General features: G+C 63.0%; 47 protein-coding genes and 1 pseudogene (1 of these 48 running past the window's edge). 14 read left to right on the top strand and 34 right to left on the bottom strand.

The genetic code is table 11. The features are described from left to right. Positions 1–1,523: IS1634 family transposase (locus CCR95_RS07105; RefSeq protein WP_201093093.1), on the bottom strand; the 1,523-nt coding region annotated here is incomplete at its 3' end. A 160-nt stretch (positions 1,524–1,683) separates the two neighbouring features. Between CCR95_RS07105 and CCR95_RS07110 the strand changes: the two are divergent. Next, a pseudogene (locus CCR95_RS07110) lies at positions 1,684–1,971 on the top strand (potassium transporter TrkG); the annotation flags it as partial. Here CCR95_RS07110 and mobB read toward each other — a convergent pair. The 3 genes from mobB to CCR95_RS07125 all read right to left on the bottom strand — a co-directional run bounded on the left by mobB (position 1,928) and on the right by CCR95_RS07125 (position 4,397). Beyond that, a complete protein-coding gene (gene mobB, locus CCR95_RS07115; protein WP_201093094.1) occupies positions 1,928–2,470 on the bottom strand; it encodes a molybdopterin-guanine dinucleotide biosynthesis protein B in 543 nt (180 codons plus the stop codon). The pseudogene CCR95_RS07110 and the gene mobB overlap by 44 nt on opposite strands. Positions 2,471–2,583: 113 nt before the next feature. Next, positions 2,584–3,819, bottom strand: a complete 1,236-nt coding sequence (locus tag CCR95_RS07120) for an HDOD domain-containing protein (RefSeq protein ID WP_201093095.1) — start codon at positions 3,817–3,819, stop codon at positions 2,584–2,586. Then, entirely contained in the window at positions 3,816–4,397 is a 582-nt protein-coding gene (locus CCR95_RS07125; RefSeq protein WP_276570236.1) for a Uma2 family endonuclease, read from the bottom strand. The genes CCR95_RS07120 and CCR95_RS07125 overlap by 4 nt, the downstream gene beginning before the upstream one ends. A gap of 191 nt (positions 4,398–4,588) precedes the next feature. On the opposite strand from CCR95_RS07125, the gene ettA reads away from it, so the two are divergent. Then, on the top strand, positions 4,589–6,256 hold the full coding sequence (gene ettA, locus CCR95_RS07130) for an energy-dependent translational throttle protein EttA (protein ID WP_201093097.1): 1,668 nt from the start codon (positions 4,589–4,591) through the stop codon (positions 6,254–6,256). Between the two features lie 192 nt (positions 6,257–6,448). Here ettA and CCR95_RS07135 read toward each other — a convergent pair whose 3' ends face one another. The 11 genes from CCR95_RS07135 to hisF all read right to left on the bottom strand — a co-directional run bounded on the left by CCR95_RS07135 (position 6,449) and on the right by hisF (position 21,195). Further along, positions 6,449–7,309 (bottom strand): ferredoxin reductase domain-containing protein, encoded by an 861-nt coding sequence (locus CCR95_RS07135; protein ID WP_201093098.1) that lies wholly within the window; start codon positions 7,307–7,309, stop codon positions 6,449–6,451. A 141-nt stretch (positions 7,310–7,450) separates the two neighbouring features. After that, the gene (locus CCR95_RS07140) at positions 7,451–7,654 is read right to left on the bottom strand and encodes a hypothetical protein (protein WP_201093100.1); all 204 of its coding nucleotides are present in this window, start codon (positions 7,652–7,654) and stop codon (positions 7,451–7,453) included. Next, on the bottom strand, positions 7,647–8,237 hold the full coding sequence (locus CCR95_RS07145) for an electron transport complex protein RnfA (protein WP_201093102.1): 591 nt from the start codon (positions 8,235–8,237) through the stop codon (positions 7,647–7,649). The genes CCR95_RS07140 and CCR95_RS07145 overlap by 8 nt, the downstream gene beginning before the upstream one ends. Next, positions 8,227–8,889, bottom strand: a complete 663-nt coding sequence (rsxE, locus tag CCR95_RS07150) for an electron transport complex subunit RsxE (protein WP_201093104.1) — start codon at positions 8,887–8,889, stop codon at positions 8,227–8,229. The genes CCR95_RS07145 and rsxE overlap by 11 nt, the downstream gene beginning before the upstream one ends. Positions 8,890–8,907: 18 nt before the next feature. Continuing rightward, entirely contained in the window at positions 8,908–9,588 is a 681-nt protein-coding gene (locus CCR95_RS07155; protein WP_201093106.1) for an RnfABCDGE type electron transport complex subunit G, read from the bottom strand. A gap of 7 nt (positions 9,589–9,595) precedes the next feature. Next, entirely contained in the window at positions 9,596–10,624 is a 1,029-nt protein-coding gene (locus CCR95_RS07160; RefSeq protein WP_201093108.1) for an RnfABCDGE type electron transport complex subunit D, read from the bottom strand. A 145-nt stretch (positions 10,625–10,769) separates the two neighbouring features. Further along, complete coding sequence (gene rsxC / locus CCR95_RS07165; protein ID WP_242523106.1) at positions 10,770–12,176, bottom strand: electron transport complex subunit RsxC; 1,407 nt, start codon at positions 12,174–12,176, stop codon at positions 10,770–10,772. A gap of 302 nt (positions 12,177–12,478) precedes the next feature. Then, positions 12,479–17,401 (bottom strand): 2-oxoacid:acceptor oxidoreductase family protein, encoded by a 4,923-nt coding sequence (locus tag CCR95_RS07170; RefSeq protein WP_201093110.1) that lies wholly within the window; start codon positions 17,399–17,401, stop codon positions 12,479–12,481. A gap of 197 nt (positions 17,402–17,598) precedes the next feature. Further along, the gene (locus tag CCR95_RS07175) at positions 17,599–18,465 is read right to left on the bottom strand and encodes an RnfABCDGE type electron transport complex subunit B (protein WP_201093111.1); all 867 of its coding nucleotides are present in this window, start codon (positions 18,463–18,465) and stop codon (positions 17,599–17,601) included. 233 nt (positions 18,466–18,698) lie between these two features. Continuing rightward, positions 18,699–19,574: a COG3904 family protein gene (locus tag CCR95_RS07180; protein ID WP_201093112.1), complete on the bottom strand. Its 876-nt coding sequence runs from the start codon at positions 19,572–19,574 to the stop codon at positions 18,699–18,701. A 25-nt stretch (positions 19,575–19,599) separates the two neighbouring features. Further along, positions 19,600–21,195: an imidazole glycerol phosphate synthase subunit HisF gene (gene hisF / locus CCR95_RS07185; protein WP_201093113.1), complete on the bottom strand. Its 1,596-nt coding sequence runs from the start codon at positions 21,193–21,195 to the stop codon at positions 19,600–19,602. Between the two features lie 290 nt (positions 21,196–21,485). On the opposite strand from hisF, the gene CCR95_RS07190 reads away from it, so the two are divergent. The 4 genes from CCR95_RS07190 to CCR95_RS07205 all read left to right on the top strand — a co-directional run bounded on the left by CCR95_RS07190 (position 21,486) and on the right by CCR95_RS07205 (position 25,626). Continuing rightward, a complete protein-coding gene (locus tag CCR95_RS07190) occupies positions 21,486–22,589 on the top strand; it encodes a polyamine ABC transporter substrate-binding protein (protein ID WP_201093114.1) in 1,104 nt (367 codons plus the stop codon). A gap of 168 nt (positions 22,590–22,757) precedes the next feature. Continuing rightward, positions 22,758–23,906 carry an ABC transporter ATP-binding protein gene (locus tag CCR95_RS07195; RefSeq protein ID WP_201093115.1) on the top strand — a complete coding sequence of 383 codons (1,149 nt, stop codon included), beginning with the start codon at positions 22,758–22,760 and terminating at the stop codon, positions 23,904–23,906. After that, the gene (locus CCR95_RS07200) at positions 23,903–24,811 is read left to right on the top strand and encodes an ABC transporter permease subunit (protein WP_201093117.1); all 909 of its coding nucleotides are present in this window, start codon (positions 23,903–23,905) and stop codon (positions 24,809–24,811) included. Before CCR95_RS07195 ends, CCR95_RS07200 begins: the two co-directional genes overlap by 4 nt. Further along, on the top strand, positions 24,808–25,626 hold the full coding sequence (locus CCR95_RS07205; RefSeq protein WP_201093118.1) for an ABC transporter permease subunit: 819 nt from the start codon (positions 24,808–24,810) through the stop codon (positions 25,624–25,626). The genes CCR95_RS07200 and CCR95_RS07205 overlap by 4 nt, the downstream gene beginning before the upstream one ends. A gap of 51 nt (positions 25,627–25,677) precedes the next feature. Here CCR95_RS07205 and pnp read toward each other — a convergent pair whose 3' ends face one another. From pnp to nagZ, 12 genes are all read right to left on the bottom strand, one after another. Further along, positions 25,678–27,774 carry a polyribonucleotide nucleotidyltransferase gene (pnp, locus tag CCR95_RS07210; RefSeq protein ID WP_201093119.1) on the bottom strand — a complete coding sequence of 699 codons (2,097 nt, stop codon included), beginning with the start codon at positions 27,772–27,774 and terminating at the stop codon, positions 25,678–25,680. A gap of 111 nt (positions 27,775–27,885) precedes the next feature. After that, positions 27,886–28,155 carry a 30S ribosomal protein S15 gene (rpsO, locus tag CCR95_RS07215; RefSeq protein WP_014779461.1) on the bottom strand — a complete coding sequence of 90 codons (270 nt, stop codon included), beginning with the start codon at positions 28,153–28,155 and terminating at the stop codon, positions 27,886–27,888. A gap of 171 nt (positions 28,156–28,326) precedes the next feature. Beyond that, a complete protein-coding gene (gene truB / locus CCR95_RS07220; RefSeq protein WP_201093120.1) occupies positions 28,327–29,244 on the bottom strand; it encodes a tRNA pseudouridine(55) synthase TruB in 918 nt (305 codons plus the stop codon). Positions 29,245–29,248: 4 nt separating this feature from the next. Next, a complete protein-coding gene (gene rbfA, locus CCR95_RS07225) occupies positions 29,249–29,638 on the bottom strand; it encodes a 30S ribosome-binding factor RbfA (protein ID WP_201093192.1) in 390 nt (129 codons plus the stop codon). A gap of 2 nt (positions 29,639–29,640) precedes the next feature. Then, positions 29,641–32,478, bottom strand: coding sequence for a translation initiation factor IF-2 (gene infB / locus CCR95_RS07230; protein WP_201093121.1), 2,838 nt, complete (start codon positions 32,476–32,478; stop codon positions 29,641–29,643). Between the two features lie 18 nt (positions 32,479–32,496). Further along, on the bottom strand, positions 32,497–33,999 hold the full coding sequence (nusA, locus tag CCR95_RS07235) for a transcription termination factor NusA (protein ID WP_201093122.1): 1,503 nt from the start codon (positions 33,997–33,999) through the stop codon (positions 32,497–32,499). A gap of 33 nt (positions 34,000–34,032) precedes the next feature. After that, a complete protein-coding gene (gene rimP, locus CCR95_RS07240) occupies positions 34,033–34,527 on the bottom strand; it encodes a ribosome maturation factor RimP (protein WP_201093124.1) in 495 nt (164 codons plus the stop codon). A 380-nt stretch (positions 34,528–34,907) separates the two neighbouring features. Further along, complete coding sequence (locus CCR95_RS07245; RefSeq protein ID WP_201093126.1) at positions 34,908–35,681, bottom strand: hypothetical protein; 774 nt, start codon at positions 35,679–35,681, stop codon at positions 34,908–34,910. Positions 35,682–35,776: 95 nt separating this feature from the next. Further along, positions 35,777–36,517, bottom strand: a complete 741-nt coding sequence (locus tag CCR95_RS07250) for an S-methyl-5'-thioinosine phosphorylase (protein ID WP_201093128.1) — start codon at positions 36,515–36,517, stop codon at positions 35,777–35,779. Positions 36,518–36,620: 103 nt separating this feature from the next. Continuing rightward, complete coding sequence (locus CCR95_RS07255) at positions 36,621–37,082, bottom strand: hemerythrin domain-containing protein (RefSeq protein ID WP_201093132.1); 462 nt, start codon at positions 37,080–37,082, stop codon at positions 36,621–36,623. Between the two features lie 287 nt (positions 37,083–37,369). Beyond that, positions 37,370–37,921: a hypoxanthine-guanine phosphoribosyltransferase gene (locus CCR95_RS07260; RefSeq protein WP_201093133.1), complete on the bottom strand. Its 552-nt coding sequence runs from the start codon at positions 37,919–37,921 to the stop codon at positions 37,370–37,372. Further along, positions 37,918–38,994, bottom strand: coding sequence for a beta-N-acetylhexosaminidase (nagZ, locus tag CCR95_RS07265; RefSeq protein WP_201093135.1), 1,077 nt, complete (start codon positions 38,992–38,994; stop codon positions 37,918–37,920). The genes CCR95_RS07260 and nagZ overlap by 4 nt, the downstream gene beginning before the upstream one ends. Positions 38,995–39,284: 290 nt before the next feature. Between nagZ and ftsH the strand changes: the two genes are divergently transcribed. Continuing rightward, positions 39,285–41,204, top strand: coding sequence for an ATP-dependent zinc metalloprotease FtsH (gene ftsH / locus CCR95_RS07270; protein ID WP_201093138.1), 1,920 nt, complete (start codon positions 39,285–39,287; stop codon positions 41,202–41,204). Positions 41,205–41,304: 100 nt separating this feature from the next. Here ftsH and CCR95_RS07275 read toward each other — a convergent pair whose 3' ends face one another. Together CCR95_RS07275 and CCR95_RS07280 are read right to left on the bottom strand one after the other, a co-directional pair. Beyond that, positions 41,305–41,544 carry an acetyltransferase gene (locus tag CCR95_RS07275; protein ID WP_201093194.1) on the bottom strand — a complete coding sequence of 80 codons (240 nt, stop codon included), beginning with the start codon at positions 41,542–41,544 and terminating at the stop codon, positions 41,305–41,307. A gap of 154 nt (positions 41,545–41,698) precedes the next feature. Next, positions 41,699–43,861 carry a YgiQ family radical SAM protein gene (locus CCR95_RS07280; protein ID WP_201093140.1) on the bottom strand — a complete coding sequence of 721 codons (2,163 nt, stop codon included), beginning with the start codon at positions 43,859–43,861 and terminating at the stop codon, positions 41,699–41,701. A 190-nt stretch (positions 43,862–44,051) separates the two neighbouring features. On the opposite strand from CCR95_RS07280, the gene pomA reads away from it, so the two are divergent. The 3 genes from pomA to CCR95_RS07295 are packed head-to-tail and all read left to right on the top strand — an operon-like array spanning position 44,052 to position 46,277. Then, positions 44,052–44,813 carry a flagellar motor protein PomA gene (gene pomA / locus CCR95_RS07285; RefSeq protein WP_201093142.1) on the top strand — a complete coding sequence of 254 codons (762 nt, stop codon included), beginning with the start codon at positions 44,052–44,054 and terminating at the stop codon, positions 44,811–44,813. A 30-nt stretch (positions 44,814–44,843) separates the two neighbouring features. After that, complete coding sequence (locus CCR95_RS07290; RefSeq protein WP_201093144.1) at positions 44,844–45,680, top strand: flagellar motor protein MotB; 837 nt, start codon at positions 44,844–44,846, stop codon at positions 45,678–45,680. Positions 45,681–45,716: 36 nt separating this feature from the next. Then, positions 45,717–46,277: a PilZ domain-containing protein gene (locus CCR95_RS07295; RefSeq protein ID WP_201093146.1), complete on the top strand. Its 561-nt coding sequence runs from the start codon at positions 45,717–45,719 to the stop codon at positions 46,275–46,277. A gap of 192 nt (positions 46,278–46,469) precedes the next feature. Here CCR95_RS07295 and CCR95_RS07300 read toward each other — a convergent pair whose 3' ends face one another. The 5 genes from CCR95_RS07300 to CCR95_RS07320 all read right to left on the bottom strand — a co-directional run bounded on the left by CCR95_RS07300 (position 46,470) and on the right by CCR95_RS07320 (position 51,570). Beyond that, positions 46,470–46,781, bottom strand: coding sequence for an RNA-binding protein (locus CCR95_RS07300; RefSeq protein WP_201093148.1), 312 nt, complete (start codon positions 46,779–46,781; stop codon positions 46,470–46,472). A gap of 71 nt (positions 46,782–46,852) precedes the next feature. Next, positions 46,853–47,950 (bottom strand): UDP-3-O-(3-hydroxymyristoyl)glucosamine N-acyltransferase, encoded by a 1,098-nt coding sequence (gene lpxD, locus CCR95_RS07305; RefSeq protein WP_242523107.1) that lies wholly within the window; start codon positions 47,948–47,950, stop codon positions 46,853–46,855. Next, a complete protein-coding gene (locus tag CCR95_RS07310) occupies positions 47,938–48,675 on the bottom strand; it encodes a carboxypeptidase regulatory-like domain-containing protein (RefSeq protein ID WP_201093150.1) in 738 nt (245 codons plus the stop codon). Before CCR95_RS07310 ends, lpxD begins: the two co-directional genes overlap by 13 nt. Before the next feature lie 347 nt (positions 48,676–49,022). Continuing rightward, positions 49,023–50,504 carry a RimK family protein gene (locus tag CCR95_RS07315; protein WP_201093152.1) on the bottom strand — a complete coding sequence of 494 codons (1,482 nt, stop codon included), beginning with the start codon at positions 50,502–50,504 and terminating at the stop codon, positions 49,023–49,025. Further along, positions 50,497–51,570, bottom strand: a complete 1,074-nt coding sequence (locus CCR95_RS07320; RefSeq protein ID WP_242523110.1) for a GNAT family N-acetyltransferase/peptidase C39 family protein — start codon at positions 51,568–51,570, stop codon at positions 50,497–50,499. Before CCR95_RS07320 ends, CCR95_RS07315 begins: the two co-directional genes overlap by 8 nt. Before the next feature lie 166 nt (positions 51,571–51,736). Between CCR95_RS07320 and CCR95_RS07325 the strand changes: the two genes are divergently transcribed. The 4 genes in view from CCR95_RS07325 to CCR95_RS07340 are tightly spaced (at most 38 nt apart) and all read left to right on the top strand, a layout consistent with a single transcriptional unit that may run on beyond the window. Then, on the top strand, positions 51,737–52,606 hold the full coding sequence (locus CCR95_RS07325; protein ID WP_201093154.1) for a PD-(D/E)XK nuclease family protein: 870 nt from the start codon (positions 51,737–51,739) through the stop codon (positions 52,604–52,606). A gap of 28 nt (positions 52,607–52,634) precedes the next feature. Beyond that, on the top strand, positions 52,635–53,792 hold the full coding sequence (argE, locus tag CCR95_RS07330; protein ID WP_201093156.1) for an acetylornithine deacetylase: 1,158 nt from the start codon (positions 52,635–52,637) through the stop codon (positions 53,790–53,792). Positions 53,793–53,830: 38 nt separating this feature from the next. Then, positions 53,831–55,339, top strand: a complete 1,509-nt coding sequence (locus tag CCR95_RS07335; protein ID WP_201093158.1) for an alpha-amylase family glycosyl hydrolase — start codon at positions 53,831–53,833, stop codon at positions 55,337–55,339. After that, a protein-coding gene (locus CCR95_RS07340) for a GH36-type glycosyl hydrolase domain-containing protein (RefSeq protein WP_201093159.1) crosses the window boundary here: on the top strand, positions 55,329–57,671 show its 5' portion. Its footprint extends 1,071 nt past the window's final position; 2,343 of the gene's 3,414 nt are visible here — the first part of the coding sequence; its start codon is at positions 55,329–55,331; the stop codon falls past the right edge of the window. The genes CCR95_RS07335 and CCR95_RS07340 overlap by 11 nt, the downstream gene beginning before the upstream one ends.

Below are 57,671 nucleotides of genomic sequence, written 5' to 3' on the forward strand. Positions count from 1 at the left end.
CAGTAGGCGAGGAAGGCGACGAAGATGTGGGCCTCGATGCGGTCGTCGCGCTGATGGAAGATCGGGCGGATGGCCAAGTCCCCCTTGAGCTCCTTGAACGCCTGCTCGACCTCGGTGAGCTGGATGTCATAGATCCACAGCGTGGCCGGATCTTCATTGCAGAGGTTGGAGCGCAGCAGGTAGCGGCCCTCTCGGCGGCGCACTTGACGCAGTTTCTTGCGGTTGAGTGCGAAGGTGAAGGTTTTGGCGTTGACCGCCTGATCGGCCTCAGGGAGTGTGATGCTGAGCAGGTGATAGGCGCGTCCGGCCTCTTTCTTGGCGGCACCGAGCTTCATGAGCAGCTCATCGCGTGAGGGTTCTTGGCGCTGGAGTTCCTGGAGCCGTTCACACAGACGTTTGAGTCGGCGTCGGCGCATGGCCCGCTCCTTGTGCATCCGACCGAGGCTGCGTGCGAGGATGTAGACCTCCCCATCCTGCTCCAAGAGCTTGACGTCGACCTGCTCGCGCACCTGCGCCCAGGGCTTGGCGAGGAAGGCTTTCTCGAGCTTGGTCAGCCGTCCCTTGGGTGTTCCCACCAGATCGTGCACCGGCGACTCGCTGGCGCGCATCTGCGCCAACGACTCCTCGGTCGGGATGCCACGATCCATGATCCACACCCGGTCGGCTCGGCCATACTGCGCCTCGATCTTGGCGAGAAAGTCGGTCAGGGTCGTCTTGTCGCTGGTATTGCCGGGCAGCACCTCGTAGGCCAACGGCAAGCCGTCGGGGGTGACGATCAGGGCAATGACGACCTGCACACAGTCGGGACGTTTGTCGCGGCTGTAGCCGAAGCGGCGCTTGCCATGCCCCGGCGGATCGGACTCGAAATAGGTGCTGGTCAGGTCGTAGAGCAAGACATCGAAACGCACCTCAAACAGCGCGATCCAACGCTCCTGGAGGGAGGAGAAGAGGGCGCGCTTGTGCACGAGCAGCTTGTCCAGGCAGCGGTAGAGGGTGTGACTGTGGGCGATGGCGAAATCCTCGCCGAGCAGATCACCGATCGCACTGTGGTCGAACCAATGCCGGTGCAGCCGCCATTCGCTGCCGGGGTCGATCAAGCGGTAACAGACCAGGGTCTTGAGCACGTTGAGCCAGCGCGTACCCTTGCGACTCGGCGGCAAGCGCGGTTGCCAGAAGTCATCCAAGCGCAACTGTTCCCACAGCGCGCACATCAGCCAGCACGCGCCCCATTGACGCGGGCGACACAGCCGCAAGCCGCTCAGGCGTACCTGAATGACATCACAATCGAGGACCGGAGATGGACGATCTTCTGGAAACAGCGCGACCTGCACCGTGGCTCCTTCGTCCTCGTTGACCACCTCGATCGTGCGGCACCACGCCGCCTTTTGGGTGTCGTTGATCTCGCCGAGATAGAGCACCTGGCGCTGCACCACGCGCCCGTCGGCGACGCGGCAATTCTCGACGATGCTCCAGTAGCGGTGCTCCTTGCCGTCTTTGCGGCGGGTCTTTGCGCGCAAGAACATGCCGACAGTGTCCGTGAAAAAGCACTCCGGCTCAACGACCTAGGTCGGCACTACAGAGGGGCTTCGGGTTCGCGGGTCTGGTGCATCAATAGCTTGAGCGCCATCGGGCGCCAAAATACGCCGAAAATCGGCCTAAGCGAGGTCGAATAGTCGAAGTCGGGTTAATCATCGCGTGGTGGACGCGGTCTGGGGCTTTTTCTCGCTCTATGTCGCCAGCTTCGTCCTCATGTCTCTGATGCTGGCGGCAACCGGGCTAGATCTGCTGACTGCTTTTTCGGCGGTTGCCGCCTGCATCAACAACCTTGGCCCCGGCCTGGCGCAGGTCGGCGCCCATTACGCCGACCTTCACGACCCAGCAAAATGGATCCTCTGCTTCGCCATGCTGCTCGGACGCCTGGAGATTTTCACCCTGCTGGTGCTTCTGAGTCCGGCCTTCTGGCGGCGTTGAGGAGAAAGTCGGCGATCGTGTCCGCGTCGTCGAGCGGCAGGATCGGCGGGTGTCCGTCAGCGGGCAGTCTGTCGGGGGTCGCCACCGCGATGATGTCGCCATCGCCCGGATAGAGCGGAGCCTGGCCGAGAGCGGCGCGATAGATCTCGATCTTGGGATAGTGGGCATGCTTGAAGCCCTCGACCAGAATCAGGTCGAGGGTATCCGACTCGAAGCGCGACAGCATTGCGCCGAGATCGGGATCAAACCCTCTAAATCGATTCTCGACCTGCAACGCCCAGCGTTCGCGCGAGGCCAGCAGGGTCTGGGATGCGCCGGCGGCGCGGATCTCGAAGCTGTCCTTGCCCGGCACGTCGAGGTCGAAGGTATGATGGGCATGCTTGAGATACCCGACCCGCAACCCCCGTTCGTGCAGAACCGCGACGAGCCGCCGCAGCAGAGTGGTCTTGCCGCTGCCGCTCGGGGCCACGAAGCCGAATACCGGAAGATCAACTCGCATCGTTTGTATTTCGTTCCTGGAAGGCGTTTTTGAGCCGCAAAGAGCGCATGGAATTTTCGATGGTTTCAGCCCAGTCGGTCGCTCGCAACGACGCAAGCCTTGACGCACGCGGTTCAGGCGCCCCCCTTGAGCATCCCGATCACCGCAGCCAGTTCCTCGCTCGCCTCCGCGATCACATCGACTTTGCCGTTGGTTTCCGAGAACCCCAGGCCCAGCTTGAAATAGGCAGGCACTTCGTCGTAACGCGGCACCGGACCCCGCAACTCGGACTGATTCATGCGATAAAGCCGAGCCACCAGGACGATATCGCAATCATCGGGCCGGTCGCCCCGGTCACGGTACCAGCGGCCCGATTCGCGCACCACCTCGACCAGCTCGGGTCCAAGCCCCCAATAGCTCACCACCAGTTCGCCCACCATGTCGCGCAGCTTGAGGATGGCGGCATCCAGTTCGTCATCGTCGATCTCGCGCTCATGGCGGCTGACAAAATCCAGGATGGGAATCTCGCCGACATCGTGCAGCAGTCCCGCCAGCAGGGCCTCCTCGGGGTTGATCCCCTTGCAATGCCGAGCAATCACAAAGCTCAGGGCGGAGATATGGACGCTGCGATTCCAGACCGCCTTCATCCGCTGCTTCATCAGCGGCGATTTGGTCTTGAAGACTGTTTGCATGGCCATGCTGACAACGGCCCCGCGGGTGAGGTCCATGCCGAGCCGGATGATGGCGCTGCGCAGGTCCGTGGTCGGCTTGGCGCCGCGGTAAACAGGGCTGTTGGCGAGCCGGATCAGCCCCCCGGTCGCGGCCGGGTCCATCTGCACGATACGCGCTAACCGCGCCGAATTGATGTTCGGGTCGCTCATGGCCTCCTGGATCGCCCGCGCCACCTTCGGCAGCGAGGGCAGCGCGAGACTGCCGCTTTTGCAGGCCTGATAAAAGCGGACGAGCAAGGCGCTTTCGGCCTCGCTGAGATCCAGATCGTCGAGCGAGCCGCCCGGCGTGGGACGATCGCCGCTGAGCGTCTCGTAAAGCTGTCGATCCAGACGCAGCAGCTCGGCATCGCCGAGGGCGACGGCAGAGTCCCGCAGACGACCCGGCTCGAACACCGGTCGACAGGCCCGCATCGAACCCGCCTCCACGATGTCCTTCTGGTCGCCCTTGAGCAGACAGAGCTTGCCGGTCAGCAAATAATCCAGCCAGGGATGTTCCTGAGTCGCGACGAGTTTTTTACCCGCCGGAATCGAAGCGACCTGACCGCCTCGGGCGAGGCGCGTGCGCTGATCGCGAGTCAATCGATGCACAGGAATCAGGTCTTCCAGAGTCTCCGCGGACAGGTTAGGGGCAGCGGTCAAACCAGCACCTCCGCGAGCCGGAGCGTCACCTTTGGCAACAGCAGAGGCGACAGCGTTTCAGTCGCCGACGCTTTGCGGATGAGACGGTACAGCCCCTCTGCGGATTCGCGATAGACCGTCAGTTCGCCTGACTGGGCGTCCAGCAGCCAGACTTCCGGGATGCCTGCGCGCGCATAGAGCGGGAGCTTCACGTCGCGATCATAGGCCAGCGTGGTGTCGGATACCTCGACGATCAACCGAATGTCGCCCGGGCCGGGATGCCTGTCGCTGTAATTCTCACGGTTGACCAGCGCGATATCTGGCTGGGGTTCGCTACGGGTGTCGAGCGAAACGGGATTTTGAACACGCACCATATAATTGGCGCGCGACCCGCCGCCCAGCAGTTCCGCCAGGCGATCAACGAGGAAGGCATGTTTGCAGCCGATCGGCGCTATGTCGATTAACTCCCCCTCGATCAGTTCGACGCGGTCGGTCGCGTCCAGCAGACCGGACTGCGCCATCCGCCGATAGTCCTCCACCGACCAGCGGTGGCGCGACGGAATGGGCGCGGTTGCTCGCGAAGACAGCACGGATGACATGCAATGCTCCCGACCCTTGGTTGTCAGGGGAAACGATGCCTGAAGTATATTCGGCGCCGGCGTCCCATTTTGGACATTTCACCTTCGACAGCGCAGAATGCCCATCGACAAGCGGGGCGCAACGCCCCTCCCCGGCATCCGTCGCGGCGCATCCCTGACGACATTCCCCAAGCAACCAAACCTCAAAAACCATGGCTCAATACATCTTTACCATGAACCGGGTGGGCAAGATCGTGCCGCCCAAGCGTGTCATTCTGCGCGACATCTCGCTCTCCTTCTATCCCGGCGCCAAGATCGGCGTCCTGGGTCTGAATGGCTCGGGCAAATCCACCCTGCTCAGGATCATGGCCGGTCTCGACACCGAAATCGAGGGCGAGGCCCGTCCGCTCGCCAACATCAAGATCGGCTTTCTGTCGCAGGAACCGCAACTGGATCCCGCCAAGGACGTGCGGGGAAATGTTGAGGAGGCGCTCGGCCATATCAAGGACGCGCTGACCCGGCTGGATGAGGTCTACGCCGCCTATGCCGACGCGGACGCCGATTTCGACGCCCTGGCCAAGGAACAGGCAGATCTCGAAAACCTCATCGAAGCCACCGACGGACACAATCTGGAACGCACCCTGGAGGTCGCCGCCGACGCCCTGCGCCTGCCGCCCTGGGACGCCGATGTCACCCGGCTCTCCGGCGGCGAGCGTCGCCGTGTCGCGCTCTGCCGGCTGCTGCTCTCCAAGCCCGACATGCTGCTGCTCGACGAACCGACCAATCATCTGGACGCCGAGTCGGTCGCCTGGCTCGAACGCTTCCTGCTCGAATATCCCGGCACCGTGGTCGCGGTCACCCATGACCGCTACTTCCTGGACAATGTCGCCGGCTGGATTCTGGAACTGGACCGCGGCCACGGTATCCCCTGGGAAGGCAATTATTCCTCCTGGCTGGAGCAGAAAGAGCAACGCCTGGAGCTGGAACAAAAGCAGGAACACGCCCGCATCACGGCCATGAAACACGAGCTGGAGTGGGTGCGATCCAACCCCAAGGGTCGCCACGCCAAGAGCAAGGCGCGCATGGCCCGCTTCGACGAATTGCAGTCGCAGGAATTCCAGTCCCGCAACGAGACCAACGAGATCTACATCCCGCCCGGCCCGCGTCTCGGCGAGCTGGTGATCGAGGCGACCGGGCTCAAGAAGGGCTATGGCGACAACCTGCTCTACGAGAACCTGACCTTCAACCTGCCCCAGGGCGGCATCGTCGGCATCATCGGCCCCAACGGCGCCGGCAAGACCACGCTGTTCCGCCTCCTCACCGGGCAGGAACAGCCCGACGCCGGCATGCTGCGCATCGGCGAGACGGTCCAGATCGCCCATGTCGATCAGAGTCGCGACGCGCTCGACGACGACAAGACCATCTGGCAGGAAATCTCGGACGGCTCCGACACCATCGTCGTCGGTCGCTACGAGATGCCCTCGCGTGCCTATTGCGGTCGTTTTAACTTCAAGGGCGGGGATCAGCAGAAGCGCATCGGCGATCTGTCCGGCGGCGAGCGCAACCGGGTGCATCTGGCCAAGCTGCTGAAAAGCGGCGGCAATCTGCTGCTGCTCGACGAACCGACCAACGACCTGGACGTCGAGACCCTGCGCGCGCTCGAAGAGGCCCTACTGACCTTCCCCGGCTGCGCGGTGGTCATCAGCCATGACCGCTGGTTCCTGGATCGCATCGCCACCCACATCCTCGCCTTCGAGGGCGATTCGCAAGTGACCTGGTTCGAGGGGAATTACGCCGACTACGAGGCCGACCGTCACCGTCGTCTGGGCACCGACGCGGATCAGCCGCACCGGCTTAAATATCGGCGGTTGTCGGCTTAAACCGCGTCCAGAGCGAGAGACTGCGTTTCGAGTGAGTTCGACGTTTGGCGCATCCCCGGACCTTAGCGGGGACGCGGTTTAAAATTTAAAAGTTATATTTTTTAATCGCTTAAACCGCGCCCGCTCCGGCAGTCATAGAGGCTGCCGAGGTTGCGCCAATCCAAAAACATCGACTACCGCGCTGGGCGCGGTTTAATCGTAGGTCAATTCAGACCAGCGTCCCTCGTCGATCAACTGTTGCTTGACCTGCTTCCAAGCATCCGCCGATCCCGCCTGTTCGGCCATGACCTGATCGAACGCCAGCGCGATCTTGCCCAGCCCCGAGAGGAAGACATGGGTGTTGGATTCGCGGATCAGACGCCAGGCATCGGCGGCGTGCTCGGCCAGAACCTGCTCCAGTGCCTGCGATGAGGTCGTCATGGGGCGCGCGCCTAGAGCGCGAAAAGCCTTAAAGGTCTTGTCGTCGTAATAATCGGCGAGATCGGTGCTCTCGTCGTTGGCGTACATGAGATCGAGCCCGCTGCGCCCGCCGTAGTAGAGCCGCACCTGTCCCTTCCAGTCGCCGCGACGCTCGTAGATGAGTTGGGCAAACGCGCGGAAGGGCGCGACGCCGGTACCGGTGCCGATCATGAGCAGATTGGCGCGATTGTCCAGCGGCATCTTGAAGGGGCTCAGATAGGGACCGCTGATGGTCAATTGGTCGCCCGGCCGGGCGTCGCAGAGATAATTGGAGGCCACGCCGGGATAGCGCTCGCCGCTGATCTCGTCGACGCAGAAGCAGCGACGCACCAGGATCTCCAGGGTCACGCCATCGCCCACCGGGAGATTGCGGGCATTGGCGATGGAATAGCGGCGCAGATGCAGGGCGTTGCCGAAAGCGTGCGGACCGGGCACCAAGACGCCGATACTCTGCCCCTCGACGAACTGAAAGGCCGGATCCAGCACTTCGAGCGTGAGGTGGCGGACTTCATCAGCGCTGTCCGGGGTGATGCGCTGGGACGCTTTGATGACGGCCTCGGTGGTCGGGCCGATCGCGGGGGAAAACTCACTCATCCTCTAGCTCCTCAAGCTTGCGGCTTAAAGCCGTAAGAGATTATTTAAATTAAAGACAATCAGCAGATTGCGGAAACTTGACTGCCGCGTGACGCGACTCGCGGATCAGGCTGCGGCGATGCACGACCGCAACCGCGACCGTCAGCGCGGTCGAGGGGGCGCGACGGGCAATGACGACGGGCGTTTCTCGCACTGACCGCTGCCGCAGGAACAACCGCCATCCTCGCGCCGAAAGGGTCCGAGTTGTGGGTTTCCGGCCGCAAAGCGCGCATAGACCCGCTCCACCCAGACCCAGCCGGCCAGCACGGCGAAGATGATCAGCGGGGCCAGCAAAAACTTAACCATGCCCACCCCCGAGACCCGCGAAGCCCATGAAGGCGAGCGAGAGCAGCCCCGCCAGCATCAGGCTCAGGGCCGCACCCTGACTGACGCTCGGCACCCGCGCCAGGGCGAGCTTTTCGCGCAAGCCGGCCATCAGCATCAGGGCGAGCATAAAGCCGGCGCCAACGCCCAGGGCATAGACCAGACTCTGCACCAGGTCATATTCCTTGGATGTCTGGAAAAGCGCCAGGCCAAGCACCGCGCAGTTGGTGGTGATGAGCGGCAGAAAAATCCCCAGCGAGCGAAACAACGCCGGACTGGTTTTCTTGATGAACATCTCGACCAACTGCACCGCCGAGGCGATGACGGCGATGTAGCAGATAAGTCGCAGGAATTCGAGTTCGAGCGTGGTCAGCAGCCAGTTGATGCCGTAAGCCGACGCGGAGCTGACCAGCATCACGAACAGAGTGGCCAGTCCCATATTCCAGGCGGTTTCCTTCTTGGCCGAGACGCCAAGGAAGGGACAGATGCCGAGGAACATCGCCAGCACGAAATTGTTGACCAGCGCGGCGTTGAGAAAGATGAGCGGGAGCGATTCAGACTGCATTGGCGGTGACTCCAGCTTGCTCGGTGGCCTGGCGTTCCTTGCGCAGACGCAACCAGTTGAAGAACAGCAGCCAGGCACCCAGCACGAAAAAGCCGCCGGGCGGCAGGATCATGATGACCCAGCCCTGGAAATTGTCCGAAAAGAGTGGAATGCCCAGGATGCTCCCGTTGCCGAGCAGCTCCCGCACCGTGCCCAGACTGAGCAGGGCCAGGGTGAAGCCCAGGCCGGTGCCAAGACTGTTGACGATGGTTGGCAGCAGACGCTGCTTGGAGGCGTAGGCTTCAGCGCGGCCCAGAATGATGCAGTTGACCACGATGAGCTGGATGAAGGCGCCGAGCGCGGCATAGAGTTCCAGGCTGATCGCCTGGATGCCATAGTCGACGACGGTCACGAAGGTGGCGATGATCACGATATAGCTGGCGATGCGCACCTGCTTGGGAATCCAGTTGCGCAGCAGTGACACCAGCGCGCCCGAGCCGACCAGCACGAAGGTGCTGGCAAGCCCCATGCTCAGGGCATTGAGGGTGGAGTTGGAGACCGCCAGAACCGGACACATGCCGAGCAGCATCACGAATACCGGGTTTTCCTCCCACAGTCCGCGGATGAAGGTATCTGCGGTCAGGGTCTCTTGTGTGTTGGGCAATTCAGCCATTCCTCAATGCCTCGCGGTTCAGTGCGTGTCGGACAGGGTCGCCAGATCCCGCTGGATCGCCGGGACGGCGCGCTGGGCGGCGGAGTTGGCCGCCCGGCCCATCGCATTCGATGAGATGGTCGCGCCGGTGATGGCGTCGATCTGCCAGGGTTCGGTCTTGGAGCCGTGCTTGACGGTCACGATGGCGTTGGCGAGCGCCGTGCCGTCGGCATTCAATCGGGCGTCCAATGCCTTGAAGTTCTTCAGGAATTCTGGATCCAGGTCGAGCTTGTCGCCGAACCCTGGTGTTTCGTTCGACTTGAGCACCTTGCTGCCGATGATGCACTGGCAGCCCGGATCGTAGGCGAACATGACATGGACCAGATCGGCGTAACCGGCGCCAGCGCCAGTGAAGGCCGCACCCTTGAGTTGGCCGTCGGCGTCATAGGCCGCGTAAACGCGTTCGCCCGTGGCTCCCTCGCCCGCGGGCGCCAGACCGCCCGCTTCCGTGATGACGAAATCCTGTTTGGAAACCGCACCCGGCAGCACGCGGAACACCGCCTTTTCGGTCAGGATGCGCTGTTTCTCGGCGATGATGGGCGCGGTGAACAGGTAGACCAGCACCACCAGCAGGCCCGAGATCATGGCGATTCCACCCAAGGTGCGCAGCATGGGCCAGGCGGGAGCGGCCGCGGGTTGGATCTGTACGTTGCTATTCATCGTGGGTTCACTTCGATCCGTAGACACGCGGCTGGGTCCAGCTTGAAATCAGCGGACCGATGGCATTCCCGAGCAGGATGGCGTACATCACGCCTTCCGGCAGTCCACCGAACAGACGGATGATCACCGTCAGGGCGCCGATGAAGAGCCCGTAGACGATCACGCCACGCGCGGTCACTGGCGAGGCCACCATGTCGCTGGCCATGAACCAGGCGGCGAGCATGAGTCCGCCCGAACAGAGCACGAACCAGGGGCTCGGATAGAGGACCGGATCGAGCAGCCAGAAGGGCGTGGCGACCAGCACCGCGCCGGCCATGACGCTGGCCGGAATGCGCCAGTCGAGCATCCGCTGCCAGGCGAGCCAGAGCCCGCAGATCAGGATCAGGAGCGCGGAGGTCTCGCCGGCGGAACCGGCGATCAGGCCGGTTAAGGTGTCGCCGAGCGGCGTTTCGATGTGCTGGAACTTCTGCAGGGCGAGAGGCGTGGCGCCGGTCCAGCCGTCCATGTGCAATCCGGCGACCCAGTCGGCGACCGGGATCGGCTGCATGAAGGGCAGCGTGAGCGTAGACGGGATCAGCTCCGCGAAACGCCCCGGCGCGAAGGCCGGGGTCCAGGTAGTGATGGCCACCGGAAAGGCCGCCTGCACGAAGGCCCGTCCCACGAGGGCCGGATTCATGACGTTGTAGCCCAGCCCGCCGAACAGCGCCTTGCCGAGCGCGATGGCGACGAAGGCCGCGACCGCCGCCATCCAGAGCGGAAAGCCCGGCGGCAGGGTCAGACCGAGCAGCAGTCCGCTGATGACCGCCGACCAGTCCGCGACCGTGTTGCCCCGCCCGCTCTGGCGCGCGAAGAACCATTCGGTCGCGACCGCCACGCCGGTGGTGGTCAGCAGCAGCAGCAAGACGCTCAGGCCAAACTGCCAGACCGCGAAGGCCGCGATCGGCAGCAGCGCCAGCACCACGGTGCGCATGATCCGGTCGACCGACATCGCCCGCTTGAGATGCGGGGAAGTCCTGATTTCAATGTCTTTAAACATATCAAGTTTTTTTAGTTGTCAGTTGGCAGTTGGCAGTTGGCAGTTGGGGGTTGGCGGTTGTCATTATCAGTTGTCAGTACCTTTTCGTTCGTTTGTTCGCTCCGACGTGGCGCCAGTGAACTGACAACTGACAACTGACAACTGACTACTGTTTCCGCTTGCGATTGATCGCCTTGGAGATTCGGAAATACTGGGTCAAGGGGATATTCGACGGACAGACATAGGCGCAGCAGCCGCACTCGAAGCATTGATCGAGGTGGTAATCCGCGGACATAGTCACGTAGTCGCGCGCCTGCGCCAACTCGCCCAGCATGGAGGGATTGAGCGAAATCGGACAGGCGTTGAGACATTCGCCGCATTTGATACAGGGATAAACCTGCTTCCGAGCCGCATTCTCGTCCTCGGCCTCCAGCACCACCACACCCGACACAGATTTGGTGATGGGCACGTCGAGCGAGGCCACGGTCATGCCCATCATGGGACCTCCCAGGATCACCCCGCCCGCGTTCGGCTTGACCCCAACCTGTTCGAGCAGGAAGCGCACCGGCGTGCCGATCGGGACCATGAAGTTCCCCGGACGTTCGACCGGCAGTCCGCTGACGGTGATCACCCGCTCGATCAGCCCGCGACTCTTGGGCAGCAGATCGCCCATCTGGGCCAGGGTGCCGACGTTGAAGACGGCCACGCCGATGTCCGAGGTCAGGTGGCCGGCCGGAACCTCAAGCCCCAGCAGGCTGCGGATCAGCATCTTCTCGGCGCCCTGCGGATACTTGGTCTGGACCGCCTCGGCGGTGATCGGCAGGTGTTGGGGCAGACGCGCGCGCAGATGGGCGACCGCGTCGAGCTTGTTGTCCTCGACCCCGATGATGGCCCGCTTCGCCCCGGTCGCGCGCATCGCGATCCGGATGCCGCGAATCAGCGACTCGGTCTGTTCCAGCATGATGCGATGGTCGCAGGTGAGATAGGGCTCGCACTCGCAGCCGTTGACCACCAGGGTCTCGATGGCCTTGCCCGCCGGCGGGATCATCTTGACATGGCTGGGGAAGGCCCCGCCGCCCAGCCCGACCAGACCGGCCGCCTGGACCGCCGCGATGATTGCCTCCGGTTCCATCTGTTCAGGATCCTGTTCCTGGTCGTAGAGCACCTGTTGTCCGGCGGCCAGATAGACCTTGAGAAAGATCGCCGGCGCCTTGGGGCCCTCGGCGGTCGGTCCCAGTCCGATCTTCCGGATCACCCCGGTGGCGGGCGCGTGCATCGGCACCGAGACGAAACCGTCCGCCTGGGCGATCGGTTCGCCGCGCACCACTTCCTGACCGACCTTGACGAGCGGGATGGCGGGTTTGCCCTTGTGCTGGGACAGCGGGATGATCAGTTCGGGCGCGAACGGCAGACGCCGGATCGGCTTGTCCGCCGTCAATTCCTTGTGTTCGAGCGGATGGATGCCGTGATCGAAGGTCGGGGCACGCTGGAACAGGCTGAAGAGCCCTTTGGAGGAACGCGGCTCCACCGGGAACCGACCGCTTGAATCGAGAACCGCTGTTTGCTCTTGCATCGAAGGATCCGCCAATATTTGTTGTCAGTGGGCAGTTTTCAGTGATCAGTAGACGGTCGTCAGACGCTAGCCAGCCCACCACGGATGAAAACGCATTGCCGTTCAGGATCTTCTTCTCGTTCCCACGCTCCGCGTGGGAATGCAGTCGCACCGCTCCAGCGGTGAGTAACGTCATGGCTTGGCCACGCGACACGATGCTGGAGCGTCGCAACTTGCTCCCACGCCAGAGCGTGGGAGCCAGAAAGACAAGGCATGCCTTGTCTCTACGATCCAACCCCATCCGAATTGCAGCGCAATTCGGATTATTGGTATTTCTCGGCCCGCTTGATCAGCTTGTCCACGCCGGCCTCGGACGGATTGAAGGGCGTGCCGGGATGGATACAGCCGGCGGTGCACTTCTCGGCGGCCTTGACGATGTCCTTGAAGGGACCGGCCTTGGGATCGAGCACCTCGACCTTCTTGTCGCTGTTGTACTTGAAGATCTTGGGGTTGATGTTGACGCACTCGTCGCAGGCGGTGCATTCGGGGGTCTCGATCCAGACCGCCTCCCAGCCGTTCGCCGCGCCGTTTCCGGAGCCATTGGCGCCGGCGTGGGCCGCGCCGTTGCCGCCCGACCCGTTGCCGCCAGTCCAGGCCCCGAGCGCCCCGGCATCGCCACCCGCCATGGCCAGCAGACTAAGGGTCAGCTTCTGCGCCATCTCGGCCTTGGCCGCGTTGCGCACCTGCTCGACATCGACCTTGTTCAGCTCGCCGCAGATCCCGCGCAACTGGGTCCAGAAATCGCGCCGTTCCTCGCAACTGGTCACCAGCTCCTGCGCGACCAGCACCCGCATCAGACGATTCTTGCCGTCGACGCCCCAGATGTAGGGGAAGAGCCCGTCGCGTCCATCGGCGTCCAGTTCCAGGAACTCGGCCAGCGGGATCATGGAATCGTTCCAGGTCTCTGGCGGCGCCTTGCGGAAGTGCTTACGGAAGCGGCCCTCGATCATGGCGAAATCGGCGAAGGTGAAGGGCACCTCCATCGCAGCGGGATTGCCCTTCTCGTCGGTGTAGTTCAGCGTCCAGATGATCCAGTCCTGGTCGATGTTCGGATTGCCCTCGATCGAACAGCATTCCTCGAAGCTGGCGCCCAGATCCGGGTTATAGGTGAACAGCGGATAGGCGCGCGATTCCACCGCCATGCGGGCATGCTTGTTCGACATGTCGTCGCCGATGCCGTGCTCGGGCTGACAGGAGGTGTAAACGGTGAACAGTGCCGGGCGGCGCGCGTTCAGACCGTCGATATAACCCTCCAGCAGATGCGTCAGATGCGAAGCGGAGCTGGTCAGCACATAGCTGGTCCGGTGCGCCATGCCGATCAGACCCATCTCCTTGCGGATCTCGGTCTTGCCCTTCCACTGCTTGCCATAGGGAGCCATGTCCGCGACCTGGCCGATGAAGCCCGAGGTACAGGACTGACCGCCGGTGTTGGAATAGGACTGGGTGTCGAGCACCAGGATCTTGACCGGATGACCGGACATGAGCGCGCGCGACAGGTTCTGGAAGCCGATGTCATACATGGCCCCGTCGCCGCCGACCGCGACCACTGGCGGACAGAGACGCCATTCCTCGTCGCTGAAGTTTTTCCAGCCGTAGTAGGTCAGGTTGGATTGCGGATCGGCCGGGTTGAACTTGCCTTCCAGTTCCAGACGCGCCTGACGGATCGCCTTGAAACCCTCGCCCATCTTGCGCATGTGGCCCTCGAACAGTCCGAGTGCCATGGAAGGCGCGTCCTGGAACAGGTTATTGGTCCAGGGGAAGGGATAGGGGTTGTAGGGGAAGGTCGCGCCCCACACCGAGGTGCAGCCGGTCGAATTGACGATGCCCATCGCGGTGCGTGGCTGGCTGGAGTTGTACTGCGCCTTGAGATGACGCAGCTTGTCGAGCAGCCCGGTGACCCATTTGAGCCAGTCGGGATCGACCGGCTGGGCGCGCTTGTCCCGCAGTTCGGCTGACAAGTCGGTCAGGGTCAGATCGCCGTCCTTGTGGGTCTCGACCGCCCTGGCGATCGCGGCCGAGTTGGACAGATCCATGCTGGCGGCGAGCTTGAGCCGGACGTGGGTCTCTAGCCGGTTGATCAGATCGTCGATCTCGGCCAGATGGCGCTTGACGCGCGGCTGCATCAGGGCGGTCACGGTGGCGGTGAAGAGATGGATCGCGGTCTTCTCGCCGCAGCCCATGCAGGAACCGTCGCCCGAGACCATCGACTGATAGTTGCTCTTGTCGAGCAGCAGGGTTTCGAGCGCGCCGACCTTGTCGTCCAGATCCTCGATGCGGATGAAGTCCGGATCGGTGGTGGGCAGGTCGAGCCACATCCCCCAGCGCGCCTGCAACTGCTGGATGCTCGCGTCGGTCTGGGGCTCGTCGATCAGGGCGCCGTCGCCGCAGACCTCGATGCACTCCATGCAGCCCTTACAGGTGTAAGGGTTGACGGTGATGCTAAACAAGCCGCCGCTGCCCTTTTGCTTCTTCTCGCGATTGGTCCAGTAGGGCTTGGTGATGGCGAACTGGTAGTCGCCGAGCGACTCCATCAGCAGGCCAAATTCTTTCTCCGCGATCGCCTTCTGTTCGGGCTCGCCAGCGAAGGCGGCCAGGGTTTCGAGCATGGCCTGATCGATCAGCAGGCGCAGATCGGCGGACTCGCCAGCGCCCTCGACCAGCTCGCGCAGACGCTTCTCGACGTTGCGAGTCTCGCGGCGCAGATGCTGGGTCGGCATGCCGCGCTCGACGCGCGCGATGGCGGCGGCGAAGACATCCGAAACCTTGTTGACCAGACCCGGAATGGCGCTGTCCGGGCAGACCGAGAAACAGTTGCCGCAGGCGGTACAGTTCTCCGGGACATACTTCGGATAGGAAAAGCGGATCTGGGTCATGTCGCGATAGACGCCCGTGGAGGCGGGCATGATCGACAGCGCCATGTGCGGATCGGCCAGATTGTCGCTGCCACGTCCGGTGGCGTAGAAGGCGCCGGTCTGTTCCCAGAAACGATGCACGTCGGTCAGGCCGCCGTCGCCCTCGGGCAGCGCTTTCAGCATGACCGGCAGACCGACTTCCTTGCGCGGGATGAGCTGACCGCCGGCCACGATCTTATCGGTGATCTCGACGATCTCATCGAAACCGCGGCGCACGATGCGCAGGTTGTCCTGCACCACGCGCTCGCCCTTGCCGCCGAACTTGGCGCGGATCTGCTCCTCCATGGCCGAGAACAGCCCGGCCTCGGTGAGACCGGCGCGCTCCATCAGGGGCGAGGCGGCGAAGAAAGCACCCTGGAAGGCGTTGCCCTGCATGCGGAACTGCAACTCGGGATCGGAGGCTTCCTCACGGGCGATCTTGAAGCCGTCGAGATAGAAGACGCGGATCTCGCGCTCGATCATGAAGCGGCGCGCGGCGGGCGGGAAGCTCATCCACACCTGCTCGGCGTTCTCCAGACTGGACTGGACGACGAAAGCGCCGCCGCGATCCAGCCCGGACAGCGGGTTGGAATGGGTGAAGACGTTGGGGTCCGGGCTCAGGACCACGTCGACATAGGTGTATTCGCAGTTGAGCCGGATCGGCTCGGGCGCTGCGGACAGGAAATAGGTGGTCGGCTGACCCTTCTTCTCCGAGCCGTATTTGGGGTTGGCGCGGATGTCGAAGCCCAGCAGATCATAGAGGGTCATCGCCAGGTTCTTGCCGGTGGTCACCGCGCCCCAGCCGCCGACCGAGTGCATGCGCACCGTGACCGCGCCCTTGGGCAGCAGGTTGGGGTTCTCGCTGCCGCGCAGCGACAGCTCCTGGACGCGTGGATAGGCGTCCTTCAGCGCCTGGAGCCGGATCTCGTCCTTCGGGTCGAGCGCCTCGCGCATGAAGTCGATCGAGAGGTAGTAGAACTTGCGCCGCGTGCCCTCGGGCAGCATGTTCTCGACCGCCGCGATCAGCCCCTCGGGCTGGAGGTCGCGTGAACCCAGGCCATAACAGCCGGAATAGAGTCGCGGCATGTCGCCCGCTTTATAGGTCGCATAGGCGGGATACGGCAGATCTTCGCCCTTGCAGATCATGCCGTTTTCCAGACACTTGGAGAGCGCCGCGCGGATCTCGCGCATGATGGGCAGATCCTCGGCCAGCGGCTGGTCGGTGCGCTCCAGGATGGCGACGCCCTTCCTGCCCTGCAGCAGACGCCCGATCAGATCGCCGGGGAAGGGACGGAACATGGTCAGATTGACCACGCCGACCTTGAGCTTGCGGGTCGCACGCAGATAATCGGCGACCGCCTCGGCCTGGGTGACCATGCTGCCCTGCCCGACGATCACATAGTCGGCGTCATCCAGATTGTAGCCGCTGGCCCGCTGGTAGCGCCGCCCGGTGAGCGCGTAATACTCGTCCATCGCCTGGTCGGCGATGGCCTCGATATGGTCGAAGAAATAGGGCCGCTGGGCCGCGACCGCCTGCATGTAGGCGTCCTGATTCTGCACCGGGCCGGAAGTGGCCGGGTTGTCCACGTCCCACACCAGCGGCACGCGCCGGCGGGTCGGGCCATGGATCAGACGCTGGGCCGGAGTCGGGCACTCGATGATGTCGTCCGGACGCCCGCAGAATTCCTCGATCAGCGCCCGCTCGGGCACCATCAGCGGTTCGATCAGATGGGTGGTCAGGAAGCCGTCCTGCCCGACCACGGCGGGCGTCAGCGTGAGTTCCGCGATCTTGCGCGCGATCAGATTGAGATCAGCCGCTTCCTGGGCGCTCTTGCCGAAGACCTGGAAGAAACCGGTGTCGTCGATGCAGTGATAATCGTCGTGGGCGCAGTGAACGTTCAGCGACGCCTTGGTGATGGCGCGCGAACCGATATGCAGCACATAGGGCAGACGCTTGCCGACCGCCGCGTAGAGCGACTCGTGCATGAAGGCCACGCCCTGGGCGGACGAGAAATTGACCGCGCGCAGACCGGTCATGGACATGCCGGCGGTGACGGCGGCGGCGGCATGCTCGGATTCGGGTTCGACGAAGATCAGCGGGTTGCCCGAGATGTTCAGATGTCCCTTGGCGACTTCCTCGGCCCAGTACTCGCCCATCTGGGTCGAGGGCGTGATCGGATAGGAGCCAGCCGCGTCGGACGCCTCGCGCTCGCCGAGGATCACGGCGCTATTGCCGTCCATCGCCATGCGGGTGCCGGGATATTTGAACTGCTTGTCGTCTTTCTTTCCGAACATGGGACTTCTCTCGTGGTGAACCGCCAAAGCCGACCCCGAACCGCACGGGCGCGGGGAACGCTAAAGGGGTGTTGTTCTAATTGGATTCGATACAGCGAGCGGGCGATCGGGAGTTGTCAGTTGTCGGTTGTCAGGTGTCAGCAAGAGACTGGGCAGAATCACTACTGAAAACTGACAACTGACAACTGACAACTGACTCAAACGACTGGCAGCGCCCCCTTGCGCAAGACCTTGCGAGCATCCCGACCCTTGACGACCCGTCCGTCTGCCTCCAGCCAGACGATGGCGCCAGTCGGGCAGCGTTCGATGGCGACCGTGGATGCCAGCGAATTCTTGCTGTAGTCGATCACGGCCAGGTTATTCTGGATGTCGATCAAGCCTTCCGGCGAGTCCTGGACGCAGCGCCCGCAGGCGGTGCAGGCGACCTCGCAGTGATGTTCCGCCTCGTCGCCGAATTCCAGATTCATGCAGGCGACCCAGAGACGGTGGCTCACCGGGTGCAGGCTGAAGAGATCCTTCGGGCAGACCGTCACGCAATCGCCGCAGGCGGTGCACTGGTCCTCGATGACGACCGGGATGCCCTGCTTATTCATAAAGAGCGCATCGAAGTCGCAGACCTGCTCGCAGTCGCCGAAACCGAGACAACCCCAGGAACAGCCGCGCCCGCCACCGGCGACCAGCGCGGCGGCGCGGCAGGAAGGAAGTCCGGTGTAATTGGCGCGCACATAGGCGACATTGCCTCCGCCGTCGCAGGCCAGCCGCGCCACCCGTTTCTCGCTGGCTCCCAGGTCGACGCCCAGGAAGTCGGCGATGATCTGATTCATCGACTTGGAGTTGACCGTGCATCGACCCGGCTCGGTCTCGCCCTTGACCAACTGTTCCGCGAACGGACGGCAGCCTGCCGTGCCGCAGGCGCCGCAATTAGCCATGGGCAACAGTCCTTCGACCTGATCGATCCGGGGGTCTTCAAAGACAAACAGCCGTTTGTTCGCCAACACCAGCAAGACGGCGAGGATCAGACCGAGCGCGGTCATGAAACCGACGGCAGTGAGAATGATTGCCATAGACTGCGAATCCCGCACAAGGGCGGTCGGGGAAGCACAGCGCCGGAATCGGAGAACCGCTCGCCAGGCTTCGGGATGGCTGGTGGAGAGACCAGATCGGTCGACGCAGGATCGACACCTGGGGCCACCAAAATATTGAAGGAAGTTTACGGATTTATGATCTATTTAGATTCGTAATTATATAAATCGTTACTATTGAAATTGACAGAAGAGTTTGATTCCGATTATTTTTATCACTGAAAACCGTCGACCACACCGGTCACGAGATCGGTCGCGAGCGCATCGGACAAGGGAATCAGCAGAATTTTGTCGTTCGGCACCGAGGCGGCCACGATCGCCATCTCGGCGTCGACCCCCATCTCGCGCAGATAGCGGGCCGAATCGGCCACATAGAGTTGCCCGCCCTCGTGACTGCTATAGAGATGCGGAACCTTACTCTGATGCACCCCGAGCCGGGCGTCGCGGGTGACAAGCCGCTCGGCGCCCCCCGCCAGCACATCGACACAGGCGGAGGTGCAGACCCGGTCGACCGCCGTGCGCAGACCGTTCGCGCGCAGCCAGCGTCCCAGCTTGCGCGCCTCGTGCACCGAACCGCCCGGACTATTGATGACCAGACCGATCGCCCGGCGCTGGCGCAACTCGGCCATGACACGCTCCGCGAAACCCTCGCTCATCTCGACATCATCGATACGCAGCCAGACCGTGCGCAGTTGGCCATCCGGCTCGAAGCGCACCAGCGCGGAGGCCATCCCGATGTCATCGGCGAGACGCCGGCAGGCATCGGCGGCCAGCGCGACCAGAACCGGCCCGAGGGCCTGATACTCCTGAATCAAGCGATTGGAGCGCGCGACAATGGCGTCCACCGCCACGCCGTAGCGATCCGCGGCGACGATCACGGTCGCGTCCGACACGGCCACGTCGTTCGTCTGCCCGACCCGCAGCAGATGGCAGGCCGCGAGGGTCGACAGCAGTTCATCGCGATCGATCCCCGCGGGCGCCGGAGCCACAGCCAGTGCTGCCGGCGCGGGTGCGTCCCGGCGATCAAGCGCGCAGCCGGACAGGGCGAACAGCAGCGCGAGCGCTCCCACCGTGACGACGCGTCTCGACATAGGCCCCGTTCCTGGAAAAAAGCCGCTACGCCCGCGTCTCGATCCCCTGCTCGCGCAGATAGGATTTGACGGCCTGAATCGGCACCTCGCGCCGGTGGAAGATGCCGGCGGCCAAGGCCGCCTCGACGCCGGTCGCGGCGAAGACCTCGGCGAAATGCTCCACGCAGCCGGCCCCGCTGGAGGCGATCACCGGAATGCTCACGGCCGCGCGAACCGCGCCGATCAGTTCCAGATCGAACCCGGCCCCGCTGCCGTCGCGGTCGATGGAGTTCAGCAGGATCTCCCCGGCGCCCAGCGCCTCGCAGATGCAGGCCAGTTCGACCGCGTCGACATCGCGCCCCTCGCGCCCGCCCTTGATCGTGCATTGAAACCAGCAATAGCGCTCGCCATGGGGTCCGGGCGTCGCCGTTTCGACAGTCTGGTGGCGCGTCTCGTCCGGCGAACGGACATAGACGCGACGCGGGTCGATCGAGATCACTACGGCCTGATTGCCGTAGACGCGGGCGATCTCCTCGATGGCGCTGGTCCCGTCCCCGCAACCGCGCTCCAGATAGCGCTCGACGGTCGCGACGGCGTCCGAGCCGATGGAAATCTTGTCGGCCCCGGAGCGGAAATACTCGTCGGCCACGTCCAGGGCCGAATACGACTTGCCGCTGGCGTCGGTGAAGGCGCGGATGCCGCCGCCGATGGTCAGCGGTACGAACACACGTTCGGAGGTGCGCCGCAGCACCTCCAGCATGGGCTGATCGGCGAGCGGGAAATCGCGAAAGGCGGTGATGTTGAGGAAGGTGATCTCGTCGGCGCCTTCCTCGTAATAGCGCTGGGCCAGTTCGACCGGCTTGCCGAGATTGCGGACCTCGCCGGACTCGCGCACGTCGTATTGATCGCCCTTGGTCACGACCAGATCGCCGGCATCGTTCGCGCGCACGTCCAGACAGGCGATGACGCGCTTGGCGAAATGGGTCGGGGCATCGGCCGGGCGCGGCGACCAGCCGGCGACCGGCGCGCCGCCCGCGTCGGCGGCGAGAAAATGCTGGAGCAGCCGCAGTCCGGCCGCGCCGCTTTTTTCCGGATGGAACTGGACGGCGGCGACCCGCCCGCGCTGTACCGCGCTCAGGAAGGGACTGCCGTAATCGGTGGTCGCGAGTCGCCAGTCCGCATTGTCGGGACTTGGCTCGGCGCGATAGGAATGCACGAAATAGAGCTTTTCGCCGGCATAGTCGGCGAACAGGGGCGATTCGCGCTCCACCCGCGCGTCGTTCCAGCCCATGTGCGGGACCGACAGATGGCTCGCATCGAAGCGGCGGATGCGGCCGGGTATCAGCCCAAGACCCGCCACGCCGGGCGACTCCTCGCTGCCCTCGAAGAGCGCCTGCAAGCCGATGCAGATGCCGAGAAAGGGTCGGCCGGCGGCCAGATACTCCTTCAGCGGCTCGACATACCCGAGCCGATGCAGCCGCTCCATCGCCGCGCCGAAGGCGCCGACGCCAGGAAAGATTAGCCGCTCGGCCTGGAGGATATCCTCGGGGCGTTCGATCTCGGTGAGCGAGAAGCCAAGGGCATGAATGGCGTTGCGCAGACTGCGGACATTGCCCGCGCCATAGTCCAGGAGCGAAATCATAGGTCGAATCCGAATGGGGTTGGATCGGTGCGCGGCGCGGCGCATCCGATCGGCCGTGTGACAGGGATTGAGCGTTGCGGGTTAGTTTAGCGCCAAGCGGTCGGGCGGTTCAGTCTTTCCGATCCGGCGCGCGCGCCGTGAACCGCCTCCGGTCGCCTTCCGGGATTGTCGGTCGGGATAGGCATCATGAAGTCGTCATGCGCGCGTCACCTGGAATGCAGTAGGATTACACCCCTTGCGATCCAGATCGCCAACCGATCCATCCGCTGTTCCACTTGAGGGCAAACCAAATGCACAGGATCCTTTCAGGCGTTCGCCTGCTCATTCCGCTCTGCCTGCTGTCCGTCATCGCCGTCGGCCACGCCGAGGAACAGGTCCATCTCTATAACTGGAGCGATTATTTCGCCGAGGACACCCTGTCCGGCTTCCAGGAAAGGACCGGGATCCGGCCGGTGCTGGATGTCTACGATGCCAACGATGTGCTGGAGGCCAAGCTCTTCGCCGGCAGCAGCGGTTATGACCTGATCTTCCCCACCGCGCGGCCCTTCGCGGCACGACATATCAAGGCGGGGCTGTATCTGCCGCTCGATAAGTCCAAGCTGCCTGGTTTGGACAAGCTCGATTCCGACATCATGACTAGTCTGGCCGCGATCGACCCGGACAACGCCCATCTGGTGCCCTATATGTGGGGCACGTCGGGGCTCGGGCTGAATCTGGAGAAGGTGAAGGCCGCGCTGGGCGAGGACGCGGAACTGGACACTTGGGGTCTGATCTTCGACCCCGAGAAGGCCGCCAAGCTCGCCGGTTGCGGCATCAGCCTGCTCGACGATCCCACCGAAGTCTTCTCGGCCGCGCTGGTCTATCTGGGCAAGGATCCGAACAGCCTCGACAAAGCCGACCTGGATGCCGCAGCGGCGCTAATCAAGGCCGTGCATCCGCACATCCGCTATTTCCATTCCTCGCAGTACATCAGCGACCTGGCCAATGGCGATCTTTGCGTCGCTCACGGCTATTCGGGGGATGTTCTGCAGGCTCGGGAACGCGCCGAGGAGGCGGGCAAGGGTGTCGAGGTCGGCTATCGGATTCCGCGCGAGGGCGCGGCACTCTGGACCGATGTCATGGCGATCCCCAAGGACGCGCCCAATCCGACGGCAGCCCATGCCTTCATCGCCTATCTGCTCGATCCCAAGGTGATCGCGGCGGCATCCGATTATGTCTTTTACGCCAACCCCAATCTGGCGGCGACCCCGCTGATCGACGGCGACCTGCGCGGTAATCCGGGCATCTATCCGCCCGCCGAGGTCAAACAGCGACTCTTCGTGCCCGCCGAGCGCGGCGACGCCGAGATCCGCAACCTGAACCGGCTCTGGACCCGGCTCAAGACCAACCGCTAAACCGCGCCCAGCGCAACAGGCGACGTTTTTGATTGAATCGGCCTTGGCGGTCTCGGCAACGGTTGGAGCTGGCGCGGTTTAACGATTCAATTGACCACATGTCGATTCGAAGCCTTTTGTTGGGGCGTGGATTTTCCGGAAACTACTTTATTTCAGGCACTTGACCGCATGGCCACCATCGCCGAACGCCGTCTCTCCGCGCCTCGTCTCGAACCCTGGCAGGATCCCAAGGCCGCGCCCTATGTGCACATCGAACGGGTCACCAAGAAGTTCGGCGATGTCTACGCGGTCGATGACCTGAGTCTGGACATTTTCCAGGGCGAGTTCTTTTCGCTGCTGGGCAGTTCCGGCTGCGGCAAGTCGACCCTGCTGCGACTGCTGGCGGGGCTGGAATATCCCAGCGCCGGGCGGATCTTCATCGACGGCGTCGATGTGACGAACGTCCCGCCCTATTCGCGCCCCGTCAACATGATGTTCCAGTCCTACGCGCTCTTCCCGCACATGAGCGTGGAACAGAACGTGGAGTTCGGACTCAAGCAGGATCGCCTGCCGCGCCGGGAACGCGCCGAGCGGGTGGGCGAAATGCTCGATCTGCTCAAAATCTCCGAGCTGCGCAGGCGCCGGCCAGAACAACTCTCCGGCGGTCAGCGCCAGCGCGTGGCGCTGGCGCGCAGTCTCGCCAAGCATCCCAAACTGCTGCTGCTCGACGAACCGCTCGGGGCGCTCGACAAGCGGCTGCGCGAGAACACCCAGTTCGAGCTGGTCAACCTTCAGGAACGTCTCGGTATCACCTTCGTGACCGTCACCCACGATCAGGAAGAGGCCATGACCATGTCGACCCGAATCGCGATCATGGACGCCGGTCAGATCATGCAACTGGACACCCCGACCGCGATCTACGAATTCCCGAGCTGCCGTTTCGTCGCCGAGTTCATCGGCTCGGTGAATCTGTTCGAGGGCAAGATCGTGTCGAGCGACGGCGACCGGGTCGTGGTGGATACCCGCCTTGGCCGCCCCATCCACATGCGCAGTTTTCTGCCGCATCCCATCGGCACGCCGGTCACGGTCGCGGTGCGCCCCGAAAAGATGCGTCTTTGCCAGGAATTCCGAGAGGATGGCGTCAATCAGCTCAAGGGCACGGTAGAAGACATCGCCTATCTGGGCGACGTGTCCATCTACCGGATCCGGGTCGGCGACGGTCAGTTGGTCGAGATGACCTTGACCAACATCCAGCCGCGCACCGAGCAGGCGCTGACCTGGGAGCAGGAAGTGGCGATCGAGTGGTCGCCGACCAGCGGCGTGGTGCTGACGGAATGACCGCACCGCCCACCCATTCGCACCGTCTGAGCCGCTTGGTCAACATCGGCATCCCCTATCTCTGGCTGGGACTGTTCTTCCTGCTGCCCTTCGCGATCGTGCTGCGGATCACCATCGCCGAGCCCGCTCTCGCGCAGCCGCCCTATACCGCGCTGTGGGAATGGGTCGGGGACGGCATGCTCCAGATTCAGGTCAATCTGCAAAATTTCATCCTGATCTGGGAGGACGACATCTATCTGGCGGCCCTGCTGAACTCGCTGTGGGTCGCCTTCATCTGCACGGTCTTCTGTCTGCTGCTGGGGTATCCGATGGCCTATGCCATCGCCACCGCCCCCGAGCGGCGGCGGATGATCCTGCTGATGCTGATCATCCTGCCCTTCTGGACCTCGTTTCTGATCCGCGTCTATGCCTGGATCGGCATTCTCAAGACCAACGGACTCCTGAACAATTTTCTGCTCTGGACCGGTCTCATCGACACGCCGCTGCACATCCTGCACACCCAGAGCGCGGTCTATATCGGCGTGGTCTATTCCTACCTGCCCTTCATGATTCTGCCGCTCTACGCCAACCTGACCCGTCTCGATCCCACCTTGCTGGAGGCCGCCGCGGATCTTGGCTGCCGCCCCTTCCGAGCCTTTCTCCGGGTCACGCTGCCACTCTCGATGGCCGGCATCGTCGCGGGTAGCATGCTGGTTTTCATCCCGGTGGTGGGCGAGTTCGTGATCCCCGACCTGCTCGGCAGTCCGGGAAGCCTGATGGTCGGAAAGCTGCTGTGGACGGAGTTTTTCTCCAATAAGGACTGGCCGCTGGCCGCGTCGCTGGCGATCCTGCTGCTCGCCCTGTTGGTCGTGCCCTTCGTGCTGATGCAGCGTCTGCAAACGCGCATCGAGGAGGGTCCGGCATGAAGCGTCGCTCCTGGCCACTGCTCGGCGTACTGGCCTTCGGCTACGCCTTCCTCTATGTGCCGATCCTGCTGCTGATCCTCTATTCCTTCAACGAATCCAGACTCGTCACCGTCTGGTCGGGGTTCTCCTTCAAGTGGTACGGCGAACTGCTGCACAACCGTCAATTGCTGGACGCCGCCTGGCTCAGCGTGCGCATCGCCGCCGTCAACGCCACGGTCGCCATGATTCTGGGCACCCTGGCGGCCAATGCGCTGACCCGCCATGGCCGTTTTCGCGGACGCACCGGCTTTGAACTGCTGCTGACCGCGCCGCTGGTGATGCCGGATGTCATCATCGGACTCTCGCTGCTGCTGCTCTTCGTGGCCATGCAGCAGACCATCGGCTGGCCGGACGGGCGCGGTTTCACCACCATCGCCATCGCCCACATCACCTTCAGCATGGCCTATGTCACGGTCGTGGTGCGCTCGCGTCTGGCGCGCATGGACGCCTCGCTCGAAGAGGCGGCGATGGATCTGGGCGCCCGTCCGCTCACGGTCTATCTGCGCATCACCCTACCGCTGATCGCGCCGGCGCTGCTCTCCGGCTGGCTGCTGGCCTTCACGCTCTCGCTCGACGATCTGGTCATCGCGAGTTTCGTCTCCGGCCCCGGCTCCACCACGCTCCCCATGGTGGTCTATTCCAGCGTGCGCATGGGCGTTTCACCCCAGATCAACGCGCTCGCGACCCTAATCGTGGCCATCGTGGCGCTGGCGGTGATCGTCGCGGGCTGGACGATGCGGCAGAAACCCGATCGAGCGCAAAAACGCGGCGCATGAAAAAGGGGCCATCAGGCCCCTTATCTTCAACCAGCAATTGGCGAATCTGGATTATTCGCCCGGCTCGATCGCCTTCATGCTTAGACGAATCCGACCCTGCTTGTCGACTTCCAGCACCTTGACCCGCACCTGATCGCCTTCCTTGAGCTTGTCGCTGACCGACTGGACGCGCTCCTCGCAGATCTGCGAGATGTGCACCAGACCGTCGCGGCCCGGCAGGATGGTGACGAAGGCGCCGAAGTCCATCAGACGCGCGACCTTGCCCTCGTAGATCTTGCCCACTTCAACGTCGGCGGTGATCAGACGGATGCGCTTCTTGGCCTCTTCGCCGGCGGATTTCTCCACCGAGAAGATCTTGACCACGCCGTCGTCGTTGATGTCGATGGTGGCGCCGGTCTCCTCGGTGATCGAGCGGATCACGGCGCCGCCCTTGCCGATGACATCGCGGATCTTCTCGGGATGGATCTTGAACTCGATGATGCGCGGGGCATGCTCGGACATCTCGGAGCGGTGCGCCTGGATGACCTTGGCCATCTCGCCGAGGATGTGCAGCCGTCCGTCCTTGGCCTGAGCGAGCGCGGTCTCCATGATCTCTTTGGTGATGCCCTGGATCTTGATGTCCATCTGCAGCGCGTTGATGCCCGCGACGGTTCCGGCGACCTTGAAATCCATGTCGCCCAGATGATCCTCGTCACCCATGATGTCGGTGAGGACGGCAAACTGGTCGCCTTCCTTGATCAGACCCATGGCGACACCCGCCACCGGCGCCTTGATCGGGACGCCCGCGTCCATCAGCGCCAGACTGGTGCCGCAGACGCTGGCCATCGAGCTGGAGCCGTTGGACTCGGTGATTTCCGAAACCACGCGCACCGAGTAGGGGAATTCCTCGATGCTCGGCATGACGGCCAGGATGCCGCGCTTGGCGAGACGCCCGTGACCGATCTCGCGCCGCTTGGGCGAACCGACCCGTCCGGTCTCGCCCACGCAGAAGGGCGGAAAGTTGTAGTGCAGCATGAAATGCTCGCGTCGCTCACCTTCGAGTGCGTCGATGATCTGCGAATCGCGCTCGGTGCCGAGGGTGGTGATGACCATCGCCTGGGTCTCGCCACGGGTGAAGAGCGCCGAGCCGTGGGTGCGTGGCAGGACGCCGGTGCGGATGGTGATCGGGCGCACGGTCTTGCCGTCGCGGCCGTCGATGCGCGGATTGCCGGCCAGAATGGACCCGCGCACCGTGGTGCTTTCAAGTTGCTCGATCGCCGTCCTGACCTGTGCCTCGGTCCATTTGGGCGCCTCGCCGACCAGCATATCGAGCGCTGCCGCGCGCGCCGCGTCGAGTGCCGCGTAACGCACCTGCTTTTCGCGGATCCGGTAGGCCGTGGCGATCGGCTCGCCGCAGGCATTCGCGACGGCGTCCGCTAACTCCTGGTTGGGTTCCGGCGGGGTCCAGGGTAATTCGGGCTTGTTGACCTCGGCGGCCAGTTCGCGGATGGCCTGGATGACGACCTGCATCTGCTCATGACCGAAGAGCACCGCCCCGAGCATGACTTCCTCGGACAGGCCGCGCGCCTCGGATTCGACCATCAGGACCGCCTGGTCGGTGCCGGCGACGATCAGATCCAGATCCGAATCCGGTCCAAGACCGATGACGGCCGGATTGAGAATGTACTCGCCGTTCTTGTAGCCAACCCGCGCCGCGCCGATCGGGCCATTGAAGGGCAGACCCGCGATCGAGAGCGCGGCGGAGGCGCCGATCAACGCCGGAACCTCGGGATTGACCGCCGGGTTCAGCGATTTGACCGTGGCGATGATCTGAACTTCGCGGGTGAAGCCCTCGGCGAACAGCGGACGGACCGGACGGTCGATCAGGCGCGAGGTGAGGATTTCGCCCTCGCTTGGGCGCCCCTCGCGGCGGAAGAAACCGCCGGGAATCCGGCCGGCGGCATAGGTCTTTTCCTGATAGTCGACAGTCAGAGGCAGAAAATCGCGGACCACGCCGGGGCGCTTGTCGACGACCACCGTCACCAACACCACGGTATCGTCGAGGTTGACCATGACGGCGCCGTCGGCCTGACGCGCGATCTCGCCGGTTTCCAGCCTGAGCGTCTGGTTGCCGAACTGCACTTGCTTCACGATGGGGGTGGGAATCACGAATATATCCTCGGGGTGTTTGGGCCGCGCAGCCCGCGGCCTCCGGACCGCGAGGAGCGGGCGAAGCGGGGGCGGAACCGCCCCCGTTCGCCGAGATCGGGGCTGATCGGGTTAGCGACGCAGACCCAGACGCGCGATGAGATCGCGGTAACGGTCGATATCCTTGCGTTTCAGGTAATCGAGCAGTTTCCGCCGCGCGTTGACCATGTGCACCAGACCACGGCGCGAATGATGATCGTGTTTGTGTTCCTTGAAGTGTCCGGTCAGCTGCAGAATTCGCGCCGTCAGCAGGGCGACCTGAACCTCGGGCGAACCGGTATCTCTCTCGGCGCGCGCATATTCGTCGACGATTTTCTTTTTTTCTACCGCGGTCATGGTCATTGGTTGTCTCCTAAATTCGTGGGGACGTTGAAAAAGGCCCGTATCCGGCGGTGACGACCGCCAAACCGATTTCCCCGACAATGACTTCAGGGGAATCTGGCCAGCTGAAAATTCTGTGAATCCTGTCCATTTGAAGCGTTGATTCTGGTAAAAGCTTTCCCGGAAATCACCTCAAATGAGACGCTTTGGCTGCACCTTGCCGTCTTCGAGGATGGTGCCGACACCGACGAAATGGGACGAGGCATCATAGAGACGCACCAATCCCTCGGTCGGCGCCTGAGGAATCAGCACCGCCTGACCCTGCCCCAGATAGAATGCCGCGTCGGCCGAGAGCTTCACCGCAGGCCAGTGACCGAGCGCGCTGTCGAGCGGAAGCAGCAGTGCATCCAGGCGTTGCGGCGTCTCGTCCTCGGACATGCTCTCGACCTGATCGAGCGTGACGAAAGGCGCGGCGGGCTCGGCATAGGGGCCGACGCCGGTGCGCCTGAGTTGGCTCACATAGCCGCCACACCCCAGTTCGCGGCCGATCTCTTCGGCCAGGGTACGCACATAGGTTCCCTTGGAACAATGCACGTCGAGTTCGATCTCGGGCAGTTCGAAGGACAGCAGATCCAGGGAGAAGATCTCGATCCGGCGCGTCTGGCGCTCCACTTCCACGCCCTGACGCGCCAGCTTGTAAAGCCGTTGGCCCTGATGCTTGACCGCCGAATACATGGGCGGCATCTGGTCGATCCCACCTAGAAAGCCCCGCAGGACTTCCCGCACACGCGTTTCGTCGACCCCGACCACCGGGCGCGTCTCGACCACCTCGCCCTCGGCATCGGCCGTGGTGGTGGTCACGCCGAGACGCACGCGGACGCGATAGCGCTTGTCCGCGTCGAGCAGGAAGGCGGAAAACTTGGTCGCATCGCCCAGACAACAAGGCAGCAGCCCCGTCGCGAGCGGATCCAGACTGCCGGTATGACCGGCCTTGGCGGCCTGATAAAAGCGTTTGACGCGCTGTAGCGCGTCATTCGAGGACAGGCCAAGCGGCTTGTCCAACAAGAGAATTCCGGTGACATTGCGCCCCGAACTACGGCGACGTCCCATCAATTTAATGCTCCTGGTCCGTGGCTTGACGATCGTCGGGAGACGCTTGCGCGACGGCCTCGTCAATCAGCGAGGACAAACGCTCGCCATAGCCGATCGAGGTATCGAAGACGAAATGCAACTGCGGAATGGTGCGCAGACGCACCTCCCGAGCGATCGCATGACGCAGAAATCCGGACAGCGGGCCATTGAGCAGACGCTCCTGGGTCGGCGCGTCCTCGTCGGTCGGGAAGCAGGTGAAGAAGACCTTGGCATGCGCCAGATCCCGCGTCACCCGCACCTCATGCACCGTGATGTTGCCAAGCCGGGGATCCCGGACCTGATCGCGCACCGCCACCGCCAGCACCCGCTTCAACTCGGCACCGATGCGTTCGGTGCGATCGAATTCCTTCACATTCACAGCACGCGCGCTCGCTCGGTGCGCTCGAAGACCTCGATCTGGTCGCCGGGCTGCACATCGTTATAGTTCTTCACGCCAATGCCGCACTCGATGCCCGCCTTGACCTCGCTGACATCGTCCTTGAAGCGGCGCAGCGACTCCAGCGCGCCCTCGTAGACCACGACGTTCTGGCGCAGCACTCGAATGGGACTGTTGCGACGGATCGCGCCCTCGGTGACCAGACAGCCGGCAATGGCGCCGAACTTGGAGGACCGGAACACGTCGCGCACCTCGGCCAGACCGATGATCTCCTCGGTGACGATCGGACTCAGGAGCCCGGAAATCGCCTTCTTCACGTCATCGATCAGTTCGTAGATGATGCTGTAATAGCGTAGATCGAGTCCCTTCTCGTCCACCACGCGGCGGGCGGCGGCATCGGCGCGGACGTTGAAGCCGAGAATGATGGCGCTGGAACTCACCGCGAGATTGGCGTCGGATTCGGTGATTCCACCGACGCCGGAGGCCACGATGGACAGCTTGACCTCGTCGTTGGCGAGTTTCAGCAGGCTGTCCTTGAGGGCCTCCAGACTGCCCTGAACGTCGGCCTTGATGATAAGATTGACGCTCTTCTGCTCGCCGTCCTTGAGCTGGGAGAAGAGTTGATCGAGACTCACGCCGCGCTGTTCGTCGAAACGGCTCTGGCGCGAGCGCGCCGAGCGGAATTCGGCAACCTCGCGGGCACGCCGCTCGTCGCTCACCGTCATCACGTCGTCGCCGGCCTTGGGCGTGCCCGAGAGTCCGAGCACCTGCACCGGGATGGACGGGCCAGCGGATTCGACCGGCGCGCCGGCCTCGTCGAACATGGCCCGCACCCGACCGTACTCGCCGCCGCTGACGATGATGTCGCCACGGCGCAGGGTGCCGGTCTGCACCAGCACCGTCGCGACCGGCCCGCGTCCCTTGTCGAGACTGGATTCGACGATCGCGCCACGCGCGGGTCCGTCCACCGGCGCCTTGAGTTCGAGCACCTCGGCCTGGAGCAGGATGGCGTCGAGCAGTTCGTCGATGCCGACCCCGGTCTTGGCGGAGACCTTCACCATCATGGTGTCGCCGCCCCACTCCTCGACCAAGACCTCGTGCTGGGTCAGTTCCTGCATGACCTTGTCCGGATTGGCGTCCGGCTTGTCCATCTTGTTGAGCGCGACGATCAGCGGCGCCTTGGCGGCGCGTGCATGCTGGATGGCCTCGACGGTCTGCGGCATCACGCCATCGTCGGCGGCCACGACCAGGATCACGATATCCGTGACCTTGGCGCCGCGCGCGCGCATGGCCGAGAAGGCCGCATGGCCAGGCGTGTCCAGGAAGGACACCGTGCCCTTGGCGGTTTCGACATGGTAGGCGCCGATATGCTGGGTGATGCCGCCGGCCTCGCCGGAGGCCACCCGCGTGCGTCGGATGTAGTCGAGCAGCGAGGTCTTGCCGTGGTCGACGTGACCCATGATGGTGACCACCGGCGGACGCGCAACGGACTCGGCCTGTCCTTCCTGCTCCTGAACTTCATCGAGCAGGGTGTTTTCAGCGTCGCGCATGTCGGCGATCACCGGCTTATGGCCCAGTTCCTCGACGACGATCGACGCGGTATCGCGATCCAGGGCTTGATTGATGGTGACCATCATGCCCTGCTTGAACAATTCCTTGATGACCACGGAGACCTTGACCGACATCCGGCTGGCCAGTTCGCCCACCGAGATCAGCTCAGGGATCTCAACCTCGTGAATCACGGGCGTGGTGGGGCGCTGAAAGACATGCTTGTCCTGGAGTTCCGGCTTGGTCTTTTTCCGGCGGCGCAAGCCCCGACTGGTCCCGGCACCGCTCTCGACCTCTTCATAATCGGTTCTGGGGGTCACGATTTGTTCGCGAGTGCGAGTTGAATCCTTGCGCACCGCTTTCTTGACGGCCCGATCTTTTTCTTCGGGTTCCGCAGTCTTCTTGACGCCGCCCTTTTTGGGCTTTGCCGCTTCGACGCGACGCGCAACGGCAGGAGCTGACGCCGGGGGGCGGGCGGGCGGCGGCCTCTTGACCTCGCTTTCCACAACGACCGGCTCCGGCTCCTGAAGCGCTTCAAGCGCTTGGCGGGCAGCCTCGGCCTCGGCCTCGATCAACGCCAGACGCTCGGCTTCGATCCGCGCGGCATCTTCCGCGCGCCGACGCTCGTCTTCCGCAAGACGACGCTCCTCGTCCGCGGCACGCCGGCGGATCGCCTCCTCGCGAGCACGCAATTCTTGATCTTCCTGATCGGCCAGGCGCCGCGCTTCCTGCTCGGCGCGCAAAGACTGGAGTTCGGTACGGCGTCGCACCTCGTCGTAAACCGGCGCTTTAGGCGCCGCGCGCTCTCGTGCGGGACGCGGACGTTCGACAGGGGGGCGACGCGGAGGAGCGGCCGATACTGGCGGGGGCGGTGTCGCGGGCGTGGCAGAGGGTGCCGGCGCGGACGGTGTCTCGTCGCCGCGCTTGACATAGGTGCGCTTGCGACGCACCTCGACACTCACGGTCTTGCCGCGCGCCGGTGGCGCGGGCCTAACGCCGGCGGTACTGCGGGGTACCGCAGTCACCTGACGCAATTCGCTGACCGATTTACGCTTGAGGGTAACCTGGCTCGGCGCCGCGCCGCCATCCTCCTCCCCATCCTTGCCATGGCTGCGGCGAAGATAGCCAAGGAGCTTAACTTTCTCCTGTTCCGTCAAGGTAGCGTCGGCGCCGCTGGCGCTGATGCCCGCCTCGTTCAATTGGGTAAGGAGTCGCTCGACCGGAATACCGACCGTGGAGGCGAGTTGCTTGACCGTGACTTCACTCATGGACTGACCTTTAAACCTCTATTCCTCTGCGGCATCGGCGAACCAGTGTTCGCGTGCCTTCATGATCAAGCGCCCCGCCCGCTCTTCGTCCATGCCCTCGATTTCCATAAGTTCGTCGACTGACTGCTCGGCGAGATCATCCAGGGTGGCGATACCTAAGGCGGCCAACGCATCGGCGAGCGTTTCGTCCATGCCTTCCAGCGACAGAAGATCGTCGCCCGCTTCCGGACCGGCGTCCTCTTCCGAGGCAATGGCACGCGTCAACAGGACGTCATTCGCGCGCTCACGCAACATATCGATCGTGTCATCGTCGAATTCGTCGATGGCCTGCATCTCGGCGAGCGGCACGTAGGCCACTTCATCGACACTCGTAAATCCTTCCTCGACCAGCACCGCGGCGATGCTTTCATCGACCCCTAATTGGATCACGAAGTTCTGCACGGAACGCTGGGCCTCCTGCTCGCTTTTAACCGCCGCGTCCTGCTCGTTCATCACGTTCAGCTCCCAACCGGTCAACTGGGTGGCGAGACGCACGTTCTGACCGAAGCGACCGATGGCCTGGGCCAGGTTTTCCTCCTTGACGGCGACATCCATGCTGCGCGCTTCCTCGTCGATGACGATCGAGACGACATCCGCGGGCGACATGGCATTGATGACGAACTGCGCCGGATTGTCGTCCCATAGGATGATATCGACCCGTTCGCCATTCAGCTCGTTGGAGACGGCCTGAACGCGCGCGCCGCGCATGCCGACACAGGCGCCGACCGGATCGATCCGTGGGTCCGTGGTCCGCACCGCGATCTTGGCCCGCGAGCCGGGATCGCGCGCCGCGCCCAGGATCTGAATCAGACCCTCGCCGACCTCGGGAACCTCCAGCTTGAAGAGTTCGATCAGTAGCTCCGGCGCCGTGCGGCTCACGAAGAGTTGCGGACCCTTGAGCTCGGAACGCACATCGTAGAGATAGCCGCGCATCCGATCCCCGGAACGCACGGACTCTCGTGGTATCAGATGGTCGCGGGGAATCAACGCCTCGGCGTTATTGCCCAGGTCGAGCAGAATGGAGCCGCGCTCGGCTTTTTTGACGATGCCGGTGACCAACTGCCCCTTGCGCTCGACAAAATTCGCGACGACTTTGGCGCGCTCGGCGTCTCGCACCTTCTGGACAATGACTTGCTTGGCCGTCTGAGCGGCGATGCGCCCGAAAAGCACCGACTCGATTTCTTCCTCGATGAAGTCGCCCACTTCAAGCTGCGGTTCAAGAATGGCGGCGGCGGACTCCGTGATCTGGCGGGATGGCGCCTCCAGCACGCCCTGTTCCGGATCCGGGACGATCTCCCAGCGACGAAAGGTATTGTAGTCGCCGGTTTTACGGTCGATGACCACGCGGACGTCGATATCGCCGCCATGTTTCTTGCGGGTCGCCGATGCCAAAGCCGCCTCGATCGCCTCGAAGATCACATCCTCGGAGACGTCCTTTTCGTTGGAAACGGCTTCGACGACCAGTAGAATTTCTTTGCTCATGCTACCTGTATCCAACTCAGCGCTTGCGACCCATCAATCGTCATCATTGCGTGCCGTCTCGCCCGAGGCTCGAAATTCGTAGACGAGACGAGCGGACTCCACATCATCGAGCGGAATCTCCCAAAGACGATCGTCGGCATCCAGCTTAATCGTTCCGGCATCGAAACCTAGCAGCATGCCTTCCAGCCTGCGGCGCCCCTCCAGCTTTTCAGCCAGGCGAATTCTGACGCGACGACCCGCGAAACGTTGGAAATGCTCGGGAAAGACCAGCGGCCGATCGATACCGGGCGAGGACACCTCCAGATCGTAGTGACCGGGGAGAGGATCCTCGACATCCAGGACGCCGCTCAACTGGTGACTGACCGCGGTGCAGTCATCCAGCGTGATGCCCCGCTCGTGATCGATGTAGATCCGCAGCGTGGCGCCACTGGCGCCGTGCGGGAAAAATTCCACGCCCACGAGTTCATACCCCATGGGCTCCACAACCCCGCGCGCCAATTTGGTAATACTGCTGTCTGCCGACTGCATAATCCGCCCTTCAGAAACAAAAATTGGGCCATTGGCCCAACCTCATTACCGCACCACAGCGATCTTAGATCAGCCCATGGCGCCATATTTGAGAGCGACAAAAAAACCCCGTAACGGGGCCTTATGGACGGCGTATGTGGGTAGTGACTAAAACCGCCTTCTCCTTAAGCACTGGGAGTCTATCCGCTCTTACCACAAAGCGCAAGGCTGGATGCGCGAAGCTCCCGCCGCCTGCATCCGACCGCTGCATCGAATTACGCATGGATAGCGATGCAGAATAAGCCGGATTGCTGCTTGTCCGCGTTTCCGGTGACTGCACGAAAAGCATTCCCGGCGGCACGGCGCGACGACCAGAGTGTCCGTCGCGCCGGCGATTGGCCTCAGCGTTGTGGGGCGGCGGCTCCGGACCCGTAACCAGATGGATAGCCGGGGTAGCCATAAGGTCCAGCGACAGGCGCCGAACTTCTCATGCCCTCCCAGTACTGGCGCATCCGCTCGTCGGCCTCGCGGCGCATGGCTGCGTATTCAGCCCGCATCTGCGCCTGCTGTCGCTCCATTGCCTCCCAATCGTAAGGAGCCTGCCGAACCGAAGGCGAGGGGTTTTCGGGCGCCATCCTCGGAGGCATAGCCCAAGCTGGGGGGGCGGACTGCACGGACGCCGGCATGGGCGGCGGCGCCACGGCGCGCGGCGTCTGCTGATCCAGGACCGGAACCTGAGGTTGCGCAACGCTCTTCTGCGGAACGGCGGCCGGCGGCGTCATGGGCTCTGTGTTCATCAACGATTTCGCGAAGACGGCTGACTCCGCGTCATTGACCGGCTGGGACTCCTGGATCTGTGTCGTCTCATGCAGGGCCTTGGGGGTCTCAGGAGCCATGGAGCCGGAATGTTCGGCGACCGGGCTCTGCTCAACAGGGCTCGCCATGACCTGACTTTCCGTCACGGGAACCGACTTGGATTCCGAGCCTGGCAAGGCGGAAATCGGGATTGGGCTCAGTTGAGCGATTTTCTCCAGAAGAGAGACAGAGGAACCACCTTCCTGCTGATCGATCGAACTCAGATAGAGGTAGCCAAAGGCGATCACAACTCCCCAAAGGATCAATTTCGGCAACCAGCCGAAAACCGAACGGGAAGCGGTAGTTTCCGAGTCAGCCATGCTTATTACTCCTCAAAGTAGTCAAATGTGATGAATAAAGCGATAAAACGCATTCAATTCGCCAAAGCCCGCCGCATCGCTAGCCATGGCGGCAATCATTGATCGGCCGCAAGGGATATCAAAACCTCCACGAGTTGCTCCACGCAACGCGCAATGTTTATCTCAATGTCGCGCATGGCGATGATACCGTCAGATTTACCCGCCGCCCAATTGACGACGAAGGCGAAGCTGGCGTAGCAGAGGCCCAACTCCCGCGCAAGACTCGCCTCGGGCATGCCGGTCATGCCGACCATATCGCAACCGTCACGCTCGTAGCGCCCAATCTCCGCGGCGGTTTCCAGTCGAGGCCCCTGCGTGGCGCCGTAGGTTCCCTGGCGGATCACCGCGTGCCCCGTGCGATCACAGGCCGCCATCGCGGCAAGACGCAAATCCTCGCAATAGGGCGCAGTCACATCGATATGCTCAACGACCCCGGTCGCGCCATCATAGATGGTGTGCTCGCGCCCGTGAGTGTAATCGATGATCTGATCGGGAATGGCCAGAGCGGTCGGGGCAAAGCGTGCCGTGATACCGCCAACCGCAGCCAAGGCGATCACGCGCTCGGCGCCGCAGGCGCGCAGTGCCCACAGATTTGCGCGATAGTTGATCCGGTGCGGCGGCAGCTGGTGAGACGGACCATGACGAGGAAGAAACAGCACTTCGCTCGCGCCGAATTGCCCCCGCGTGACAGGGGCCGACGTCTCGCCGTAGGGCGTCTCGACATGCCGTGCCTCAAGCACTGACAGTGCGGGAATCCCCGTAAAGCCCGACCCACCGACGATCGCAAGAAGAGACATTCACGCCCCGCCACCGGTAAAGCGGAGGAGTTTACCGGAGAGCGCCCGGGAAACCAAACCGAAGCGTTGGTGTCGGCTTGGTCACCCAGGGATAATCAGGCGTTCAGCAACTCAGGGAATCAGACCGCTGCGTTTCCTGAAAAAGTCCGATTTCCAGCAATTTTGGAACAAGCACCTGCTCCTCGCGCTCAATACGCTTGGCAACCATTTCGAAGACTTCATGAGTTTCGGCCAGAAAGTCATCGGTAAATTTAAAATCGCAGTTTTTGAGCCAATGCTTGTGGTAATCGTCGAAAATCTTGCGAAGCGGTTTCTCGCCGCTAATAAATCCCCAGGCAAGGGATTTAACCTTTGGATCCTCGTGGATCAGCAGTATCGGATAGAGACTGCGATCCTCCTCCGCCAAATGACTTCGCACCTTTCTGCCGAGATCGCAGAGCAGCTCATAGGCGGTTTTGGCGTTCGGCCGGATCTTCAACAACTCCGGCGTGAGGATCGAGTTCAAATCATCGATCATCTGGCGCAGCTCGGCGTGCGAATTGCGGTAACCATTCAGGTCAGACATACCTCATCCTCGTTAGCGATAGCTCGTTAGGGGCACCGATGCCGCGCCGATACCGCCGCGCGCCAGCAAGCGAACATCGCCACCGCACGCGTTTCGAGATCGCACCATCGGATTGCCTGAGAGGATGTATACCAAACCACTGAAATAGTCAAAAAGTCTTTAATTATATTGGTATTTTGCCAAATACCGCTCCAGCCCGCACAATCCTGCGGCGCCTATGGCCACAGGTATTCCTGGCGTGTCGATTCGGCTTCGCCCGACTCGACGAATGTCGCCGCTGACGCGATTCAGACATCTTCATCGGCAACCGCGAAGACGCCACGGGCATTTCGGAAATAATTTTTATAGTCGAGACCATAACCGTAGAGATAACGGTTTGGCACCCGGACTCCCACCACATCGGCCTCGCATTGATGCGGGCGGCACTTCTCGACCAGGACCGCGGAAAGCACACTGGCGGCGCCGTCCTCATGGCAGGCGCGGACCGCCTGGTCGAGCGTGACGCCTTCATCCAGAACGTCGTCGAGAACCAGGACGTGCTCGCCGCGGATCGCCTCCGACGGGCGGTAACGCCAGACGATCTCGCCACCGCGGGTCGCTCCCCGGTAACGGCTCGCATGGAGATAATCGAGCCGCAATTGAAAGTGCAGTCTTGGCAATAGCAGACCGGTCGCGACGATCCCGCCGGTCATGACGCAAAGCACCAACGGATCCCTGCCCGCCAGACGCTCGGTCAGCACGCCGGCCATCCGGTCGAGCGCGGCTTCCATTTCCGTAGCCGTCACCACACATTCGGCGCGGCCCTCAACAGCCGCGTACTGAGTTGCGGCAAGCTTCATTCCGCCTTCTCCGGATCGGTTGGGTCGTCGAGTTCGAGAGCGAGCGTTTCGAACTCTTCCAGTTGAGCGACATAGCGGATCGCACGCTGCCATTCGGGGTGTTCATGCAGGCGCACGCGCTCAAGCTGTCCGCGGCCGTGCATGCGTAGCAAACGCAGGTGAGCCACGGGATCATGATGCTCGCCGAAAGCATCGACGATCACAACCGCCGCCGGCCGATTATTACAGATCAAAAGCATGTCGCAACCCGCCTGGATCGCGGACTGCGCGCGCTCGACGTATCCCCCGCCGGCGCCGGCAGCCGCCATGTTGAGATCGTCGCTGAAAACGACGCCCTGGAAACCAAGCCTGTCGCGCAGAATCTCCCGCAACCAGATCGACGAGAATCCAGCAGGCCGCCGATCAATGCCGGGATAGACGACATGCGCCGGCATCACGGCTTCCAGCCCATGGCCGATTAGGCGCCGAAACGGGGTCAGATCCTCCCGTTCAATCTCGGCGAAAGCGCGCGCATCGGTTGGCAGTTCGGCATGCGAATCCGCCGCGACGCCACCGTGTCCTGGGAAATGTTTGCCCACCGAAGCCATACCGGCATGCCGGGCACCGTCCATCCAGGCAACGGCCAACTCCCGTACTGTGTCTGCCCGGGCGGCAAAACCGCGGTCACCGATGACCTGGCTGATCGCTCGATCGAGATCCAGCACCGGCGCAAAACTGAAATCGACGCCGGCGGCGCGCAACTCAGCGGCCATCAACCAGGCCACCGACTCGCAGGCGGCGCACGCGCGCGCGGGATCGCGCGCGTGGAGCCGACCGAAACGTCCCGCTGGCGGCAGGCGCGTGAAACCCTCGCGAAAACGCTGGACGCGCCCGCCTTCCTGATCGACTCCGATCAACAGACGCGGCTCGCGCAAGGCATGGATCGATGACGTGAGCTCGGCGATCTGCTCCGGCGACTCATAGTTGCGCGAAAAGAGGATCACCCCGCCGACGGCGCGATGACGCAAAAGCTCGCGGTCCACGGCGTCAAGCGCCGTCCCCGCGAGATCGAGCATGATAGGTCCAAGCGACATGATGGTGTGGTCAGTGGTCAGTTATCGTTGTCGTTGTCGTTGTCGTTGTCGTTGTCGTTGTCGTTGTCAGTGGTTGGGTTGATGTTTAAGGGTATTGTTTCAAACATTGAAAAACATCCCTATAAACGGCGCTTTTCGTTTGCCAGGCAACATCCAATCCGACATCAAACCTGTTAATCTCCGGTAAACTCCGAGTTGGTTTTTATGCCCCCGACCCGATCTAGCCTGAAAGCGTTGCGGCAAGACAAACCACTTCGCACAACGCAACGGTCAACGAGGTACGTCTTAGAATGAATGCAAAGATTTTGAACATCCTACTCTGGATTGCCGTCACTTTCTGGCTGGTCATGATGCTAAACACCATGACTTCGACAGAGCAAACCGAATCGCGCTCGTTGAGCTACAGTCAGTTTCTGCAAGAGCTGACGGATGGCTCGATCCGCGAAGTGACGATCCAGGACCAGACAGTCAAGGGTGTTCGCACCGATGGCTCGCGTTTCGAGACCTTCGATCCGGGCGACCCCGGGCTGGTTGGCGACCTGCTCAAACACTCTGTGACGATCCGCGCCGAGCCGCCGGCTTCGCCAAGCATTTTCATGCAGATGCTGGTCGCCTGGCTGCCCTTCCTGCTGCTGGCGGGCGTTTGGATCTGGCTCATGCGCCGTAGCGCGGGCGGCGGCGGTGGCGCGGGCGGCATTTTCAATTTCGGCAAAAGCCGTGCCCGGCAACATGCCGAGGGCGATGTCAAGGTGACCCTGCGGGATGTCGCGGGCGTCGAAGAGGCCAAGGAAGAAGTCGGCGAACTGGTCGATTTCCTGCGCAACCCGCAAAAATTCACCAATCTTGGCGGGCGGATTCCGCGCGGGGTGCTGATGGTCGGTCCCCCCGGTACCGGTAAGACACTGCTTGCGCGCGCCATCGCCGGCGAGGCCAAGGTGCCCTTTTTCAGCATTTCCGGTTCCGACTTCGTCGAGATGTTCGTCGGCGTCGGCGCCTCGCGGGTGCGGGATCTCTTCGAGCAGGCCAAGAAGACCGCGCCCTGCATCATCTTCATCGACGAAATCGACGCCGTCGGACGCAAGCGCGGCGCGGGACTAGGCGGCGGACACGACGAGCGCGAGCAAACCCTCAATCAGCTCTTGGTCGAAATGGACGGTTTCACGGGCAACGAGGGCGTCATCGTGATCGCGGCCACCAACCGCGCCGACGTCTTGGATCCAGCGCTGCTTCGCCCTGGCCGTTTCGACCGTCAGGTCGTGGTCGGTCTCCCGGATCTTGCCGGACGCGCGGCCATCCTGGAAGTGCATATGCGCAAGGTGCCCATCGCCGAGGACGTGGATGCCCGGACCATCGCCCGCGGCACGCCCGGATTCTCGGGCGCCGATCTGGCCAATCTCGTTAATGAGGCCGCCCTGTTCGCGGCGCGCTCCGGCGACACCGAAGTCTCGATGTTCATGTTCGAGAAGGCCAAGGATAAGATCATGATGGGGGCCGAGCGGCGCAGCATCGTCATGTCCGAGTCCGAAAAGAAACTGACGGCGTATCACGAATCCGGACATGTGATCGTCGGTCGACTGGTTCCGGAGCACGATCCGGTGCACAAGGTCAGCATCATCCCGCGTGGACGGGCTCTAGGCGTCACCATGTTCCTGCCCGAACGCGATCGCTACAGCATGAGCAAACGTCAGTTGGAGAGCCAGATTTCCAGCTTGTTCGGCGGACGATTGGCCGAGGAAATCATCTTTGGTCCAGAGAACGTCACCACGGGGGCCTCCAACGACATCGAGCGCACCACGGAGATCGCGCGCAACATGGTGACGCGCTTTGGACTCTCGGATGGTCTGGGGCCGCTGGCTTACGCCGAGGACGAGGGCGAGGTATTCCTGGGACGCTCGGTCACGCAGCACCGCCACGTCTCGCCCGAGACGGCCCAATCCATCGACAAAGAGGTCAGGACCATCATCGACCGCAATTATCAGCGCGCCCAGCGCTTGCTCAATGAGAATCTGGACAAGCTGCACACGATGGCCGAAGCCTTACTGAAATTCGAAACCATTGGCAGGGATCAGATCGACGACATCATGAACGGCCGTCCGATGCGCGATCCAGAAGAAAACAGTGGACACTCGAAACCCAACGCGAACGGTGGCAAAAACGCCACCCACGGCGGGACGCATAAACAGCCCCCAGTCGCGATCGACAGCATCTAGAGCGCGTCAGGATAGACGTTTGTTCGTTTGGCTGGCCGAGCCACCGGGCAAACGTCGAACTTTAGATGCCGCGTGCGTTTTAGCGCGCACTGACGACGCGTCAAGACGCCTTCCGGTAGTGGCGATGAACTTCCTCATCGCGGTAATGTACATCGGTCCAGCAACGCGGCAAGGACTCGTCCGAGACAAAGACGAGTTCGGATTTCTCGAAGCTCTCCGGATCCTGCAACTCTTCTCCGGCATGATAACGACCGACGATCGATTGATGCAGCGGGTTGAAGAGATCTCTTTGACTCAAGACCTCGATCAATTTTCCAGTCGAACTCTGCTTGAGAAACATCGCTAATCCTCCTCTCTGGGTGAACTCCACCTTTATTTCTCAGTATGACACTTGGTCGCGAACTGACAAGCGATCAACGAATGAATGGAGTCGACCATCGTTTCCGTGAAGCCGCATTCACTGAATGCTGGCGCTCGACATGCACAGGTTTAAGTCAACGCGAGCTGCGTGGTCGCCTTGGACCTGACGGCTTCGCGCGTCCGGTGCGTGCGCGCTCAGCAGATGGCGGCGTTATCCGAGACCGCTGGTGACTCTCGGGTACCCCGCCGGTCCCGACAGGCTGAAAGCTCGGCACCAGATGCCGCTTGCCGTTACCGATCAACTCCGCGCGACCCATGTCCTTCAAGGTCTGGCGCAGCAGTGGCCAGTTCTCTGGATCGTGATAGCGCAGGAAGGCTTTGTGCAACCGCCGCTGACGTTGTCCGCGCACTACCGGCACCCGCTCCGAGTTCCGCGTGACCCGTTTCAGCGGATTACGCTCGCTGTGATACATCGCCGAGGCGAGCGCGAGCGGGGTGGGCAGAAAGGCTTGCACCTGATCCAAACGGAAACCGTTGCGCTTGAGCCAGAGCGCCAGGTTCAGCATGTCCTCGTCGGTGGTGCCCGGATGCGCGGAGATGAAATAAGGGATCAGGTACTGCTCCTTACCGGCCTCGCGCGAGGCGCGGTCGAAGAGTTCCTTGAAGCGGTCATAGGCACCGATGCCGGGTTTCATCATCTGACCGAGCGGCCCCGCCTCGGTGTGCTCCGGGGCGATCTTGAGATAGCCGCCGACATGGTGCATGACCAGTTCGCGGATATAGGCCGGCGAGCGCACCGCCAGGTCATAACGCAGACCGGACGCGATCAGGACGCGCTTGATGCCGGGGACGGCGCGCGCCTTGCGGTAAAGCTGGATCAGCGGCGCGTGGTCGGTGTCAAGATTGCGGCAGATATCGGGGTAGACGCAGGACAGGCGGCGGCAGGCCGACTCGATGCGTCGGTCGCGGCAGGCCAGACGCCACATGTTGGCGGTTGGGCCGCCCAGGTCCGAGATGGTGCCGGTGAAACCGGGCGCGCGGTCGCGGATGTCGGCGACCTCGCGCAGGATGGAGTCTTCCGAGCGACTCTGGATAACGCGGCCCTCGTGCTCGGTGATGGAGCAGAAGGTGCAGCCGCCGAAACAGCCGCGCAGGATGTTGACCGAGTGACGGATCATCTCCCAGGCCGGCAGCCGCGCCGCGCCATAGCTCGAATGCGGGAGGCGGCTGAAGGGCAGTTCGTAGACCCGATCCAACTCCGCGCCGGTCAGCGGAATCGGTGGCGGATTGAGCCAGATATCCCGGTCGCCATGGGCCTGGATCAGTGCGCGGGCATTGCCCGGATTGGTCTCCAGATGGAAAACGCGCGAGGCATGGGCGTAGAGCACCGGATCGGCGCGCACCTGCTCGAAGGAGGGCAATCGAACCGCCGTGGTTGCGCGCGCCGGGCGCGGGGAACGGGCATCCTGCCCGTCGGTATCGGTCTCGGCGGACGAGACGCCCTCCTCCCGGCAGAGCCTCGCGCCTTCCGGACAGGCCGGCTCGGCCTGATAGGGATTGGGATGGACACGCGCGCGACCCGGCGCAGCGAGCTGGCTTAGGTCGATCTCGGTCCAACCCTCGGGCAGGCTACGGTTCATGAACGCGGTCCCGCGCAGATCGCGGATGTGTTCGAGGGGTTCGCCGCGCGCCATCCGGTGCGCCAGTTCGACGATCGCCCGCTCCGCATTGCCGAAAATCAGCAGATCGGCCTTGGCATCCAGCAGCACCGAACGGCGGACGGTCTCCGACCAATAATCGAAATGGGCGATGCGGCGCAGACTGGCCTCGATCCCGCCAATCACGATAGGCACGCCCTTGAAGGCTTCGCGGGCACGTTGCGCATAGACCGTCACCGAACGGTCCGGGCGCCGGTTGGGCGCCGCGTCCGGGGTGTAGGCGTCGTCGGACCGCGGGCGCCGGTCGGCGGTATAGCGGTTCACCATCGAATCCATGTTGCCGGCGGTGATTCCGAAGAAGAGGTTCGGCCGCCCCAGTCGCTGGAAATGCGCCGCCGAGGTCCAGTCCGGCTGGGCAAGGATGCCGACCCGAAACCCCTGCGACTCCAACAAGCGCCCAATGATCGCCATGCCGAACGACGGATGATCGACATAGGCATCGCCGGTGACGATGATGACATCGCAACTGTCCCAGCCGAGCAGATCCATCTCGGCGCGCGACATCGGCAACTCGGGCGCGGTGCCGAATTTATGCGCCCAGTGTTTACGGTAGGAGAAAATGTCGGGGGCGGGTGTCATGGATGCACGTGCCGAGCGGGTGGTGAAACGTTATTGTAGACCCATCCCGACGGCTGGACCTTCACGATGGGATGATCGAGAATGCGCGATCACGGATCGCTCTGGCCCGTGTTGGCGATGCAGCCGGTTTTTTGACGCACCCCGCGGATCCAAATGAGATCATCGTGGCCAATGCAAAAGGGGATGATAAGTGGATCTGGCAACCTTACTGGGCTTGATCGGCGCGATGGGCGTCATGATCGGCGCGATCGTGCTTGGCGGCGATGTGATGGGGTTCGTCGATGTCCCCTCGATCGTCATCGTCGTTGGCGGCACCGCCTTTGTCGTGCTGTTCCGCACCACCATGGGGCAGTTCCTCGGCAGCTTCAAGGTCGGCTTGGGCGCCTTTCTGTTCAAGAGCGCCGATCCGCAGAAGCTCATTGAGGAGGCCGTCAGTCTGGCCTCGGTGGCCCGCAAGGAAGGACTGCTGGCGCTGGAGGGAAAGGAGATCTCGCATCCCTTCCTTAAGGTAGGCATCAGCATGTGTGTCGACGGTCACGAACCGGACGTAGTGCGCAAGGTGCTGTCGAAGGACATCAACCTTACCATTCAGCGCCAGGAAGCCGGTTACGGCGTCTTCAAGGCGGTCGCCGAGGTTGCGCCGGCGATGGGCATGATCGGCACCCTCATCGGTCTGGTGCAGATGCTGGCAAACATGTCCGACCCTAAAAGTATCGGCCCCGCCATGGCGGTGGCGCTGTTGACCACGCTCTATGGCGCGGTGATCGCCAACGCGGTCGCCACGCCCATTGCGGAAAAGGTCAAATTGCGCAGCAACGAGGAAAAGCTGTCCAAAACGCTCATCCTTGAGTCCATTTCAGGCATTCAGGAAGGTCTGAATCCGCGCGTGCTGGAGCAGCTTCTGATGGCCTATCTGCCGGAAAGTCAGCGGCAAAGCAGCAGCAAGAACTAAGCGCACCCATCTGGCACAACGAGGTCAACGATGGACGAAGAATGCGAATGCCCCGAACCGCCAGCAGGGATTCCCGAATGGGTAATGACCTTCGCCGATTTGATGTCGCTTCTGATGGTGTTCTTCGTGCTTCTGCTATCCTTTTCCGAAATGGACGTGCTGAAATTCAAACAGATTGCCGGCTCGATGCAGGTCGCCTTCGGCGTCCAGCGTGAGGATCGAAGTGCGATGAGCGTTCCGCTAGGCACCAGTATCATCGCCCAGGAGTTTTCGTCGGCCCAGCCCGAACCCACAGTGCTCAACGAAGTCCGTCAGCAGACCACGGATACGTCCAAGCAGTACCTTGAGATCAAGGAGCCGGAGGTCGAGGACGCGGAAAAAAAGGCGGAGGAACTTGAGGAAGCGCTCAAAAAAGAGGTCGCCGAGGGTCTGCTGGAAATCAGCACCTTCGAAGATCAGGTGATCATCCGGATTCGCGAGAAAGGCTCCTTTCCGTCGGCGTCTTCCGCAATCGGCCCCGACTTTCAGAAAGTGCTGACGAAAATCAGCGACGCGCTGAATCAGGTGAAAGGCCGGATCATCGTGACGGGCCATACCGATAACATTCCGATCGAGACCAAGGAGTTTCCATCCAACTGGATTCTCTCGGCGGCGCGCGCGGCATCGGTTGCCTTTAATATGACCGAACGCGGCAAAATCGCCCCCGCGCGGGTCGAGATTCGCGCCTATGCCGACAATCGCCCCTTGGAGCCGAACACCTCGCCCGAGGGTCGCGCCACGAACCGGCGCGTGGAAATCATCGTGCTCGGCGATCACGAGGCAACGTCGTTACTGAAGGATGTCACGACATCCGATGCAGCATCATAGACACCGGCTCACCCGAGCCCTGAAGGTCCAAGAACCATGTCGGAACAGGAAAGACGCCGTTATTTTCGCATCGACGATCAGATTGGCCTAAAACTGACCCCGATTCCAGCCGCGGACGAGGCGGCGGCGATCTCCGGTTTTGCCGACGCCAGCGCCCGCGTTGGCCTAGTCAATGAATTGCGCGCTATCCGCGAAAAGCATCTGCCGCAACGCCGAAGCCTGGACGTTCGGTTTCCGACCGTCGCCGCCTATGTCGACATGCTTGAACGGCAGATTGAAGTTCTTGCCTTCGCGATTGATCAACGGGACGACTTTCCCAGAGATGCCGATACGCCGGTCAATCTCAGCGGACAGGGTCTGAGTCTGCGGCCCGATAGGGGTCTGGAGATCGGCTCGCTCGTGCAGGTAAGGCTCGCGCTGTTTCCCGATCGGAGCCGAATCGAGGCGCTCGCGCGGGTCGTCAAGTGCGACAACGGGGAAAACGGCCTGGAAACGGCGCTCGAATTCAGCCATCTGCGCGACGCGGATCGCGAGGCCATCATTCACCATGTGCATACCCTGCAAAGGCTGCGCCTGCAAGCGCAGGCGCTGGACTAGTGCTTCGCTGCTCAAGTTCCGAGACCGGGGCCTCCTCGTTGTCGTTGTCGTTGTCGTTGTCGTTGTCGATTATTCGCCATATCGAGACCACGACAACGACCTGAGACGGTCTTGGGACTTTCGCACAGTTGCACTAGTCCCATTGCACCGAATGAAATTTAGGCGCGGCGGTACTGGAGTCGAATCGCCCGGCTAGGCGCTGACCTGAGCGAGCCTGTGATTGACCCGCCGGTCCGAATCCGACCAACCCACGCAGGGATTGCGCGGTAGGTATTCGCGCGCCTCAACCGGTTGCCCCTCGAACAGCCGCCCGTTCAGACTGTCGATCAGCGCCTGGCCTTCCTCCCGTGTCGCCGTGCGGGCAACGACGAAATGATAATTCCGCGCGTGCTCGTCCTGGCCCTGATGACACTGGAAATCCGTTCGCAAATCGATCCCATGCAGAAAATCCGTGAGTTCGACCAGGGTCGCCGCTCCCGGCAGATTGCCAATAAAGATATCCAATTGCTAGCTCCTCCGCGACACGCAAGGTCATGCAGGATCAGGGATGCCGACCCATCTGAATTCGCGACCGCTCAATTTGCCGCGGACTCGAAATCGCCCTGTTTCAGATCATTATTCTCAAGCTCGCTTTCAAAGCTGGCCAAACGGGCCTCCAGCCGTTCGAGCACCTCCTGTTGACGCTTGATCTGCTTTAGCAAATCCGGCAGGCGAGCCAGCGCCGCATTTTCCCGCAGCGCTTGTTTCAACGGCTTGGCGGGTGTGCCGAACACCGCCGCGCCGGGCGGCACGTCCTTAACGACGCCGGACTGCCCGCCGATCCGGGCGCCAGCGCCGACATGCAGATGATCGGAGATCGCCACCTGCCCCGCAACCACCACGCCCTCGCCAACCGTGGAACTGCCAGCAATTCCGGATTGGCTGACCAGGATGGTATGACAGCCCACCGAGACGTTATGGGCGACCTGGACCAGGTTATCGATTTTGCTGCCGCGTCCGATCCGGGTGATGCCGAGGGTGGCGCGATCAATACAGCTATTACAGCCAATCTCGACGTCGTCCTCGATGACGACCCGGCCGAGTTGCGGCACCTTGCGGTGTCCGCTGCCATCCCAGCGAAAGCCGAAGCCGTCGCCGCCGATCACCGCGCCCGGATGCACGATACAGCGATTACCGAGTTCGCAATCGCGCAGGATGCTGACGTTGGCGCCGATCAGACAGTCGTCGCCGATGCGGACGCCCGGCCCGAGGGAGACGCCCGGACCGATGCGCGAACCGCTCCCGACCACCGCGCCGGCGGCGATGACCGCGCAGGCACCGACCGTCACGTCCGTGCCCAGTTCGGCTTCCGGGTGAATCGCCGCGCTCGGATGACGACCATCGGTCTCGGGCGTGGGGAGAAAAAGGGCCGCGATCTCGAAGAAACGCGCGCGCGGATCCGCGACCCGCAGCAGCGGTTTGTCCGCCACGGCGGGGAAATTGTCGCCGACGACAATGAGCGCCGCCTGACTCCGCGCGACCGCCGCGGCCTGACCGGCCTCCTCGGCGAAACAGAGATCATGCGGCCCGGCCTGCTCCAGGGTGTTGACGCCCTGGATCCGGTCCGCGTAGGCAGCCGCGCCAAGCGCATTCAGCGCTTCCCGTGACCGAGCGGATGAAGTCAGGGCGCCCAATAGAAGGCTTCCTGGATCGCTCCGGTTACCGGCACCGTCACCTCGCGGGTCTGGATCTGACCGGCTTTATCGAGAGTGAGAAGATAGCGGCCAGGCGCGAGATTGACGTAAAACCAGGGGCCTTGCGAGACGGCCGTCAGCAATGTCGGTCCAGCCATGTCGCTGACCCGCACCTTAATGTCCGCCAGATAGGCCCCCGAGCCCTGCACGGCGAACAGGAGTCGCAGATTGTAGTTGGACTTGACCAGCGCCATCTCTTCGCGCTCCGATGCGCCGATCCCGCCGCTGACGTAGGGGATTCCGACCGTCGGCTCGGATGGCTGCGCCGGTGCGGGGACCGTGCTCGGAGCGGGCTCGGTTGACGGTGCCGGCGCGGATGCTTCTGTCGTCACGGGAACGCTCGGCGCCTCGGGCGCCGTCACGGACTTGGACACGGGCGTCGACAGCGGCAGGATCGTCCCCGCCGGCAGCACCGTGCCCGCGGGCAGGACGGTTCCCGCGGGTAACACGATCCCGCCCGGCAGGATCGTCTCCTCGGACAAAATCATCTCCGAAGGCAACTCCATACCGGTCGGCGCGACCGCGCCTGGCGGAGCGATCTCCCATTGGGCCTGTGCCGGCTCTATCGCGTCCACCACTGGCGCGCCCTCTTGCGCGAAAGCGGGAGCAGCCAGAAAGCAGGCCGCGAATAGCGGTGTCAGCAAATCGTTTCCGAGGTGTCGCATCAAGACGATCTCCGCATGAATTCAGGAAACAGGCGTTTGATCGAGGGCAGAGATCCAGTCCGATAGCCCACGATCCTGTTCGGTTCAGTGTATCCCAATTGAGCCGCTCAAAGACAACGCGCACCGCTCGACCATGCCCAGCCGACAACCGACAACCGACAACCAACAACCGATCCGTCAACCTAAATCAGGAATGTGGAACCGCAAAGGCGCAAAGGACACGAAGAAAAAGAATGGCTTGTCATGCGTGCGATAGTCGCCCCTTAGGTGAATGTCGTCATCGCGGCAAGACATCGAAATCCTTTGCGTTTTTTGTGTTCTTTGCGGTTCGACTGCTCTTTTTAGGGTCAACGCTTCCCCACCCGCCGCCGGTCAAGCCGCTCGACGAACTCGGCGATCAGACGCGAGTAGAGTTGATCGCCAAGCACCTTGTCCTCGACCCCCGCGTCCAGGCTCGGATTATCGTTGACCTCGATCACCACCGGACCCGCCGGAGTCTCCTTGAGATCGACCCCATAGAGCCCGTCGCCGATCAGATCGGCCGCCTTGAGCGCGGCCTTGATGACCGCCGGCGGAACCCGATCCACGGCGAGCGTCTCGAAACCGCCCTGCTCGTGGCCACCGTCCGATTCATGCTTGACGATTTGCCAGTGATCCCGACTCATCAAATATTTACAGGCATAAAAGGGCTGGCGACCCAAGACGCCGATGCGCCAGTCGAAGGTGGTGTAGAGATATTCCTGCGCCAGAATCAGATCCGATTCCTTGAATAGCTTACTCGCGATCCGGGTCAGACCGGCGCGATCCTCGGCCTTGAAAACGCCCCGCGAGAAAGACCCTTCCGGGATCTTCAGCACGATCGGATAGCCGATCTGCTCCTCGGCCTCCATCAGATTCTCCTTGCGCAGCACCAGCGTTTTGGGCCGGGGGATACGATGGGCGGCGAGCAGTTCGGCGAGATAGACCTTGTTGGTGCAGCGCAGGATGGACTCCGGGTCATCGATGACGACCATGCCCTCGCTATCGGCCTTTTTCGCGAACCGAAAGGTATGGTGACCGATCCGAGTCGTCTCACGGATGAAAAGCGCATCGTATTCGGCGAGCCGGCTGTAATCCTTGCGCTGAATCAGTTCCACGTTGACGCCCAGCGCCTTGCCGGCCTTAACGAAGCGTGCGAGCGCCTTGGAATCGGACGGCGGCAGATCCTCGGCCGGATCGTGCAGGATCGCGAGATCGTAGCGGTAGGACAGGCGCGCCCGCGGCTGACGCCAGCGCTGGGACAGATACCCTTCCATGGCCGAGAACAGCGGCGCTTCGCCAGTGCCGGTGACCGCCGCCAGCGGCAGCGCCTTGATGGCGCCGATGCGCCAGGTGCCCTGGAGCTTGAACTCGACCTTCAAGATCGGACAGCGGAAGGTCTCGAAGATGAGCCGCGCCAGCGGCTGCAATTCCTTCACATCGCACTGGCCAAAACAAATGGTCAGCTCATAGGCGGTCGGGGCCAGGGCAGAGGTCTTGCGACGGGCCAGCAGCCGCTGCGCCAGACCGTCCAACTCCTCGGTCGCCAGACTGTAGATCTCCCGACTGGAGAGTTCCTGAATGGTGCGCACGCTCGGGATAACCTTATGTCCGCGCGCCTCGGCAAGCAGCGAGCAGTAATAGCCCACCGACAGATAACGATAGCTCCGACACAGGTTGATGACGCGTAGATCGCGCTTGGCGGCCAGCTCGCCGCCCGCTAGATAGTCGCGCGCGGTAACCACCGGCAGGCGCGGAAACTCCGGTTTCCAGTCGCCTTGTTGCTCCACCAGCAGCAGATGCTCAGCCATTCCGGCCGCCCCCCGCGGAGTGCGACACGAGGACGACGGCCTGCAATCCGACCCGGCCATAGCGGGCCATGCGGGTGAATTCGTCGCGTTGAATCGGCATATCGATCGAGTCCAGCGTCGTCTCTCCGTTGTCGTAGTCGACATAGGGGTCGTGGACATAGACGAAGTGTTCGTCAAAGCCCGTGATCACGACCCAGTGGGGGAATTTTTCCTGATAGATGCGGTAGGAACTGATGAGCACCAGCGGCACGGCGCCGGCATCCCAGCGCCGCTGAAGCTCATCGAGCGAGAGGGTTCCCTGCGTGACCGGGATGCCCAGGCGTCCGGCCTCGGCGAGCATGTCCTCGTGGACCAGGCGCATCACCTCCTTCTTCTCCGGACTGCGCACCGAGGCCACCAGCGGCACGCCGGGATCGTTGACGAAAACTTCGACGCCGAAGCCGCGATGATGGGCCGCCAGCGCCAGACCCAGCGGGCCGCAACCGCCATGCCCGGAGGTCATGAAAATGGTGGTGGACTCGCGCCAGATGCGCAGTTCGAGCGTGCGGTTCAGTTCCAGACTCGGACGCAGCGCCTGCATCGCCATCATCAAGGAGGACGAGCCACAGGTAAAATCCAGCGTCTGCTCGTAGAAAGGCACTCGCTTCAGCTCAGGCTTGAGGCCCGGCGACAGCGTTTTTTCGTAGCGCAGCGCCTCCATGTGATCTTCGTAATAATCCGAGAGGATCCCGAAACGCCGGTAACCGGCCCCCTCGAACAACGCCTGCGAGGCCAGATTATCGCGGCGAATCTCTAGCCGCAGATAGGCACGCTCCCGTTCCCAGGCCGCCTCCTCGGCCACCGCCACCAGCCGCCGGCCGATGCCGCGTCCGCGCGCCTGGGGTAGCACGGCGATCGAGTACAGCCGGGCGACCGAGGTGGCGCGGCTGAACAACAAGAGGACATAGCCGAGCAGGCCCTCGTCATCTTCCGCCACTAGGGTTTGGGCGCGCCCGCGGGTCAAAAGGTAACGGAACTGACGGCGGTTGATCCGGTCAGTCTCGAAACAGCGATTTTCTAAACTCAGCAACGCGCCAAGATCGCTTAATCGAGCCAGACGGAGACACGGCGGCGGCAGGGATGCCGGCTCGGCGGGAAAGCTGGATGTGGATGGCTCGCGGGACACTGGCGATGGACGAAACGAGGGGATAAGCTGGCGCAATCTACAGGGCGGACGAAAAAAAGCAAGACAGATGAACGCGGAATCCTTGAAAGAATCGATCCGACGCGAATTGCCGGAAATCCTGCGCACCGACCCGGAGTTCCGCGCCTATCTCCTGAATCTGACCCGCGAAGAATACGCCGGAAGGGCGGAGACGAACGACCGCTTTTACGAACTGCTGGGCGAATTGCGCCGCGATCGCGAGAAGAACGAGCAGAAATGGGAGGAAAATAGCCGCCAATGGGACGAGCAGAAGCAGGAAGACAAACGGAAATGGGACGAGCAGAAGGCGGAAGACGCACGGAAATGGGAAGAGAATAACCGCAAATGGGACGAAAATAACCGCAAATGGGACGAGCAGCAGCGGGAAGGCAAACGGAAGTGGGATGAAAACAACCTCAAATGGGCGGAACAAAATCGCCAATGGCGCGAGGATCAGGCAGCGGCTCGCGAGGAATTCAGACTGGTCCATGAGGAAATCATGGCCCAGGCCAAAAAGTTCGACCGCTCGATCGGCGCGCTGGGCGCGCGCTGGGGTCTGCAATCGGAGAAAGCCTTCCGCGACGCCCTGGCGGGCATCCTGGAGGTTAGCTTTGGCGTGCAGGTGATCAACGTCAACGAGTATGACGACCAGGGCGAGGTCTTCGGGCGTCCCGACCAAGTCGAGCTGGATGTCATCATCCAGAATGGCCTGCTGCTGATCTGCGAGTTGAAGTCCTCGATCGACAAAGCGGGGATGTATAGCTTCGAGCGCAAGGCACGCTTCTACGAACGCCGGCATGGGCGCACGGCCAACCGGCTGATCGTGATCTCGCCGATGATCGACGCCCGTGCCGCGAAGGTCGCCGAACGCCTGGGGATCGAGACCTATGGCGACTCGACCGACCTGAAGGCGTTGTAATCCAGCCACTGTCGGAGACCCCGCGTCCATGGCCAACCAAGCCCCACCACTCTTGCGCATGCTCCAGGAGCTCATCGGCACCCTGTCGGTCAGCAGCGTCACGCCCGCCTTCGATCACAGCAACCGCCCGCTGGTCGACCTGCTGGCCGGCTGGCTGGAATCGGCCGGTTTCCGGGTCGAGATTCTCGCCATCCCCGGTCACCCGGACAAATTCAATCTGCTAGGGACGCTGGGCAGCGGCCCTGGCGGACTGGTGCTCTCCGGTCATACCGACACCGTCCCCTTCGACGCGCCGCTCTGGAACCACGACCCGCTCAAACTCACCGAGTCGGATGGGCGCTATTACGGACTTGGCACCTCGGACATGAAGTCGTTTCTGGCCCTGGCGATCGAAGCCGCGCGCGGTCTGACAGCGGAGGATCTGGTCTGTCCGCTCATGATCCTGGCCACCGCCGACGAGGAATCCGCCATGCACGGCGCCCGCGCCCTGGTCGAGGCCGGGCGTCCGCTGGGCCGCTACGCCGTGATCGGCGAGCCGACCGGACTGCGCCCCGTGCGGCTGCACAAGGGCGTGATGGGCGAAGCGGTGCGGCTGATCGGTCGCAGCGGACACGCCAGCGACCCGAGCCTGGGCAATAACGCCATGGATGGCATGCATGAGGTACTGACCGCCGTGCTCGCCTGGCGCGAGGAGTTGCAACGCAGCCATCGTCATCCGGCCTTCGCGGTCCCCTACCCCACGATCAATCTCGGCCACATCCACGGCGGCGACAATCCCAACCGCATCTGCGGCGACTGCGAACTGCACCTGGATCTGCGCGTGCTGCCCGGTCTCGACCCCGCCGATCTGCGCGCCGAGCTGTCCAGGCGGGTCGAGGTGGTTGGAAAACGGCGCGGGTTGATCTGGACGGTCGAACCCTTGTTCGAGGCGATTCCGGCGGCGGAGACACCGGCCGACTCCGCCATCGTGCGGGCCAGCGAGACCTTGACCGGACACGCCGCCGAGGCGGTCAGCTTCGGCACCGAAGCGCCTTTCTTCAACCGGCTCGGGATGGACACCGTGGTGCTCGGTCCGGGCGACATCGCCCAGGCGCATCAGCCCGACGAATACCTGGCGCTCGACCGGATCCCGCCGACCCTGGAACTGTTGCGCGCCTTGATCGGGCAATTTTGTCAGTCGCGATGAACATGATCCCTTGAGACAGCGCGGAGAGGAATTCAACCATGTCCAAGCCACGCTATCCCTTACTAATTGAGATCAACACCCGCGTCCGACTCTCGGAGCTGTCGCTCGAACTCGGCCGCGCGGCAACCCTGGACGACCTCCCCGACACGGAACTCGACCGGTTCGCCAGTGACGGATTCGACCTGATCTGGTTCCTCGGCGTCTGGCAGACCGGCGAGGCCGCGCGCCAGGTGTCGGCGACGCATCCCGAGTGGCTGGCCGACTATCGCCGCGTGCTCCCGGATTTTCAGGAATCCGATGTCAGCGGATCCGGTTTCGCCGTCCGCGACTACCGCGTCCACGCCGACTTCGGCGGCGACGCCGCGCTCGCCCGGCTGCGCGAACGTCTGCGCGCGCGCGGCCTGCGGCTCGTCCTCGATTTCGTCCCGAACCACGTCGCGCCAGACCACCCCTGGGTGGACGAGCATCCGGACTTCTTCATCACGGGGACGGAGGAACAACTGGCGGCGGAACCGCGGAACTACCGACGCCTGGAGACCGCCAACGGGAGCCGCATCCTGGCCTATGGCCGTGACCCCTACTTCCCCGGCTGGCCCGACACGCTGCAACTCCAGCATGGCAATCCACGGCTTCAGGAAGCCCTGCTTGGCGAACTCAAGCGGATCGCCCACCAGTGCGATGGCGTGCGCTGCGACATGGCGATGCTGATTCTGCCCGAGATCTTCGAACGCACCTGGGGGATTCCCGCGTCGACCTTCTGGCCAGCAGCCACGGCGGCCGTGCGTGCGGAGATTCCCGGCTTTCTGTTTCTGGCCGAGGTCTATTGGGATCTCGAATGGACGCTCCAGCAGGAGGGATTCGACTACACCTACGACAAACGGCTCTACGACCGTCTGGTCGAGGGCGCAGCGCGGCCTGTTCGCGAGCATCTGTTCGCCGGACTCGATTTCCAGGATCGTCTCGCGCGCTTCCTCGAAAACCACGACGAGCCGCGCGCCGCGGCGACCTTCGAGCCGGACGCTCACCGCGCGGCCGCCGTCATCACTTTTCTCAGCCCCGGACTGCGCTTTTTCCACCAGGGACAGCGTGAAGGCAAACGGGTGCGGATCCCGATCCACCTGAAGCGGGGACCGGCCGAGGCTCCGGATGCCGCGATCATGACCTTCTATGACACCCTGTTCGCCTGTCTGCGAGATCCCGCCTACCGCGATGGAGCCTGGCAACTCCTGGAGACGCGTCCAGCCTGGCCGGAGAACGCGACGAACGACGACGTCATCGTCTTCTCCTGGAGCGGTCCCGGAGCGCTCCGGCGTCTCGTTGCGGTGAACCATGCGGCTCATCGGAGTGAGTGCCATGTGGCTTTGCCATGGGACGACCTTAGCGGTCGAACCTGGCGTTTTGAGGATCGGCTGAGCAAGTCGGTCTACGAACGCGACGGCACCGACCTCGCCACCCAGGGGCTCTATCTCGATCTGCCGGCATGGGAGTGCCACGCTTTTGAGGTGCGGGCAATCTCGCTCCATCAGGTATCGCGCCATGAACAGTGAAGATCGTCAGACCGTCCCCGGTCCCCGCCTGCTTCGGAGCGATTCCGGCTTGTCGGTGCAGGTGAACGGCAACGGCTCCATCCGCCGCCTGGATCACCAGGACATCCTGATCAACCTCTTTCCAGGCAACGAGGTCGAGGGCGGCCCGACCAATCTCTATCTGCGCCGACTGGGCGCGCGGATCGCGTCGACCCCATTGCTCGGTCCGCGCGCCCCGGCGCGACGGATCGACGCGGGGGAAGGATTCGCGCTGTCCGGTCTCTGGGAGGGAATCCGCTTCCGCGTCACCCTGACCCTGGCCGAAGCGGCTCCGGCCTGGTTCTGGCACCTGACGCTGGAGAACAACGGCCCCGAGGCGGTGACCCTGGATCTGATCCACACGCAGGATCTGGGACTGGCCCACTACGGAGCGGTACGCCTGAACGAATACTATGTCTGCCAATACCTCGATCACACCCCGCTGTCCCATCCCGCGCACGGCTGGGTGCTGGCCACGCGCCAGAACCAGTCGATGGGCGGACACCACCCCTGGTGTCTGATCGGTTCGCTCGGCCAGGCGGTCCGCTACGCGACCGACGCCCTGCAGGTCCATGGGCTGGCGACCCGCGCCGGCCGCGAACCGATCGCCCTGGTCGCGGGTCTGCCCGGCGCGCGCCGTCAGCATGAACACGCGATGGCGGCGCTCCAGGAGGAGCCTTTTCGGCTGGAGCCCGGCGAGCGGGTGACCCGCGGTTTCTTCGGCTGGTTCGAGGCCGACCATCCGGAGGCCACCTCGCATACCGATTTGGCATTGGTCGAACGGGCGCTGGCGTTGCACAAGCCCCTCGCCTCCGAGTGGGAGAGTCCTTGGGGCGAGGGGACGAACGAACCGCCCGCAACCGGGGACATCGCGTCGACTGCCAGCCTCTTCGCCCGAGCGCCTCTGCTGGAGTGTCTCGATCTGACCGTGGGCGAGCTGACCGCGCTCTTCGGCACCGACTGGCGCCATCTGGAAACGGACGAGGATGGTACAAGCCTGTCTTTCTTCGCTGGCGAGCACACCCATGTGGTGCTCAAGCCCAAGGAGCTGAAGGTTCTGCGACCGCACGGCCAGATCCTGCGCACCGGCTCCGCGCTCACCCCGGACGAGTCGGGTCTGACCTCGACCGTCTGGATGGCCGGGGTTTTTCATTCGATGGTGACCCAGGGGCATGTGAGTATCAACCGTCTGCTCTCCACGACCCATAGCTATCTGGGACTCTTTCGCTCGCACGGCCAGCGACTCTTCGTGGAACTGGACGGCCTCTGGCATCTGCTGGACGTCCCCTCGGCCTTCGCCATGACCCCCAGTGCCTGCCATTGGGCCTACCGCCACGCCGAGGGCTGGATCCAGGTCACCAGCCGGGCGCCGACCGACCGCCACGCGCTGTTCCTGGAGATCGAGGTCTACGCCGGTCAACCCGCGCGTTTCCTGCTCGCCAACCATGTCGCCATCAATGGCAACGACGGATCGGACACTGTCCCCGTGCACTATGAGCAGGACGCCGAGGGTTTCCTGATCCGCCCCATCCCCGACTGCGATGTCGGCCGGCGCTTCCCCGAGGGCGGCTTCCGGATCGATCCGCGGCCCGACACCCGGATCGAGCGTTGCGGTGGAGACGCGTTGCTGTTCGCCGACGGACGCTCCCGGAATCAATCCTTTTTCTGTCTGATCACCGAATCCGCGACCGCGCTAGGCTTCCGCCTGACCGGTCAGCTCGTTGCCGGGGAACCTGGCGAGTCGCTCGCCGAGTCGGAATACTGGACCCGCATGACCGCCGGCGTGCGTCTGCATCCGCCCACCGCCAGCCCCCTGGCCGGAGACGCGGCACGGCTCGGCGAGTTCCTGCCCTGGCTCGCCCAGAACGCACTCATCCACTATCTCAGCCCGCGCGGTCTGGAACAGTATTCCGGCGGCGGTTGGGGTACCCGCGACGTGGCTCAGGGACCGATCGAACTCCTGCTCGCGCTGGGCCGGCCCGAACCGGTGCGCGACCTGATCGGGCGTCTTTTCAGAAACCAGAACCCCGATGGCGACTGGCCGCAGTGGTTCATGTTTTTCGCGCGCGAGCGTCACATCCGACCGGGCGATTCGCACGGGGACATCGTTTTCTGGCCCCTGCTGGCGTTGGCCCAATATCTAGCGGCCTCCGGAGATGCCGCGCTGCTCGACGAGGTCGTCCCCTTCTTCCATCCCGAAGGCGACGGGCCGGCGGAACAGGCGACCATCCGCGCGCACCTGGAGCGGGCGCTGGCGCTCATCGCCCGGCGCCGCATCCCCGACACCCAGCTCGCCGCCTATGGGAATGGCGAT

Source organism: Thiocystis minor (assembly GCF_016653465.1).
Taxonomy (GTDB): Bacteria; Pseudomonadota; Gammaproteobacteria; order Chromatiales; family Chromatiaceae; genus Chromatium; species Chromatium minus.

Excerpts from the sequence above, each read along its gene's own strand:
- mobB (WP_201093094.1), bottom strand. The coding sequence starts at position 2,470 with ATGCGAGTTGATCTTCCGGTATTCGGCTTCGTGGCCCCGAGCGGCAGC.
- CCR95_RS07125 (WP_276570236.1), bottom strand. The coding sequence starts at position 4,397 with ATGTCATCCGTGCTGTCTTCGCGAGCAACCGCGCCCATTCCGTCGCGC.
- ettA (WP_201093097.1), top strand. The coding sequence starts at position 4,589 with ATGGCTCAATACATCTTTACCATGAACCGGGTGGGCAAGATCGTGCCG.
- CCR95_RS07135 (WP_201093098.1), bottom strand. The coding sequence starts at position 7,309 with ATGAGTGAGTTTTCCCCCGCGATCGGCCCGACCACCGAGGCCGTCATC.
- CCR95_RS07140 (WP_201093100.1), bottom strand. The coding sequence starts at position 7,654 with ATGGTTAAGTTTTTGCTGGCCCCGCTGATCATCTTCGCCGTGCTGGCC.
- CCR95_RS07145 (WP_201093102.1), bottom strand. The coding sequence starts at position 8,237 with ATGCAGTCTGAATCGCTCCCGCTCATCTTTCTCAACGCCGCGCTGGTC.
- rsxE (WP_201093104.1), bottom strand. The coding sequence starts at position 8,889 with ATGGCTGAATTGCCCAACACACAAGAGACCCTGACCGCAGATACCTTC.
- CCR95_RS07155 (WP_201093106.1), bottom strand. The coding sequence starts at position 9,588 with ATGAATAGCAACGTACAGATCCAACCCGCGGCCGCTCCCGCCTGGCCC.
- CCR95_RS07160 (WP_201093108.1), bottom strand. The coding sequence starts at position 10,624 with ATGTTTAAAGACATTGAAATCAGGACTTCCCCGCATCTCAAGCGGGCG.
- rsxC (WP_242523106.1), bottom strand. The coding sequence starts at position 12,176 with ATGCAAGAGCAAACAGCGGTTCTCGATTCAAGCGGTCGGTTCCCGGTG.
- CCR95_RS07170 (WP_201093110.1), bottom strand. The coding sequence starts at position 17,401 with ATGTTCGGAAAGAAAGACGACAAGCAGTTCAAATATCCCGGCACCCGC.
- CCR95_RS07175 (WP_201093111.1), bottom strand. The coding sequence starts at position 18,465 with ATGGCAATCATTCTCACTGCCGTCGGTTTCATGACCGCGCTCGGTCTG.
- CCR95_RS07180 (WP_201093112.1), bottom strand. The coding sequence starts at position 19,574 with ATGTCGAGACGCGTCGTCACGGTGGGAGCGCTCGCGCTGCTGTTCGCC.
- hisF (WP_201093113.1), bottom strand. The coding sequence starts at position 21,195 with ATGATTTCGCTCCTGGACTATGGCGCGGGCAATGTCCGCAGTCTGCGC.
- CCR95_RS07190 (WP_201093114.1), top strand. The coding sequence starts at position 21,486 with ATGCACAGGATCCTTTCAGGCGTTCGCCTGCTCATTCCGCTCTGCCTG.
- CCR95_RS07195 (WP_201093115.1), top strand. The coding sequence starts at position 22,758 with ATGGCCACCATCGCCGAACGCCGTCTCTCCGCGCCTCGTCTCGAACCC.
- CCR95_RS07200 (WP_201093117.1), top strand. The coding sequence starts at position 23,903 with ATGACCGCACCGCCCACCCATTCGCACCGTCTGAGCCGCTTGGTCAAC.
- CCR95_RS07205 (WP_201093118.1), top strand. The coding sequence starts at position 24,808 with ATGAAGCGTCGCTCCTGGCCACTGCTCGGCGTACTGGCCTTCGGCTAC.
- rpsO (WP_014779461.1), bottom strand. The coding sequence starts at position 28,155 with ATGACCATGACCGCGGTAGAAAAAAAGAAAATCGTCGACGAATATGCG.
- truB (WP_201093120.1), bottom strand. The coding sequence starts at position 29,244 with ATGGGACGTCGCCGTAGTTCGGGGCGCAATGTCACCGGAATTCTCTTG.
- infB (WP_201093121.1), bottom strand. The coding sequence starts at position 32,478 with ATGAGTGAAGTCACGGTCAAGCAACTCGCCTCCACGGTCGGTATTCCG.
- nusA (WP_201093122.1), bottom strand. The coding sequence starts at position 33,999 with ATGAGCAAAGAAATTCTACTGGTCGTCGAAGCCGTTTCCAACGAAAAG.
- rimP (WP_201093124.1), bottom strand. The coding sequence starts at position 34,527 with ATGCAGTCGGCAGACAGCAGTATTACCAAATTGGCGCGCGGGGTTGTG.
- CCR95_RS07245 (WP_201093126.1), bottom strand. The coding sequence starts at position 35,681 with ATGGCTGACTCGGAAACTACCGCTTCCCGTTCGGTTTTCGGCTGGTTG.
- CCR95_RS07250 (WP_201093128.1), bottom strand. The coding sequence starts at position 36,517 with ATGTCTCTTCTTGCGATCGTCGGTGGGTCGGGCTTTACGGGGATTCCC.
- CCR95_RS07255 (WP_201093132.1), bottom strand. The coding sequence starts at position 37,082 with ATGTCTGACCTGAATGGTTACCGCAATTCGCACGCCGAGCTGCGCCAG.
- CCR95_RS07260 (WP_201093133.1), bottom strand. The coding sequence starts at position 37,921 with ATGAAGCTTGCCGCAACTCAGTACGCGGCTGTTGAGGGCCGCGCCGAA.
- nagZ (WP_201093135.1), bottom strand. The coding sequence starts at position 38,994 with ATGTCGCTTGGACCTATCATGCTCGATCTCGCGGGGACGGCGCTTGAC.
- ftsH (WP_201093138.1), top strand. The coding sequence starts at position 39,285 with ATGAATGCAAAGATTTTGAACATCCTACTCTGGATTGCCGTCACTTTC.
- CCR95_RS07275 (WP_201093194.1), bottom strand. The coding sequence starts at position 41,544 with ATGTTTCTCAAGCAGAGTTCGACTGGAAAATTGATCGAGGTCTTGAGT.
- CCR95_RS07280 (WP_201093140.1), bottom strand. The coding sequence starts at position 43,861 with ATGACACCCGCCCCCGACATTTTCTCCTACCGTAAACACTGGGCGCAT.
- CCR95_RS07290 (WP_201093144.1), top strand. The coding sequence starts at position 44,844 with ATGGACGAAGAATGCGAATGCCCCGAACCGCCAGCAGGGATTCCCGAA.
- CCR95_RS07295 (WP_201093146.1), top strand. The coding sequence starts at position 45,717 with ATGTCGGAACAGGAAAGACGCCGTTATTTTCGCATCGACGATCAGATT.
- CCR95_RS07310 (WP_201093150.1), bottom strand. The coding sequence starts at position 48,675 with ATGCGACACCTCGGAAACGATTTGCTGACACCGCTATTCGCGGCCTGC.
- CCR95_RS07315 (WP_201093152.1), bottom strand. The coding sequence starts at position 50,504 with ATGGCTGAGCATCTGCTGCTGGTGGAGCAACAAGGCGACTGGAAACCG.
- CCR95_RS07325 (WP_201093154.1), top strand. The coding sequence starts at position 51,737 with ATGAACGCGGAATCCTTGAAAGAATCGATCCGACGCGAATTGCCGGAA.
- argE (WP_201093156.1), top strand. The coding sequence starts at position 52,635 with ATGGCCAACCAAGCCCCACCACTCTTGCGCATGCTCCAGGAGCTCATC.
- CCR95_RS07335 (WP_201093158.1), top strand. The coding sequence starts at position 53,831 with ATGTCCAAGCCACGCTATCCCTTACTAATTGAGATCAACACCCGCGTC.